Below are 54,395 nucleotides of genomic sequence, written 5' to 3'. Positions count from 1 at the left end.
CCGTGCCGTCCGGGCCGGTGATCGGCAGGTGGCCCATCTCGGTGGCGGTCCGCTCGGTGAACCCGGAGCGGCGCGGCTCGGCGTCGTCCCAGAACGTCCCGTCGACGATGACGCAGTCCGCGGCGGACAGGGCCCGGCCGAGCGCGGGCGGCCACCCGGCGAGCGCCGGCGCGTAGACGAGGCTGGTGCCGGCGCGCCGGTCGGTGACGTGCAGCGCCACGGACCAGGCCCCGTCCGGCAGGTCGAGGCCGGCCGCGTAGCGGGGGCGCTTGCCCGAGACCCGGACGGCCGCGATCTCCAGGCTCCCGGTGCCGTCGAGCGGGACGGCCCCGTCCTCGGGGAGCTCCGTCCAGGTCAGCGTGGTGTACGGGGCGAGGACGCGGTCCAGCCGGAGGCCGCCCGCCAGCGCGTCGCGGACGGTGGCGGTCGCGACGACGCGCAGGCCCGCCGCCTCCCGCAGCCGCGGCAGCCCGAGCGTGTGGTCGAGTTCGGCGTCGGTCAGCACCGCGCCCGCGACCGGGGTGCGGCGCCGCTCCGGGCCGGGACGCAGGTCCGCGGTCGCCTCGATCTGCTCCGCGATGTCCGGCGTCGCGTTGACCACGTACCAGCGTCCCGGGGACGCCTCGATCGCGATCGAGGCGTGCCGGCGGCGCCACGACGGGTGCGCGCGGGCGGCGGCGCACCCGTGGCACGCGCAGTTCCACTGGGGGACGCCGCCGCCCGCGGCGGTGCCGAGAACGCGCACCCTCATCGGCCGGCGATCAGATCTCGACGCCGAAGTAGGCCGTGACCTCCAGGGAGGTCTCCACGATCCGGTAGTCGGGCGTGGACCAGGAGTCCGCCCGCCGGGCGGCGGCGCCCTGCGCCTGGGCGTCGTGGACGTCGGCGTTCGCGGTCTCGGCGTCGGGGATGTGCTGGGTCATCTCTGGTGCTTCCCTTCCGTGGGGGGATCTGTGCGGCCCGGGCCCGCCGGCCCGGGGGTCACTGGACGACGATCTTCCCGGTGCTCTGCGGGAAGACCGGGTCGTTGTAGAAGTACTCGCCGCGCTCGGCGAAGGTGTGCTTGTACGACTCGCCGGGCTTCAGCCGCCCCGAGTTGAACACGTGCTCGAAGAACGACGCGGCGCCGTGCGAGTGCTCGTTCCCGGCCGGGTTGACGAAGGTGACCTCGGTGCCCACGGGAACGGTCATGTGCTGCGGGGACATCGCGTTCTGCGCGACGGTGTTCTCCGCGCCGCCGGGCGCGCCGGCGGCGGAGTCCCAGATCCGGCCGAGCGTGACGGTGTTGTTCGCGTCCGCTCCGGCGACGGGCGCGGTGCGGATCTGGTTGCGCTTGGACGGCGGCGTCGGCGCGGGCGCCGGGCCGACCTTGCCGTTCAGCTTGAACGCCCACAGGTGGTCGCCCTTGGGGATGTCGGGGTAGGGCAGCCCGCTGCCGCCGGCGAAGACCGCGATGTACTGCTCGCCGTCGATCTCGTAGCTGACCGGGCTGGTGTGGACGCCGGCGCCGCACTGCCAGCTCCACAGGTCGCGGCCGGTGGTGTCGTCCATCGCGTGGAGCACGCCGTCCGGGCCGCCCTGGAACATGACGCGTCCGGCGGTGGTGAGGATGCCGTTGCCGTGGGCGAGGGACCACTCGCCCTCCTTGCGCCACACGGGCTTGTTGGTGCGCGGGTCCACGGCGACGATGCCGCCGGAGAAGTACTCGCCGAGCGGCCGGGCGGTGTTGACGCGGCCGCCGTTGGTGTTGGAGTAGGAGGAGTTGATGAGCCCGTACCCGACGTAGACGAACCCGGTGTGCGGGCTGAACGACATGTACGACCAGTCCGCGCCGCCGCCGGCCCCGGGGAACAGGATGGTCGCGTCGTCCCAGAACGGCGTGAAGATCTCGCCGGTCGGGTAGTACGGGACGGGCCGGGTGGTGTCGTGGAAGCTCGGCGCCTGGTGGACGAACGGCTCGCCGCCCGGGAACGGCTGCGTCGGCCAGGTCTTCTGCCGCGGCTCCTGCGGGACGGGGCGCTCGGTGATGCCGTGCACGCCCTTGCCGGTCTCGCGGTCCAGGATGTAGAACATCCCGACCTTGCTGCCGTACACGACGACCTTGCGCGTGCGGTGGCCGATCTTCAGGTCGATCAGCACCGGCGCCATGACGTTGTCGAAGTCCCAGATGTCGTGGTGGACGGACTGGAAGTGCCAGCGCCGCTTCCCGGTCTTGGCGTCGATCGCGACCAGGCAGTTGGCGAACAGGTTCGTCCCGCCGCGGGTGGAGCCGTTGGTGCGGGGGTACGGGTTGCCGAACGTCCAGTAGACGAGGCCGAGCTCGGGGTCGATCGCCGGGTGGATCCAGCAGACGGCGCCGCCGGTCTTCCAGGTGTCGCCCTCCCAGGTGTCGTTTCCGAACTCGCCGGGGCCGGGCGGGCCCCAGAACGTCCAGGCGATCTCGCCGGTGCGGGCGTCGAGGGCGTAGGCGCGGCCGCGGGCGCCGGCGGTGCTGCCCTCGGTGCCGACGTAGATGAGGCCGTCGAAGTAGACGATGGCGCCGGCGAGGCCGCCGCGGTTGCCGCCGCACTGCCCTTCCTGCGGATCGCAGTTCGGGTCGCCCTCGCCGGCGACGAGCAGCTCGCGCTGCCACACGACGGCGCCGGTCTTCTGGTCGAGCGCGTAGACGATGTTGGAGCCGGACGTGGTGAAGACCAGCCCCTGCCCCAGCCCGACGCCGCGCATGTTCGTCTGCTGCGAGCCGACGTTGGTCTTCCACTTGACCTCGCCGGTGCGGCCGTCGACGGCGAAGACGTTCTGCTGGCCGGTCTGCACGTACAGCACGCCGTCCTGGACGACGATCGTGCTCTGCTGGGAGCGCCCCGACGTGCTCCCGCCTTCGAGGTTGATGTGCCAGGCGCCGCCGAGGCGCCGGACGTTGCCGCGGTCGATCCGGCCGAGCGTGGAGTGGTTCTGGTTGCCGAGGTTCCCGCAGACCTTGGGGAAGTCGCGGCCGGTGGCGCCGAAGGCGGTCGGCTGCGGCGGGACGGGCAGGGCGAGGCGGGACGAGGCGGCGTCGGCGTTCGCCGCGGGAGCGCGGAGCGGCGTGAAGGCCACGGTGCCGCCGACGACCGCGGCCGCCCCGGTCAGGAAGTTCCGTCGATCCATGCTCTCTCCCATTCCGTGGGTCCACTAGACGGACTCAACGGTCCGATCAACGGACGACACGGTAAGCCGCTTCCGCAGCCCTGGCAATAGCCTGCATCTCGAACGGCTCCCGCACATCGGTAATTTCACCAGTCATGACAGTGGATCTCTGCGGCCCGCAGAGCGGGCGCCACCGGAGGTATTGCCGACGGCGGATCCGCGTGAGATCGTCCTAGAACCTCTAGACGGTTCAATTGGTCCGCTAGATGGACCAGCGATCGAGAGCGCCGGAAAGGAACCCGCCCCATGAGGAGACCCCCGTCCCCCCTGCTGTCCGCCGCCGCGGCGGCCGTCGGAACCGCCGCCGTGCTGGCCGCCGCGGCGCTCACCGGCGGACCGGCCACGGCCGGCCCGCTCGCCAAGCCGAAGACCGCCGGCGCGCAGGAGCTCGGCGACCCGGTCTACGGCGTCTGCCGCGGCACCGACCCCCGCTGCTACCACGACTGGGGCAACTTCGACCCGGCCAAGGGCTACAAGATCCTCGTCTACAGCCGCACCGCCGGACCCCGGCACGCCAACCTCGGCCCCGCCCTCGGCCCGGGCATGAACCCGCCGCTCAGCGACGCCAACGTGGCCCAGAAGGCCCTGGTGAAGATGGGGCAGGACAACGGGTTCGGCGTCGACTGGACCGAGGACGTGGCGCAGCTCGCGTCGCCGTCGACGCTGTTCCGCTACAACGCCGTCGTCTTCATGAGCACCACCCGCGACGCCCTCGACGACGCGGCCCAGACCTCGCTGCGGCAGTACGTCCGCGGAGGCGGCGGCTTCGTCGGCATCCACAACGCGTTCGGCACCGAGTACAACTGGCCCTGGTACGAGGGGCTCCTCGGCGGCGCCAACTTCTACGACCACGGGCGCGCGCAGCCCGGCACCGTCCAGACCGCCGACCGCAAGGACGCCTCGACCGCCGGGCTGCCGGGCCGGTGGGACTTCAGCGACGAGTGGTACAACCTCGTCCCGTTCCCCAGCGAGGTGCGGTTCCTGGCCACCGTGGACGAGAAGACCCTCGCCCAGGGCGTCACGGGCAACATGAACCATCCCGGGCACGGCTCGTTCCACCCCGTCGCGTGGTGCCAGTACTACGACGGCGGCCGGGCCTTCCTGACCACGCTCGGGCACGACGCCAAGGCGTTCACCGACGACGGCACGGGCTTCGCTGGGGCGAAGCAGTTCCAGAGCCTGGTGCTGAACGGCATCGAGTCCGCGATGGGCATGAAGCCCTTCTGCCGCTGACCCGCGGCGCGCCGCCCCGTCCCCAGGCCGGGCTCGGACCGGACGATCCGGACGAGCCCGGCGACGGTGCACCTAGAGGCCCAGGTAGATGCGGCGGACCCGGACGTCGTCGCGCAGCTCGCGGGAGGTGCCGACCATCGCCACCTCGCCGTTCTCCATCACGACGCAGTCACCGGTCGCCTCGAACGTCAGCTTGGCGTTCTGCTCGACCAGCAGCAGGCTCAACCCCTCCTCGCGCAGCCGCACGAGCACCGCGAGGATGTCCTCGACGAGCTTGGGCGACAGGCCCATGGACGGCTCGTCCAGCAGGATCAGCCGGGGCCGCGCCATCAGCGCCCGGCCGACGGCCAGCATCTGCTGCTGGCCGCCGGACAGCGCGCCCGCGAGCCGCGACCGCATCTCCCCCAGCACCGGGAACAGCTCGTAGACCTCCGCGAGCGACGCCTTCGTCTCCGCGCCGCGCCACGCGCGCGCGTAGGCGCCGAGCATCAGGTTCTTCTCGACCGTGAGGCCCGGGAAGACGTGCCGGCCTTCGGGGACGTAGCCGATGCCGTGCCGGACGATGTCGCGCGCCTTGACCCGGGTGAGGTCCGTGTCGCCGAACGTGACGCGTCCGCCGCTGCGCGGAACGAGTCCCATCAGCGCCTTGAGCGTGGACGTCTTGCCCGCCCCGTTCGCCCCGATGATCCCGACCGACTGGCCCGGTCCCACCGTGAAGCCGATCGAGTTGACGGCGCAGACCCCGCCGTAGTGGACGGAGAGGTCCTCCACCGTCAGCGTCGCCGGTTCCGGGCCGTCCGTCCCGGCCCCGGCCTTCTCGCCGCCCTTGGCGGCCGTGCCCGCGTTCATGAGCTCACCTCGGTGTTCGGGAGGGGCATGCCGGCCATCGCGGAGTCGCCGAGGTACGCCTCGATGACCGCGTGGTCGGCGACGACCTCGGCGGGGGTGCCCTCGGCGATCACCGACCCGCCGGCGAGGACGGTGACCCGCTCGCACAGCGACATCACCAGCCCCATGTTGTGCTCGATGAGCACGACGGTGACGCCGCTGTCCCGGATGGAGCGCACGATCTCCGAGAGCTGGCGCACCTCCTCGCCGTTGAGCCCGGCGGCGGGCTCGTCGAGCAGCAGCAGGCGCGGCGACCCGGCCATCGCGCGGGCGATCTCGATCCGGCGCTGGATGCCGTACGGCAGCGCGCCGGGCGACGCCGCGGCGAACTCGGTCAGCCCGAAGCGGCGGAGCAGGTCGTCGGCCCGCCGGTGCAGGCGGCGCTCCTGCCGCCAGATCCCGACGGGCCACAGCGCGTACCGCCAGATCGCGTACGTCCGGGACCGGTCGAGGGCCACCAGCAGGTTGTCCCGGACGGTCAGCTCCCCGAACAGCCGCAGGTTCTGGAACGTGCGGGCCAGGCCGTGCCGGGAGAGCCGGTACGGGCGGGACCCGGAGACGACCTGCCCGTCCATCAGGACCCGCCCGCCGGACGGCCGGTAGAAGCCGCTGATGACGTTGAACAGCGTGGTCTTCCCCGAGCCGTTCGGCCCGACGATGCCGCGGATCTCGCCGCGCTCGACAGTGAGTGACACGTCCTTCAGCGCCTTGAGCCCACGGAACTGCTTGGCGACGCCGTCGATCTCCAGCATCGGCCGCGGTTCACCGGCCGCGGTCCTCTCCCCGGGATCGGCGGCGGCCTCGTAGGGTTCGAACGGCCGCAGGACGGACCGTTCCGCGGTCCGGCCGAGCCGGCGGTCGAGCAGGGCCTTCAGCCGGGCGGGGACGCCGGCGAGCCCGGTCGGCGCGAAGACCACCATGAGGACCACGACGACGCCGAAGCCGAGCTGCGCGTAGGTGGGGTGGTCCACCAGCTTCTCGCGGATCAGCGTCAGGCCGACCGCGCCGACGACGCAGCCGACGAGGCTCTGCCGGCCGCCGATCACGACCATCGCCAGCAGCAGGAACATGTTGGCGATGTTGAACGTGTCGGGCGCGATGTAGCGGATCAGGCCCGCGTACAGCACGCCGGCGAGGCCGCCGAACACGCTCGACAGCATGAACGCCGTCATCCGCAGCAGCGGGATCTCCGCGCCGACCGCGCCCGCGGCGAGCGGGTCGTCCCGCATCGCCATCAGCCGCCGGCCGAGGCCGGTGCGCACCACGAACAGCCCGAAGGCCAGCGCGGCCGCGAACACGACCACCTCGAGGTAGTAGTACAGGTACTCGCTGGACAGGTCGACGCCGAACATCGGCGGGACGGGGATCGCCGAGATGCCCTCGGCGCCGCCCGCGATCTCGGCGTTGGTGGTCCAGTTGATGAAGCCGAGCGCGAGGCCCAGCGTGACGATCCCGAGGTAGTGCGACTGCATCCGCAGCGCCGGGATGCCGACCAGCAGCCCGATCAGCGCGGACGCCACCAGCGCCAGCGCCGCGGCGGGCCAGAAGCCGAGCCCGTTGTGGGTGGTGAGGATCGCGGTCGCGTACGCGCTCACCCCGAAGAAGGCGATCTGCACCAGGTTGATCTGCCCGGCGATGCCCATGGCGAGCCCCATGCCGATCGCCAGCAGCGCGAATACGAGCGCGATGTCGACGACGTGGATGGCGTAGCCGCCGACCGTGTACGGCAGCAGCCAGGCGATGACGGCGAACGCCACGAGCGTTCCGAGCCTCGGCGTGTACCGGTTCCTGAGGAGGGTGTTCATGCCCGGCTCACCGTCGTCTCGCCGAACAGGCCGGTCGGGCGGATCATGATGGCCACCGTGAAGACGAGGAACACCACGAGTTCGGAGTAGCCCTGGAAGTGGCCGGCGGCGAAGGAGTCCAGCACCCCGATCGCGAAGCCGCCGGCGATGGCGCCGGGGATGTTGCCGCAGCCGCCGAGCATCGCCGCGGCGAAGCCCTTGATGCCGATGGTGCCGCCCATCGTCGGGTTCACGTACAGCAGCGGGCCGACGAGCCCGCCGGCGAGCGCGGCGAGCCCGGCGCCGATCGCGAACGCGATCGCGTTGCTGCGGCCGACGTGGATGCCGACCGCGGTGGCGGCCTCGTGGTCCATCGCGACCGCCTGCATCGCGGCGCCCATCTTCGTCCGCTGCAGGAACGCGACGAGCAGGAACACCGCCACCGCGGCGATGGCCAGCACGACCAGGTCGTAGGTGCGGACGCGGAGCCCGAAGAACTCCAGCGGGGCGCCGCCGACCGGGGTCCGGACGGCCCGTCCGGTCGCGCCCCAGATCAGCACGGCCACGGCCTGGAGCACCATCCCGAAGCCGATCGTGCCGATCAGCATCAGGGTGAAGTCCTTGTTCTCCAGCGGGCGCAGCACCCGCTCGATGAACAGCCCGATGAGGCCGGTCACCGCGATGGCCAGCACCATGGCCAGGGCGAACGGCAGCTTGGTCGACGTGTAGAACGTGGACGCGGCGTAGGCGCCGATCATGAGCACGTCGGCGTGCGCGAAGTTGACCAGGCCCATGGTGCGGTAGACGAGGGAGAATCCCATCGCCACCAGGGCGTAGATCGCGCCGAGGCTCAGTCCGCCTATCAGTGTCTGAAGGAAGACCTGCATGGTTCTCTTTCTGCGCGGCCGGCGTCGGAGCCGGCGGGGACGAGGGCGGGCGGCCGGGCCCGCGGGGCCCGGCCGCCCTCGGTCGTCCGGGTGGTCCGCCGTCAGCCGTCGGCCTTGACGACCGTCCCGTTCTTCATGATCCCGATGGAGGTCGCCTTGATCCCGACCCCGGTCTCGTCGTAGCGGAAGTCGCCGAGCAGCCCCTGGTACTGCACGGCGCGGATCGCGTCGGCCAGCTTCTTCCCGGTCGCGACCTTGCTGTTCTTCAGCGCGGTGAGCAGGATCGAGGTCCCGTCGTAGGCCTTGGCCCCGTGCAGTTCGGCGTCCTCGCCGTAGGCGGCCTTGTAGGCGGCGGCGAACTTCTTGGACGCGTCGCTGACGTCGTTGCTGAGGTAGGGGGAGCTGACGATGGTCCCCTCGACGTTCTTCACGCCCGCGGTGTCGCGGTAGACGGGGGTGCCCTGCGGGGCCGCGCCGGCGAACGGCGCGTCGATGCCGAGGTCGCGGGCCTGCTTGACGATGAGCCCGGACTCGACCTCCTCGGAGCCGACGAAGATCACCTCCGGCGACCTCTGCCGGATCTTGGTGAGCTGGGCGCTGAAGTCCTTCTGGTCGGTGGTGACGACCTCGTCGGCGACCGGCTTGACGCCGCGGTCGGTCAGCGCCTTGAGGAACGCGTCGTGCTCCCCCTTCCCGTAGGAGCCGTTGTTGCTGATCATCGCGATCTTCTTCATCTTCTTGTCGTCCACGACGTACTTGGCGAGCGTCTCGTCGTAGGTGGTGGACGTGGGCCCGTTGAGGAACAGGAACGGGCTCTTGAGCGCGACCATCCCGTTGGACTGGCCCGAGGCGATGTTCGGGATCTCCTCCTGGCGCAGGGTGGGCGCCATCGCGATCGTGACGGCGCTCTCGGCGGTGCCGATCATCGCGATGTAGTGCTGGCTGCCGATCTTGCGGGCGATGTTGGTGCCGACGGTCGGGTCGCCCTGGTCGTCGAAGACGTCCAGCTTGATGGTGCGGCCGTCGATGCCGCCGGCCTTGTTCCATTCGTCGACGGCGAGCTTGGCGCCCTTGTACTCCCACTTGCCGAGCGAGCTGAGCTGCCCGCTCTGCGCGTCGACCACGGCGATCTTGATGGGGCCGCTGCCGCCGGAGCCGGAGTCCTTCGACTCACCGGGGGCGCCGCACGCCGCGGTCAGGCCCGCGGCGAGGACTCCGGCGGCCAGGGCGGAGACACGGAGTCGGGGGATGGTGCGCATGGATTCACCTCGGTGGGTGGAGATGTCGGGGGTGGGTGCGGGGTGGGCTCGGAGGCCGGCTCAGGAGGCGGGCAGCGCGGGGTGGCCGCTGTCGCCGGGGAAGACACCCTGGTAGATGTCGTTGATGTTCCAGTGCCCGGGTGTGGGCACGGGCTCGTTGACCATCGGCACGTCCAGGACGGCCGGGCGGCGCGCGGTGACGGCCGCGCGCAGGGCGGGCAGGAGGGCGTCCGGTGCGGTGATCCGGTGCCCGTCGGCTCCGCACGCCTCGGCGTAGGCGGCGAAGTCGGGGCTGTAGGGGCGGCCGTCGGGGTCGCGGAACTCGCAGCCGTAGCTCGCGCCGAAGTTCGCGGCCTGCAGGTCGGCGATCGTGCCGTGGGCGCGGTTGTTCATCACCACGAAGATCACCGGAAGGCCCTGCTCGACGGCCATGGGGACGGCGGGCAGCTGCGCGCTCATGCCGCCGTCGCCGACGAGCGCGACGACGGCGCGGCCGGGCGCGCCGATCTGCACGCCGACCGCCGCCGCCGGGCCGAAGCCCATGGTGGACGCGCCGCCGGGCGTGATGAAGCGGCCCTCGGCGGGCAGCTCGTAGCACTGGGCGACGCCGTTCTTGTTCCAGCCGACGTCGGTGACCAGCACCGCGTCGGCGGGCAGCGCCTCGCGGAGGTCGGCGAGGATCCGTTCGGGCCGGAGCGGGAAGTCGCCGGAGCGGCCGCGCTCGCGGCTCCGCTCGAACAGGTCGGTGCGCGCGGCGCGGATCCGTTCGCGCAGTCCGGGCCGGTCGACCGGGTCGGGGTGGACGGCCCGCACCGCTTCGGCGACGGCCTGGACGGCGAGGGTGACGTCGGCGACGGCGCCGATCTCCACCGGGTAGTTGCGGCCGATCTCGGCGGCGTCGATGTCGATCTGGATGAGCCGTCCGGACGTCGCCGGGGCGTCCGGGCCGCCGAGGTTCCAGGTGTAGCGGTCGTCCCACGAGCTGGCGTCGGTCTCGGCGAACCGCGTGGCCAGGGCGAGGACGACGTCGGCCTCGCGGGCGTAGTCGTTGGTGGTCTCCAGCCCCCAGAAGCCCGGCATGCCGAGCAGCAGCGGGTGGTCGTCGGGGACGGCGCCCTTGCCCATCAGCGAGTGGACGATCGGGATGTCGAGGTGCTCGGCGAGCGAGAGCAGCGCGCGGCGGCCCGCGTCGCCGCGCAGCCCGCCGCCGAGGTAGATCAGCGGCCGCTCGGCCTCGGCGAGGCGCGCCGCGATCCGCTCCGCCGTCGCGTCCGGCAGGCCGGGGACGGCCTGGTGCGCGGGCAGCGGGTGGTCCGCGGGGGCGACCGGCCGGGAGAACAGGTCCATCGGGACGTTGAGCAGCACCGCGCCGGGCCGTCCGGTGGTGGCGGTCCAGAACGCCCGCTCGGTGAACCGCCCGAGGTCCTCGGCGCGGTGGACGTGCCAGGCGCGCTTGACGAACGGCCGGTAGATCGCGGTCTGGTCGGCGTCGTTGTGGAGGTTGACCTCCTGGTGCGGGTGCCTGCCCCGGTAATAGGACGGGACGTCGCCGGCGATGGTGACGAGCGGGACGGAGTCGAGCGCGGCGGTCGCCACGCCGGTGACGGCGTTCATCATGCCGGGCCCGACGTGCACGAGCAGCACGCCCGGCCGCCCGGACGCGCGGGCGTAGCCGTCGGCGGCGTGCGCGGCGGCCTGCTCGTGCCGCGCGATGACGAACTCGATCGGGCTGCGGCCCAGCGCGTCCAGCAGGGCGATGTTGGTGTGGCCGCAGGTCCCGAAGACGTACTCGACGCCGTAGCGCTCGAGCTGCCGGACGAGCGCCTCCGCCGCGGACACCGCCACGGCGGGGTCGCTCTGGGGGTGGACGTCCACGGTCATGAGGGGGTCTCCTCGGTTCGGGTGACGGAGGTGCCGACGGAGTCGGCCCGGGGGGCGCGGGGGGCCGTCCCCCCTCGGGGCATGCTGATCCAGGTCTTGCCGGCGGTCTCCGCCGCCCGCGCGAACGCCTTCGGCGCGTCCGCGAGGTCGAAGCGCTCGCGCAGGATCCGGCCGGGGCGCAGGTCGTGCCCGGCGAGCGTCGCGAGGGTGCGGGGGAAGTCGGCGGGGTGGTCGTAGATGAGGCAGCCGCGCACGGTCAGGCGCCGCTGGACGAGGGAGAAGGTGGAGAGCCGGGCGGGGCGGGCGCTCTGCCCGACGGCGATGAGGGTGCCGCCGGGGGCGGTGCGCTCCAGCGCCTCCTCGAACGCCTCGGGCGCGCCGGACGTCTCGATCACGGCGGGGTAGGCGGTTCCGGAGGCGTCCTCGGCGGCGTCCCGCGCGCCGAGTTCGAGGGCCAGCGCGCGGCGCCCCTCGTGCGGCTCGACGATGAAGGGGACTCCTCCGGTGTGCGCCACGGCCAGGGTGACCAGCAGCCCTTGGGAGCCGGCGCCGACGACCAGGCACCTGTCGCCGGCGGCGAGGCCGCTCATCCGGACGGCGTTCAGCGCGACCGTGAACGGCTCGACGCACACCGCGTCGGCGTCGTCCCAGGAGTCGGGGACGGGCCAGGTGAAGCGGGCGGGGACCGCGACGCGCTCGGCGAGCAGCCCCGGGTCGGTGATGCCGGCCGCCCTGCGGTTCGGGCAGCCCGCCGTGGCACCGGCGTGGCACGCCGGACAGGCCAGGCACGGGTAGTTCGGTTCGACGACGACGCGCTGCCCGGGGAACCGGTCGGCGACGTCCTCGCCGGCGGCGGCGACGACGCCGAACGCCTCGTGCCCGAGCACCCACGGCAGCGTGGGCACCGGGCGGTGGCCGGAGACGACGGCCAGGTCGGAGCCGCAGAGCCCGACCCCGTGGACGGCGACGACGACGTCCCGCGGCCCGCAGGACGGCTCCGGCCGGTCGTCCACGACGGCCACCTCGTCCGGCGCGGTGAGGACGACCGCCTTCACGCCGCGCCCCACAGCGAGGTCCCGCGCAGCATCATGGTCTTGACCACGGTGTAGTCGTCGATCATGCAGCGGGGCGACTCCCGTCCGAAGCCGGAGTCCTTGACGCCGCCGAACGGCACGTGGTCGAGCCGGAAGTTGGACGAGCCGTTGACGACGAGCCCGCCGACCTCCAGGTCCCGCCACGCGGTGATGATCCGGTCCATGTCGCGGGTGAACAGGCCGGCCTGGAGCCCGTACCGGCTCTCGTTGCATTCCTCGATCACCTGCTCCAGGCCGTCGAACGGGAGCACGGCGACGAGCGCGCCGAAGACCTCGTGCCGGACGACCGAGGCGGTCGCGGGCGGGTCGGCCACGACCGTGGGCAGCGCGGTGGCGCCGTCGCGCTCGCCGCCGAGGAGCACGCGGGCGCCGGCCTCGGCGGCCTCCGCCGTCCACCGCACGACGCGTTCGGCGGCGTCCTCGTCGACCATCGAGCCGACGTCGGTGCCGGGATCGAGCGGGTCGCCGACGGTCAGCGCCTTCACCTGGCCGGTGAACGCTTCGAGGAACTCCTCGAAGCGGGAACGCTGGACGTACACGCGCTGGACCGAGATGCAGCTCTGGCCGGAGTTGCTGTAACCGGTGCGCGCGCACACGCGAGCGGCTTCGGCGATGTCGGCGTCCTCGCACACGATCGTCGCGGCGTTGCCGCCCAGTTCCAGGACGAGGCGCTTGGCCCCGGCCGCGCGGGCGACCGCGTTCCCGGTCGCGGCGCTGCCGGTGAAGCTGATGACGGCGACCTCGTCGGCCGCGCACAGCGCGGCGCCGACGGAGCCGTCCCCGTGCAGCAGCTGGACGGCCTCGTACGGCATCCCGGCCTCGACCAGCAGCGCCACGATCGCCGTGGAGACGGCGGGCGCCTGCGGCGGCGCCTTGACGATCGTGGTGTTGCCCGCCGCGAACGAGGCGCCCAGCTTGTGCGCGAGCAGGTTCGCGGGCGCGTTGAACGGGGTGATGGCCAGGGCCACGCCCGCGGGGGCCCGGTAGGTGAAGGCGGTGTTGCCCGTGCCGCGCGCCCAGCCCGCCACGGGGAGCGTGTCGCCGCCGATCTGCCGCGCCTCGGCGGCGCACACCGCGAACGTGTCGGCGACCCGGTCGATCTCGCCGCGCCCGTCCTTGAGCGGCTTGCCCAGTTCGAGGGCGAGCAGCCGGGCGAGGCCGTCGCGGTGCTCGGCGGCGGCGCGCGAGGCCCTCTCCAGCACCTCGGCCCGCGAGGCCGGCGCGAGCCGCGCGACCGTCCGGGCGAAGGCGCGGGCAGGGGCGCGGACCTTCGCGACGTCGTCCGGGCCGGCGGCCGGGGCCCGGCTGACGGGCCTGCGCACGAACGGTCCGACGCGTTCGCCCTGCGGACCCGCCGACTCCCACCGGCCGGCGACCAGGGCCGCGGCCTGCACCGGTTCGCCCTCGGCCGCGGCCGCGAGCAGCGCTTCCAGCATCCGTTCCTCCAGATCCACCAAGCGGACCATTAGTGCCATCATGTGGACTTCGAGCCAACGTACGGGTCGGCGCCGCGCGCTGACAAGGGTCGGCGGCGAGAAAGTTGGGGCCGGAAATACAGCGGGACGGCCGGTCGCACGGCTCAGCCACCTCCCGGGTCGGCACCTAATGTTCGAACCAGTGAGTTAGTTATAGGTGACGTGGCTCACCGGGGGAAGAGTGCGCCGGAAAGTTCCCAATACCGCCGACTGATACCGACTGATGGTCCAACTAGACCACTGTGTGGACTCCGTGTAACGTACGAGCCGTCCCCGGCCGCACCGGGCACGGCCCCGCGCCGGCTCCCGCTCTCCATCCGCGGCCGAGCGCAGCACGCCGGGTTTCCCGGACACTACCGCCGACATCGGGGAGATCGAGGACCAGTGAGCCCAGCCAAGAAGCCCGGCGCCGAGCCGGCCGCCGACTCCCAGCCCGCCGACTCCCAGGGCGTCCGCAGCGTCCAGCGCGCCGTCGAGATCCTGTCCCTGCTCAGCGAGGAGCGCCCGGTGATCTCGATCCGCGAGATCGTCGAGGCGACCGGGCTGGCGAAGACCACGGTCATCCGGCTGGTCCAGACGCTGGAGCAGAACGGCCTGCTGTGGGCGGCGCCCAACGGCTACCTCCCCGGCCCCGGCCTCTGGCGCTGGGCCCACCTCGCGCGCAGCAGCTGGGAGCTGCCCCCGGAGACCCGCCGGTACATGCGCGACCTCGGCGCCCGCCGCCGCGAGACCGTCAACCTCTACATGCTCCGCGACATCTACCGCGTCTGCGTCGCCCAGCAGGAGAGCCCGCAGCCGCTCCGCCACGTCGTGCACGTCGGGGACGAACTCCCCCTCTGGGCCGGCGCCTCGTCCAAGGCCCTCCTCCGCGACGCGCCCGACTCCCTCCTCCGGCGCGTCGCCGTCAGCTCCCCCTACGGGGAGGGCCACGTCAAACGGCTGCGCGAGTGGATCGACGAGGCGGCGCACCGCGGCTGGGCCGTCAGCCACGGGGAGCGCGAGGACGGCCTGTCCGCCGTCGCCGTGCCCGTCCTCGGCCGGTCCGGGACCGTCGTCGCCGCACTGTCCCTCAGCGGCCCCACCGTCCGCTTCCCCGACGACGTCGTCGAGCAGTACGCCGCGGACCTGCGCCAGGTGGCCGCGGAGATGTCGGAGCGCGGCTTCGACCACCCGCTCAGCCCCGCGCGCTGACCCGCGGCCGGACCCACGGCGTGACCTGAAGGAGCAAAGCGCATGTCAGAGCGACCGCTCAGCGGTGTACGCGTCCTCGACCTGACCAACGTCCTCGCCGGCCCGTACTGCAGCTACCAGCTGATGCTGCTCGGCGCCGAGGTCGTCAAGATCGAGGTGCCGGGGCAGGGCGACCTCGCCCGGCACCTCGGCCCCGACGCCGAGTTGAACCGGTCCGGGCTCGGCGCCTCGTTCCTGGCGCAGAACGCGGGCAAGAAGTCCGTCGAGCTGGACCTCAAGGACGCCGCCGACCGCACCGCCTTCGAGGACCTGGTCCGCGGCGCCGACGTGCTGCTGGAGAACTTCCGCGCCGGCGTCCTCGCCCGGCTCGGGTTCGGCTGGCCGCGGCTGCGCGAGCTGAACCCCCGGCTGGTCTACTGCGCCATCTCCGGCTTCGGCCAGAGCGGCCCCATGAGCCAGGCCCCCGCCTACGACCAGATCATCCAGGGGCTCTCCGGCATGATGAGCATCACCGGCACCGAGGAGACCGCCCCGCTCCGGATCGGCTTCCCCGTCTGCGACACCGTCGGCGGGCTCACCGCCGCGCTGCACATCTCCGCCGCCCTCGCGGGCCGCGCCCGCACCGGGACGGGAACGTTCCTCGACGTCTCCATGCTGGAGTCGGCCGTCTCGGCGATGGGCTGGGCCGTCTCCAACTACCTGGTCAGCGGCGTCGCGCCGGAGCCGATGGGCACCCAGAACGCCACCGCCGCCCCGTCCGGCACCTTCGAGGCGGCCGACGGCCCGCTCAACATCGCGGCGAACCGGCAGCGGCAGTTCGAGACGCTGTGCGGCCTCCTCGACCGCCGCGACCTCCTCGACGATCCGCGCTTCGCCGACCGGGAGCGGCGCAAGCGGCACCGCGACGAACTGACCGGCGAGCTCAACCGCGCGCTGCGCCGCCGCACCGCCGAAGAGTGGGAGCGGATCCTCGCCCCCGCCGGCGTCCCGGCCGCCCGCGTCGTGACCGTCCCCCAGGCCGTCGGCCTCGACCAGCTCGAGCACCGCGGCTTCTTCACCGAACTGCCCTTCCCGGACGGCTCCGGACGGGTCCTCAAGGTCTCCGGCGGCGGCGTCCTGCACGACGGCGAGCCCCTGCGGCCCACCGGGCCCCCGCCGCTGCTGGGCGACCAGAACGCCGAACGCGACGCCCTCGCGGACCGCTGGAACGGCCGGGCCGAGAACGCCGTCACCCCATGACCGACCGTCCAGCGCAGGAGGCTCCCGTGACCGAGATCGACCCGACCGGCGCCGTCGCGGACTGGTGGGCGACCGCCGTCTCCCGGATGGAACCCGGCGTCATCGAGCTGCGCGGCCGCCCCGTCCAGGACCTCATCGGGACGACCGGCCTCACGTCCATGATCTGGCTGATGCTGCGCGGCGACCTCCCGGCGCCCCGCCAGGCCGCCCTCCTCGACGCGGCGCTCGTCGCCGCCGTCGACCACGGGCCCCAGGCGCCGTCCATCGCCATCGCCCGGATGGCCGCCACCTGCGGCGTCGGCCTGAACAACGCGGTCGCCAGCGCCGTCAACACCCTCGGCGACGCGCACGGCGGGGCGGGCGAGCAGTGCGTCCGGCTGCTGGACGACGTCCTCCGGCGCGAGGACGCCGGGCTCGACCTGCGCACGGCCGCCGACCAGGCCGTCGCGGACGGGCCCCGCTACGTGCCGGGCTTCGGCCACCGCTTCCACCCCCGCGACCCCCGCCGCGACCCGCTGCTCGCCCTGGTCGAGGACGCCGTGCGGGACGGCGTCGTCGCCGGCCGCCACCTGCGGGCCGGCAAGGCGATCGAGGCCCGCCTCGCCGAGGGCCGCGCCAGGCCCGTGCCGATGAACATCGACGGGGCCACCGCCGTCATCTACGCCGAGCTCGGGTTCCCCGCGCCGCTGGCGCGCGGCCTGTTCGTCCTCAGCCGGAGCGTCGGGATCCTCGCCCACGCCTGGGAGGAGTCCCAGAGCGGCCGACGCAACAAGGGGCCCGTCCCCCGCGCCGTCCTCCCCGCCTACCGCCCCTGACCGGCCCGGCCCGGCCGGGGCTCCGGGTCAGTCGTCGTGCCGCGGCCGGCCCGTCACCTCGTGGCCGGCGTGGGAGAACGCCTCGGTGATCAGCGTCCGCACGTGGGTGTCGCGGGCCCGGTACAGGACCCTGCGGCCCTCGCGGCGGGTGTGCACCAGCCCGGTCATCCGGAGCTTCGCCAGGTGCTGGGAGACGAGCGGCCGGGACGTCTCCAGGAGGTCGGCGAGCGACGTGACGTCGTACTCGCCGGAGGTGAGGAGCCACATCAGCCGCAGCCGGGTCGGGTCGGCGAGCATCCGGAACGCGGCCGTGGCCGCCTCGATCTGAGCGCTCGAAGGATGCTGTTGCATGGACCTCGCACCTGCAATGTAGCCGCGTGCATACCTGACTACATATACTGGCCGGACGGCTCGCTCGCAACCGAGGAGGCCCATGTCGGATCCCACCGGCCCCGAACCCTCGCCAGGCCATGGACACGGTCACGGTCATGGGCACGCGACGGCCTCGTCGCTTCTCGCCCGGGCCAGGCACCTGCTCGCCCCGCACGGCCACGACTCCGCCGACAAGACCGACGAGGCGCTGGAGACCAGCGGCCGAGGGCTGCGCGTGCTCGGACTGTCCCTCGCGGTGCTGGCCGCCACCGCGGCCGTCCAGGCGGCGATCGTGGTGCTCTCGGGGTCGGTGGCGCTCCTCGGCGACACCCTGCACAACGTCGCGGACGCGCTGACGGCGGTACCGCTCGGCATCGCGTTCCTGCTCGGCCGGCGCGCCGCGACGCGCCGCTTCACCTACGGGTACGGCCGCGCCGAGGACCTGGCCGGGCTGGCGATCGTCGTGGTCATCGCCGCCTCCGCCGCCCTCGCCGGTTACGAGGCGTTCCGCCGCCTGATCGCCCCGCAGGACGTCAGGGCGCTCGGCTGGGTCGCGGCCGCCGCCGTCGTCGGGTTCCTCGGCAACGAATGGGTGGCCCGGTACCGCATCAGGGTCGGCCGCGAGATCGGCTCCGCCGCCCTGGTCGCCGACGGCCTGCACGCGCGGACCGACGGCTTCACCTCGCTCGCCGTGCTGGCCGGCGCCGCCGGATCCGCCCTCGGCCATCCCGTCGCCGACCCGGTCGTCGGGCTGCTCATCACCCTGGCCATCTGCTTCGTGCTGCGCGACGCAATCAGGGAGGTCTACCACCGGCTGATGGACGCCGTGGACCCGGAACTGGTCACCGCCGCCGAGCGGATCCTGGCCCGGGTGGACGGGGTGCGGCGCGTCGGCGGCGTCCGGCTGCGCTGGGTCGGCCACACGCTGCGCGCCGAGACCGACATCGTGCTCGACCCGGATCTGTCACTCGTGCAGGCGCACGCGGTGGCGGTGGAGGCGGAGCACCGCCTGATCCACGGCCTGCCGCGATTGCGGGCCGCCACCGTCCACGCCGATCCCGACGGCACGGACGGGACCGACCACCACGCCGCCCTGCACGGCCACCATTGAACGCATGAAGCACCCTCCCCCTCCCCCCGCCCTGTCCGATCCCACCGGCCGGGAAGTCGTCCAGGCCGCGCTCGCCGAGGCCGCGGCGCGTCTGGACGAGCGGCTCGTGGCGGCCTTCGCCATCGGCAGCCTGGCGCACGGCGGGTTCGCCCCCCTGGTCAGCGACGTGGACGTGGCCCTCGTCGTCGACCGCGCCGACGCCGCCGCCGCGACGGCCGTCGACACCGTCCGCCGCGACACGATCCAGCGGTACGCGGGCACCCCTCACCACGCCCTCGCGTCGCGCCTCTCCCTCTTCTGGAGCGACTGGGAGAGCCTGGCGGACGGCACCGACGCCGGCCGGTTCCCCGCGACCGACCGGCTCGACCTCCTTGACTCAGGCGTCCTCTTGTACGGCGCCGACCGCCGTTCCGGTTGCGCGCGGCCCGGACGGGACGAACTTCTCCTCGACAGCGCCGCCTTCGCCGCGACCCGGTTCGCCGACCCCGCCTACGTGCACACGCTCAGGCACCCGGAGGGCCTCGCCGCCGAGGGCGCCCGCGCCGCCACCAAGGCCGTGCTGTTCCCCGTCCGGTTCCTCTACACCGCCGCCACCGGGATGCTCGGCCGCAATGACGACGCCGCGCGCTGGTACACCGCCCCGCCGCAGCCGTCGAGCAGCCTGGTCGCCGCGGCCGGGCGCTGGCGGGCCGGCGGGATCGACGACGCGACCGCGGCCGCCGAGCTGCTCCGGCGGGAACTCCTGCCGCTCTACCTGCACTGCCTCGACCGCCTCCGCGAGCACACCGCCGCGGCCGGCCGGCCGGACCTCGCCGTCGCCTTGGCCCGTCTGCTCACCACCCTCGCCTGACCGGGGTTCCCGGCAACGGCGGCCGTCGGCGGCGCCCGGAGAGCCGGAACAGGCGCGGGCCCGGCGGGGTCAGGGCGACAGGAGGGCGTCCAGTTCGGCGTCGAAGAGCTGCGCGGCGTCGAACCCCATTCCGGTGAAGTGGCCGGCGAGCTCCAGCGACAGGACGCCGTGCAGCCGGGTCCAGAAGGTCAGGGCCCGGCACAGGGCCGCGGGCTGGGCGGGGTGGTCGCCGGCCCAGTCGCGGTGGTCCGCCAGGTGGGCGTCGAACGGCGTCTCGGGACGGTCGGCCGGAAGCGCCGCGCAGGCGTCGAGCAGGACCGCCATGGTCTCGGCCGAGATGCGGGTGATGTCGTCCGGCGCGTCGTAGCCGGGGACGGGGGTGCCGTAGATGAGCAGGTACCGCTGGGGGTCCTCCAGGGCCCAGGCGCGCAGCGTGTGCGCCAGTTCGGCGAGCCCGGCGCCCGCGTCGGCGGCCGAGCGGAGGGTGTCGGCGAGGCTCTGGTACGCGTCCCTGACGAGCTCGGTGATCAGTTCGTCGCGGCCGGCGTAGTACCGGTAGAGCGCGGGCCCGCTCATGCCCATCTGCTTGGCGATCGCGTTGAGCGAGAGCGCGGACGCGCCCGTCGTGGCGATCTGCTCCCAGGCGTGCTGCTTGATCTCCGCGCGCACCTGGGTGCGGTACCGCTCGCGCGGGGTCCGCGTCCCCGTCTCCGCCATGCCCTGCCGCCTTCCCGCTCGCCGCTACGACTCGAAGATTTAGTTAGAGGCTATCACGAACCCTATTGACACTCACACAAGGACTGGTTATAACTTCTAACAGAAGCTAGAGCATCATCCGAGAGCGATGGAGACGCTATGAACACCGAAGAGCTCGTCGAGGTCGTCCTGCCGGGCAAGGTCGAGCCGGAGGAACTGCGGATCCGGCACGGGGCCGTCCCCGCGCCGGGGCCGGGCCAGGTCGTGGTCCGGATGGAGGCGACCGGCGTCTCCTTCGCCGAGCAGCAGATGCGCCGCGGCCGCTACTACGACCAGCCCGCGTTCCCGTTCGTGCCCGGCTACGACCTCGTCGGCACCGTGCAGGCCGCGGGACGCGGCGTCGACCCGGGCCTGATCGGCACCCGGGTCGCGGCGCTGACCAAGGTCGGCGGCTGGGCCAGCCACGTCCTCCTCGACGCCGCGGACACCGTGCCGGTCCCCGACGGGATCGGCGCGGCGGAGGCGGAGACCCTCGTCGTCAACGGCATCACGGCCTGGCAGATGCTGCACCGCAAGGCGCGCGTCCGCGCCGGGCAGACCGTCCTGGTGCACGGCGCCAACGGCGGCGTCGGCTCGGTCCTGGTCCAGCTCGCCCAGGCCGCGGGCGCGAAGGTGATCGGGACGGCGTCCGCACGCCACCACGACCTGCTCCGCGAACAGGGCGTCGCGCCCGTCGACTACCGCGCCGGGGACGTCGCCGCGCAGGTCCGCGCGCTCGCCCCCGGCGGCGTGGACGCCGTGTTCGACCACGTCGGCGGCGCCGGCATCGTCGACTCGTGGCGCCTCCTCGCCCCCGGCGGCACCCTCGTGTCCTACGGCAGCGCCTCCACCCGCGACGACGAGGGCTCCAAGCAGTGGCCCGTCTTCAAGCTGCTCGCACGCGTCTGGATGTGGAACGCCCTGCCCAACGGGCGCCGCGCCTACTTCTTCAACGCCTGGGCGGGACGGGCGCTGTCCAAGGACCGGTTCCGGGCCCGGCTGCGCGCCGACCTCACCGAGGTCTTCGCCGCGCTCCAGCGCGGTGACGTCACGCCCCGGATCGCCGCGGAGCTGCCGCTCGCCCGCGTCGCCGACGCGATGCGGCTCGCCGAGTCCGGGACCGTCGCCGGGAAGGTCGTGCTGACGCCGTAGTCCCGCTCGCGGGCACCGCGTCGACGGTGACGACCGCCCCGGCGTCGTTGGCGGCGGGCAGCTCGTCCCCGGACGATCGCCGCGGCGTACTCGGCGGCCGTCGAAGCGGGGAAAGTTTCCCCGGTTCCGCTGCTACCGTGTGCCTACGACGCGAGGAGGTGGACGATGGCCAGGCCGATGCGCGCCGACGCGCGGCGCAACCTGGAGCGGATCCTGGCGGCCGCGCGGGACATGATCGTCGCGCGCGGCCCGGACGTCCCGCTCGACGACGTCGCCCGCCGGGCGGAGGTCGGCAGCGGCACGCTCTACCGCCGCTTCCCCGACCGCGGCACGCTGCTGCACGCCGTCGCCCTCGACGCGCTGACCGGCACCCTGGAGGCCGCGCGGGACGCGTGCGAGCGGGAGCCCGACCCGTTCGAGGCGCTGGCCCGGTACCTGCGCCGGACGCTGGACCTGCGCGTCTCCGCGGTGCTGCCGGCGCTGCTCGGCCGGGTCGATCTCGAGAACGATCCCGAACTCGCGCCGCTGCGGGCGGAGAGCCTCCGGCTCCTGGAGGGCCTCGTCGCCGCGGCGCACGCGGACGGGAGCCTGCCGGACGGCGTCACGTTCGCCGACATCGGCATGATGGCCGTCCGCATCGCCCGCCCGCTCCCGGGTCCGCTGCCGCCCGAGCAGGACCAGGCCCTCGCCCGCCGGCACCTGGACCTGTTCGTCCGCGGGCTCCGCGCCCAGGCCGCGTCCTGATCGCGGCGGCCGGGGACGGCTATTTCAGGGGGTCGTGGCCCCAGTTCATCAGGGAGTAGCGCCACCGGGTGTCCCGGACGTCGCCGCGCGGTCGCTGGGCGAGGTGCCGGTGGACGTAGCCGACCACCTTGGTCATGTGCGCGTAGTCGTCGTCGGACAGGTCCGCTCTCTTCGTGCGCATCAGCTGGACGATCCGGCGCCCGGACGCGTGGCCCGTCGCCTCGCCGCCGTCCTTCCTCTGGCCGACGGACCTCGACTCGTCGGTGTCCAGCCACTCCTCGAGTTCCTTGGGCGTCATGTTGACGGCCGCGCCGAACTCCGCCGCGACGGCGTCCCGCTCGGCGGTCACGTCGTCGGCGAAGCGGAGAGCGTCTCTGCGTTCACTGCCCATTCGCTCGCGATACCCCCTCGCGAGCCGGGCATTCCCGAAGAACACCTGGTCAGAGCGGGAATCGCGACCGGCTCGGACGGGCCTGCGGCAGGGAGGCGGGACCGCGATCCCGTCATCCTGATCACGTGGCGGCCCCTTGAACTACGCTTGAGGCCACCATGGCGGACGAGCGGCTGACGATCGGCGAGGTGGCGGACCGTACCGGGGTCGCCACGTCCGCTCTGCGCTACTGGGAGGAGTACGGCCTGCTGCCCGCACCGGCCCGGGTGTCGGGGCAGCGGCGCTACCCGCCGTTCGCGGTGGAGCACGTCGGGCTCATCCTGCTCCTGCGCGACGTCGGCTTCACGTTGCGCGAGATCAAGGCGCTCGTCAGGGCCCGCACGTCGGGAGGCGACTGGCGGGAGCTGCAACGGGACAAGCTCGCCGAGCTGGACCGGCAGATCGCCCGGATGCAGGCGGCGCGCGGCGCGATCGCCCACGGCCTGTCCTGCCCGCACGACAACGTCTTCGAGTGCCCCAACTTCGCCGACGCGCTCGCGGCGCGGCTGGCGGGGGCGTCCATCGAAGAGGCGCACAAGCACTGATCCCGGTTCCTCCGCCCCGCGTGTCACAGGCAGGCGGGCTGCGTCGTCTCGGGTCCGACAACGGGTGCCGAGACGGGCGCACCCTTTCCACGACGAGGAGCGGGGACATGAGCGAGCAGGCCGAACAGCGCAAGGTCGCGCTGGTCACGGGGGCGAACAAGGGGATCGGGCGCGGGGTCGCCGCGCAGCTCGCCGCGGCGGGCATGACGGTCCTGATCGGCGCCAGGGACCGGCGCCGCGGCGAGGAGGCCGCCGCGGCGCTCCGCGAGGCGGGCGGCGACGTGCACGCGGTCGCCCTGGACGTCACCGACGCGGTCTCCGTCCGGAAGGCGGCCGAGCTGGTCGAGGAGCGCTTCGGCCGCCTCGACGTGCTGGTCAACAACGCCGGCATCAGCGGCTCCGGGCAGGTCGCGCCCGCGGACGCCCACGACCAGGTCCCGAGCACCGTCGACCTGGACATGGTCCGCAGGGTGTTCGAGACCAACGTGTTCGGCGTGATCGCGGTGACCAACGCGATGCTGCCGCTGCTGCGGCGGTCGCCGGAGCCGCGCGTCGTCAACGTCAGCAGCCACGCCGCCTCGCTGACGATCTTCAGCGACCCGGACGGCCCCATGGCGTCGCTGCTGCCGTCGGCGGCGTACTCGCCGTCCAAGAGCGCGCTGAACGCGCTGACCGTGCAGTACGCGAACGAGCTGCGCAAGGACGGCGTGCTCGTCAACGCCGTCGCGCCCGGCTTCGTGGCCACGGACAGCAACGACCACACCGGCTTCCTCACCGTGGAGCAGGGCGCGGCGGTCGTGGTCCGGCTGGCCACGGCCGGCGAGGACGGGACGACCGGCGGCTTCTTCGGCGAGGAGGGCCCGATCCCCTGGTGACCGCGGGCGCGGGCGCCCGTCAGGCGCGGGCACCTGTCACACGCGGCGGGGCGTGACGAGGCCGGACTCGTAGGCGAAGACCACGAGCTGGGCGCGGTCCCTGGCCCGCAGCTTCGTCATCGCCCTGCTGACGTGCGTCTTCGCGGTGGTCGGGCTGATCACCATGCGGGCGGCGATCTCGTCGTTGGACAGGCCCCGCGCCACCAGCGCGGTGACCTCCCGCTCCCGGTTGGTCAGCACGTCCAGCGCCTGCGGCGCGGGCTCGGGGCGGCGCGCGACGTACTCGGCGATCAGCCGGCGGGTGATCGCGGGCGACAGCAGCGCGTCGCCGCGGGCCGCGACCCGCACGCCCTGCAGCAGGTCGGCGGGCTCGGTGTCCTTGACCATGAAGCCGCAGGCGCCGGCGCGGAGCGCGTTGAAGACGTACTCGTCGAGGCCGTAGTTGGTGAGGATGACGACGTGGACGCCGCTCAGCCGCTCGTCGGCGGCGATCAGCCGGGTCGCCTCGATGCCGTCCATCACCGGCATCTGGATGTCGACGAGGGCGACGTCGGGCCGGTGCTCGCGGGCGAGCGCGACGCCCTGCTCGCCGTTCGCGGCCTCGGCGACCACCTCGATGTCGTCCTCGATCTCCAGCAGGGCGCGGAAGCCGCCGCGGATCAGCGCCTGGTCGTCCATGAGGAGCACGCGGATCACGCCGCTCCCTCCAGAGGCAGCTCGGCGCGCACGATGAAGCCGCCCTCGGCGCGGGGCTCGGCGCGGAGGCGCCCACCGAGCGCCGCGACGCGCTCGCGCATGCCGAGCAGCCCCTTGCCGGGCACCGGCGGCGCGTCCGGATCGGCCTTGCCGTCGTCCTCGACCTGCACGACCAGCGCGCCGTCCGCGTAGTCGACGCACACCGCGGCGGCCGCGCCGCCCGCGTGCCGGGAGACGTTGGTGAGCGCCTCCTGGACGATCCGGTACGCGGCCCGGTCCACCTCGGCGGGCAGGTCGCGGCGGGCGCCGGAGACCGTGACCGTGGCGTCCAGGCCGGCGGAGCGGGCCCGGTCGACCAGGTCGCCGAGGCGGTCGAGGCCGGAGGCGGCGGCCCCGCCCCCGGATCCGTCGCCGTCGTCGGAGTCGCCGGAGTCGCGCAGGACCTCCAGGGTGGCGCGCAGCTCGCGCATGGCGTCGCCGCTGGCCTCCTGGATGGCCACCAGCGCCGGAGGAACCTCCTCGCCGCGCCGGTGCGCCAGGTGGACGGCCACCCCCGCCTGGACCTTGATGACGGAGATGCTGTGGGTGAGGGAGTCGTGCAGCTCCCGGGCGATGCGGAGCCGCTCCTCCCCCGCGCGGCGGCGGGCCGCCTCCTCCCGGGTGCGCTCGGCCTCGGCGGCCCGCTGCTCGGCCTCCTCCAGGTACGCCTGCCGGTGCCGGGTGACGGTCGCCGCGACGCCGGCCGCGACGAACCAGCCGACCAGCAGCGCGACGCTCTGGAGGTTCTCCCCGGTCCCGTCGGCGCCGGGCAGGTTCACCGCCACCGCGATGCCCAGGAACGCCAGGCTCACCAGCGCCGCGGCCACCCGGTGGCCGGCCCTGACCGCGCCGAACACCGCCACCATGACGGGATAGGCCGCAGCCGGGCCCGGCTGCGTGCGGCCCGCGACCACGAGCATGAACGCCGCGCTGAGGGCGAGCGCCGCCAGCGGCGCCCGCCGCCACGCGACGAGCGCGAGCGAACCGGCGATGCCGGCCGCGAGATCCAGCGCGCCCGCGCGCGGCGAGTAGAGCATGACGACCGTCAGCAGGACGGCCATCGCCGCGGCGAGCAGGCCGTCCTCGGCGAGCGGCCGCCTCCCGTCCAAGAACCTCATTCACGTAGGTTATGGGCCCTTTTCTCCGGCGTCCTCCGCTGGACGGAGCAATCCCGGACTACTCCCGGCGTCGTAGTCCGGCCGGGCGTACTCCCGCGGTGCCGGGCGAAGGAGTCTTCCCCCGCACGATGACCGCCGACCAGTGCGAACAGCACCATTTCCGGCATGTACACGATCCGGAAATCGGCCCGCGGACGGGCGGGCGCCGAGCCGGCCGCCCGGCCGGGGCTCACGCTCGCGGCGGTGGCCGTCGTGCAGTTCATGGTGTCGCTGGACCTGTCGGTGGTGAACGTCGGGCTCCCGCGGATCGCGTCCGGCCTCGGATTCGGCGCGGTCGGTGTGACCTGGGTGATCCACGCCTACGCCCTCGCGTTCGGGGGGCTGCTCCTGCTGGGCGGCAAGGCCGCCGACCGGTACGGCCGCAAGCGGGTGCTGCGGCTCGGGCTCGGCCTGTTCGGCCTCGCGTCGCTCCTCGGCGGCCTCGCGCAGGAACCCGGCCATCTGGTCGCCGCCCGCGTCGCCCAGGGCGTCGGGGCCGCCGCGCTGGCGCCGGCCGCGCTGGCGCTGCTGACCGCGACGTTCCCCGCCGGGCGGGCCCGCGTCCGCGCCTTCGGGATCTGGAGCGCGATGAACGCCGCCGGGGGCGCGTTCGGCGTGCTGATCGGCGGCCTGCTCACCGAGTACGCCGGCTGGCGCTGGGTGATGTTCGTGAACGTGCCCATGGCCGCGGCCGCGCTGGCCATGGCCTGGCGGGGCGTCGCCGCCGATCCGCCCCGGGAGCGCGGCGGCCGCCCCGACGTCCTCGGCGCGGTCCTGGCCACGGCGGGCGTGACCCTGCTGGTGTTCGGCGTCGTCCGCACCGACCGGCACGCCTGGACCTCGGCGGCCACCGTGACGACGCTGGCCGCCGCGGTCGCGCTGCTCGTCGCGTTCGTCCTCGTCGAGCGGTCCACCGCCCGCGAGCCGCTGATCCGGCTCGGGCTGCTGGCGAACCGCTCGGTCGCCGGCGCGAACGCCTACAACCTGCTGACCGGCGCGGCCCTGTCGTCGTCCTTCTACTTCGTCTCCCTCTACCTGCAGCGCGTCCTCGGGACGGAACCGGCGCTGACCGGGCTCGAGTTCGTGCCGTTCGCGCTCGGGGTGATCGTCGGCTCGTTCCTCGCCGTCAAGCTCGGCTACCGCCTCCCCGCCCGCACCCTGCTGATCGCCGGCGGGCTCATGACCGCGGCGGGGTTCGCCTGGTTCGGCCGGATCGGCGCCGACGGCTCCTTCCTCACCGACGTGCTGGGCCCGTCCATCGTCGCCAGTGTCGGGTTCGGGCTCTGCCTCGCGCCGCTCGTCTCCACCGCCACCACCGGCGTGGCGCCGCACGAGGCCGGCGCCGCGTCCGGCCTGCTCAACAGCGTCCGCCAGATCGGCGCCTCGCTCGGACTGGCCGCCCTCGGCACCGCGGCGCACGACCGCACCGGCGACACCGTCACGCCCGCCTCGCTCAGCGACGGGTACGCGTTCGGCTTCACCATCGGCGCGGCGCTCCTGCTCGGCGCCGTCGTCATCGCCCTCACGGTGCTGCGGCGGAGCGGCCCGCCCGTACCGGCCGGACGGACCGGCGACCGCGAGCCGGTCGCCGCCGCGGACTGACCGGCCCCTCCGCACCACCTCATCCGCTCGCTCTCGCAGGCTCGCTCTCCGCAGGAAGGACGGCCCGGCATGCCCGTCGCCCCGATCGACCTCTTCGCGTCCCTTCTCCACCTCCGCCAGGGCGGCACGATCCACGCCGAGAAAAGGACGGTGTGCTCCGGCCACGACGGCTGGCGGCTGACGGCCTTCCACGCGAAGACCGACGCCGACGTCCACGGCGGCCACTGGGAGGTCCATCCCGAGGCCGAGGAGGTCGTCTCCTGCCTCATCGGGAAGATCCGGCTCTACCTGCGCCCGGAGGAGCCGGGGCAGGAGGAGGAAGAGGTCCGGCTGCCGGCCGGGACCGCCGCGATCGTCCCGCGCGGGCGGTGGCACCGCATCGCGCTGGACGTGCCCAGCAGCATCATGGCCGTCACCCTGCCGCAGGGCAGCCGGGTGGAGGCGCGCCGATGACCGCCGCCGGCCTCGCCGAACGGAGGTCCGCGCCTGCCTCCTCCGCCGGTTCCGCGGCGGACGACGCGCCGGGCGGGCTGCTGCGCCCGCACGTCCGGAGCTTCGCAGCGCTCGTCGCCCTGCAGGTGGCCGGCGCCGTGGCCGGCCTGGCGCCGCTCCTGACCGTCGCCGAGGTGGGACGCGCTCTGCTGGCGCCCGGCCCGGCCGACCACGGCCGCGTCTGGACGGCCGTGGTCGCGGGCGCGGCCGGGCTGCTGGTCCGGCTGCTGTGCACGGCCGCGGCCTCCGGGATCGGGCACCTGCTCGACGGCCGGGTGCAGCTGGCGTTCCGGCGGCGGCTGGCGGCGCGGCTGGGGCGCGTCCCGATCGGCTGGCTGTCCGGCCGCCGGACCGGCGAGCTGGCGAAGCTCGTCGGCGACGACGTCAGCGCCGTGCACCCGTTCATCGCGCACACTCCAGGCGAGCTCGCCACCGCGTTCGTGGTGCCGCTGGTGTCGCTGGCCTACCTGTTCGCCGTCGACTGGCGCCTCACGCTGATCACGCTGGTCCCGGTGCTGCTGGCGGTGGCGCTGGTGCCGCTGATGATGACGCCGGGCCGGCTGCGCGAGCAGCAGGAGTTCGACGCGGCGATGGGCCGGATCGCGAGCTCCGTCGTCGAGTTCGTCCAGGGCATCGCGGTCGTCAAGGCGTTCGGCGGAGGCGAGCGCGCGCTCCGGCGGTTCGTCGAGGCCGTGGACGCGTTCGTCACCGCCTTCTACCGCATGGTGCGCGCGCTCGCCGGGGTCGCCGCCGCGATCCAGCTGGTGCTGTCGCCGCCGTTCGTGCTGCTGGCCGTGCTGACCGGCGGCGCGGTGCTGATCGACCGCGGCGGCATGGCCCCGGCCGACCTGCTGCCCTTCCCGCTGCTCGGGCTGGGGCTGACGGCTCCGGTCGCGGCGCTCTTCCACGGCTTCGACGACCTGCAGGGCGCGCGGCGCGCGGTCGGGCGGATCCGGGAGGTGCTCGCGGTGCCGCCGCTGCCCGAGCCCGCGGTCCCGGTCGCGCCGCGCGGGCACCGGGTGGAGCTGCGGGACGTCCACTTCGGTTACGGTCCGGACCGCGAGGTGCTGCGCGGGATCGACCTGGTGCTGGAACCGGGCACGGTCACCGCGGTCGTCGGGCCGTCGGGCGGCGGGAAGTCGACGCTGGTGCGGCTGCTGCCGCGGTTCTTCGACCCGACCCGGGGCTCGGTCGCGCTGGGCGGCGTCGACCTGCGGGACCTCGCCGGACGGGACCTCTACCGGACGGTCTCCTTCGTCTTCCAGGACGTCCGGCTGCTGCGCGCGTCGGTCGCGGACAACATCGCGCTCGCGGTGCCGGACGCGGCCATGGACGACATCGTCCGCGCCGCCCGGCGGGCGAACGTCCACGACCGCGTCCTGGAGCTGCCGCGCGGCTACGACACGGTGCTCGGCGAGGAGGCCGGGCTGTCGGGCGGCGAGGCGCAGCGGATCTCGATCGCCCGCGCGCTGCTCGCCGACACGCCCGTCCTGGTGCTCGACGAGGCGACCGCGTTCGCCGACCCGCATACGGAACTGGCGGTGCGGCGGGCCCTGACGTCACCAGGCGGCGACCGGACGGTCCTCGTCATCGCCCACCGGCTGGAGACGATCGCCGACGCCGACGCCGTCGTGATGCTGGAGGACGGGGCGATCGCCGAGCGCGGCGCGCCCGCCGAGCTGCTGGCGCGGGACGGGCGGTTCGCCGCGTTCTGGCGGTCCCACCTGTCGGCGGCCGGCGCCGAGGCCGCGCCCCGCCCCGGCGCACCGCGAGGAGACGACCTGTGATGATCTCGATGCTGTTCCGCGTGCTGGGGGCCGAGTACGCCCGTCCGGTGCGCCGCACCGTGGCCCTGATGACGGCGACCGCGGTGGTCGAGGGCCTGTCCTACGCGCTGCTGGTGCCCGTCCTCCGGGAGCTCCTCGGGGGCGCGCCCGGAGACGCCCGGCCGTGGCTGATCGCGTTCGGGGCCGCGGTCGCGGTGTACGGGGCGCTGCGGTACGTCAGCGACCTGTCCGGGTTCCGCGTCGGGACCACGCTGCTGCGCGGGATGTACTACCGGCTCGGCGACCACCTGGCCCGGCTGCCCGTCGGCTGGTACGGCCCGCGCCGCGTCGGGGAGGTGTCTGTTCTCGCCGGGCGCGGGCTCATGCAGGCGATGAGCGTGATCGCGCACCTGCTGGCGCCGCTCGTGTCCGCCTGCGTGACGCCGCTGACGATCGTCGCCGTGATGGTCGGCTTCGACTGGCGGATGGGCCTGGCCGCGCTGCTCACGGCGCCGCTCGTCGCGGCGGTCCAGGTCCTGGCGGGACGCGCGATGGCCGCCGCCGACGCCGAGCGCGCGGACCGCGACCACGAGGCCGCGGCGCGGGTCGTCGAATACCTGCGGGCCCAGCCGGTGCTGCGGGCCGGCGGCCGGACCGCCGAACGCTTCCGGATGCTCGACGACGCGCTCCGCGGACTCCAGCGCGCGTCCCGCCGCTCCACGCTGTCGGCGCTGCCCGGAATCCTCGGCCTCACGCTGACGGTTCAGGCGGTGTTCACCGTGCTCCTGGCACTGGGCTCCTACCTCGCGCTGGGCGGGCACATCGGCGCCGCCGACGTCCTGGCGATCCTGGTGCTCGCCGCCCGCTGCGCCGACCCGCTGCTGTCGCTGTCGGAGCTCGGCGGCCGGCTGCGCGGCGCGCGCGCACAGCTGGCCCGGCTCGACGAGGTGCTGAGCACCGAGCCGCTGCCGGAGCCCCGCGAACCCGTCCGGCCGGAGCACGGCGGCCTGGAGTTCGCGTCCGTCACGTTCCGGCACGGCGACCGGACGGTGCTCGACGACGTGTCGCTGTCCGTGCCGGAAGGAGGGCGGCTCGCCGTGGTCGGCCCGTCGGGCGCGGGCAAGAGCACCCTGCTGCATCTGCTCGCGCGGTTCTCCGACGTGGACGGCGGGTCGGTCCGGGTCGGCGGCGCGGACGTCCGGGACATCGGCGCCGAGGCGCTGATGGCGCGGATCGCCGTCGTCTTCCAGGACGTCCACCTCTTCGACGGCACGATCGAGGAGAACGTCCGGCTCGGCCGCCCGGAGGCGAGCGACGCGGAGGTGCGGGCGGCGGCGAGCGCGGCGCGGCTGGACGAGGTGGTCGGGCGGCTGCCCGGCGGCTGGGCGGCGAACGTCGGCGAGGGCGGCGAGCTGCTGTCGGGCGGTGAGCGCCAGCGCGTCTCCATCGCGCGGGCGCTGCTCAAGGACGCGCCCATCGTGCTGCTCGACGAGGTGACCTCCGCGCTGGACCCGGTGAACGAGGCGGCCGTCCACGACGGCATCGAACGCCTGGTGGCGGGCCGGACGGTGGTGATGGTGGCGCACCGGATGCGGACCGTCCGGCGCGCGGACCGCGTCGTCTTCCTGGACGGCGGCCGCATCGTGGAGGAGGGCGCCCACGACGAGCTGCTGCGGCGCGGCGGCCGCTACGCCGACTTCTGGGCGCTGGCCACGAACCCGGTCGCGAGCGGGCGGTGACCTGGTCCGTTCCCGGCCGGCGGACCGGCCGGGAACGGGTCAGCGCCCCATCACCTGGTTCACGCGGGTGCCCTCGGGCAGCGGGCGCAGGATCGTCCACAGCGTCCGGACGTGCGACTTCACCATCGTCCAGCCCCCGTCCTCGACGACGTACTCGTCGTCGTACTCCGCGGCCATGAGCAGCTCGGTGCCGTCCACCCGGTTCAGCTGCCTGAAACGCAGGGACCAGGTGCCGGTCGCCGTGGAGTCGTCCAGGACGGTGATGACGGGGTGGAAGCCGTGGTGCATGTCGAGCACCGCGTACCCGCCGTCGACCTCGCGCAGCGCGATCTCGGTGAACACCCTGGTGAGCGCGTCCGCGTCCGTGAACGTGCCGAGCGAGCCATAGTCGATCGACGCGGGACCCTTGGTGAAGCTCTCCCGGAACGCGACGGGGTCCTTGGCGTCGCACGCGCGCCAGTAGCGGTGCTTGAGGGCCTTGATCGCCTCGATGCGCTCCAGGTCGGCCACCCGCTGCTCCAGGGAACGGTGCCCTGCGTCGTCCGCCATGTCGAACCCCTCTCAGAGTGGATCGCGCAACGCTAACGGCGCGCGCCGCACGGCATGGCGGGCGTTCCCGGCCAGCGGGAGCGCGGGGAATTCCCGGCCGTCCGAAAAAGGGATTGGGCGGGACGGCGGCGGGCTGATAACGTACGCGACGCCGTGAAACCGCGCGAGGAGGTGAGACCCATGAAGGCTGTTCAGAAGTGGGTGCTCCCCTTCGCTCTCACGGTCGGCGACTGACGCAGGTGTCGCCGGGAGCGCCCCCACCAAGGCGATCCCGAAAGGCACCACCATGAATTCCTTGCGTTTCACCGCGGAGACCACGTCGAACGGCGTCGTCGAACGCGACTTCACCCTCGGCGACGTCACCGGCGTCCTCTGGTCCCCCGCCTCCGGCCCGGCCCACGCACCGCTGGTGCTCATGGGCCACGGCGGCGGCCTGCACAAGAAGACCCCCGCCCTCGCGGCCCGCGCCCGCCACCTCGCCACCGCCTGCGGTCACACCGTCGCCGCCATCGACGCGCCCGGGCACGGCGACCGGCCGCGCACGGCGGAGGACGAGCGGGCCCGCGCTGAGCTCCGGCAGGCGATGGCGGCGGGCGAACCGATCGGCCCGGTCAGCGCCCGGTACGGCGCGTCGCTGGCCGAGCAGGCCGTCCCGGAGTGGCGGGCGACGCTGGACGCCCTCCAGGACCTGCCGGAGATCGGCGCCGACGCGCCGGTCGCCTACGGCGGCGGCATCACGCTCGGCACCGCGATCGGGATACCGCTGACGGCGGCCGACCCGAGGATCACCGCCGCGATCTTCGGCGGCGGGTTCGTCGTGTACGACGCCCTGCTCGAGGCGGCCCGGCGGGTCACCGTCCCGGTCCTGTTCATGCTCCAGTGGGACGACGAGCACGTCGACCGGCAGGCCGCGCTCGGGCTGTTCGACGCCATCGGCTCGAAGGAGAAGACGATGCACGCCAACCTGGGCGGGCACGGCGGGGTCCCGGCGTTCGAGGACCCGGCCCCGTTCCTCACCCGGCATCTCGGCACGGCGGTCGCACCGGCGGCGTGACGCGACGGGCGTGACGCTCCGGGCCTGACCTCGAGCCGGCTCGAGGTCAGGCCCGGAGCCGAGCGCATCACCGGGCGCTCGCAGGGCATTGGTGAGGCACTCCCCCGAACCGGCCGGCGAGGTGCGAGGGGGAGGTCGTGACGGTGCGGCGGACGGCGACCTGGCACCGGCCCGGGGCGGTTCTCGGCGCCGTCGCGATCCTCCTGGTGGCGTGCGGGCGGAGCGGCGCGTCGCAGGCGGACGGCACGGTCCACCGGACGGTGCCGCTGGGCAGGTCCGTCCAGGGCCGTCCGATCTCCGCGGTCGAGCTGGGAGACCCGCACGCGGCGCGGCGGGTGCTCGTCGTCGGCTGCCTGCACGGCGACGAACCGGCCGGAGCGGCGGTGGCGGACGCCCTGGCCGCCGGGCCGCGCCCGGCGCACGCCGACCTGTGGATCGTCCCCGCCCTTAACCCGGACGGGATGGCGGCCCGCACGCGGGGCAACGCCCGCGGCGTCGACCTCAACCGGAACTTCCCGTCCGGCTGGCGCCGGATGGACGCACCGGGATCGGCCCGCTCGTCCGGTGCGGGGCCGCTGTCGGAACCGGAGTCCGCGGCGGCCGCGCGCCTCGTGCGGCGCGTCCGGCCGACCGTGGCGATCTGGTTCCACCAGCAGCTCGCCGTGGTCGACGGCTCCCAGGGGCCGAGGGACGTCGAGCGGCGCTTCGCCCGCGACGTCGGTCTCCCGCTACGCGCACTGCCCGACTATCCGGGAAGCGCGACCGTCTGGGAGAACACCATCGTCGGTGCCAGCGCGTTCGTGGTCGAACTCCCCGGCGGACGGCTCTCCTCGGAGGCCGTCCACCGGTACGCGAACGCCGTCCGCCGCGCCACGGGGAACTGACCGCGCGGCTACCGGGTGACCATCCGGAGCAGGGCACGGCCCAGCTCCCGGACGGAGTCCTCGGCCTCGTGCAGAGCGTCCTGCAAGTCGGTGGACTCGTCCTTCCCGTCGCCGGAGTCGGACGGCGCGGCCTTCTCCGCGTCCTCGGATCCTTCGGATCCTTCGGCTTCGGCGGTGTCCTTCGTCTCCTTGGCGGCCTTGCCCTCACCTGCGGCGGTGTCTCCCGCGCCTCCACCGGCCTTCGCGACGCCCTCGGCGGCACTTCCCGCCCCCTCGGCGGCCTTGCCGGCTCCTCCGGCGGCCTGGCCCGCGCCTTCGCCCGCGCTCTCCGCGGCCGCACCGGCCCCTTCGCCGACGCTGCCCGCGGCGTCGCCGGCTCCTTCGCCGACCTTGTCGACGGCACCACCGGCGCCCTCGCCGACGCCCTTCGCCGCACTACCGGCGCCCTCGCCGACGCCCTTCGCCGCGCCGCCGGCGCCCTCGCCGACCTTGTCGACGGCACCGCCCGTGCCCTCGCCGACCTCCTTCACCGCGCCGCCGGTCCCTTCGCCGACCTTGTCGACCGCACCACCGGCGCCCTTCCCGACATCCTTGACCGCGCCACCGGCGCCCTCGCCGACCTTGTCGACCGCGCCACCGGCGCCCTCGCCGACATCCTTGACCGCGCCACCGGCGCCCTCGCCGACGTCCTCGACCGCGCGGCCGGTGCCCTTCCCGACGTCCTCGACGGCGCCCCGGGCGCCCCGGCCGACCTGGCCCACCGCCTCGCCGGTGCCGGACCCGACGTCGCGTGCGATGGCCTCCACGCCGCGGCCCAGGTGCTGGAGGATCTCCGGGTTCCGGTCGAGGGTCGTCAGGACCCGGTCGACGATCTCGGCCACGTTGTCGAGCCGGACCTGGAGCAGCGCCTGCGCCGCGACGCCCTTGATCTCCAGCTTGACCCTGCCGAGGCCCACGTCCGCGCCCACGTTCAGCTTGAGCAGGTCGAGCACCTCGGCGACCAGCGAGACGTGCGCCTCCAGGTCGTTGACCTCCAGGGAGATCTCGTCCACCTTCAGCTCCGGGACGTTGAGGTGGACGTCCGGCCCCTCGGCGGACGGGCGCTCCTCCTCCGGCGGGACGATCCGCCCGGTCTTCTCCTGGACCTCGCCGGACTCGCTCCGGTCGGGCTCCCGGTTCGTGACGTCCGCGTTGTCGGCCATCGCTCCTCCAAGCCGGGGATCGGGACGGGGCGGGGTCAGTCGTCGCCCGCCTGCTTCTCTTCCTTCAGCGCGTCCTCATGGGTCTTGACGACCTCGCCGTCGCGGATCTCGCCCCGCCAGCCCTCGACGTCGTCCCGCTGGAGCATCGTCCGCGTCATCATGTGGCGCTCGATGTGCTTGAAGTCCAGGCGGAGCCGGCGGCCCTGGGCGCGCCACAGGTTCGCGGTCTTCTCCAGGAACCCGTCGGGGTGGTACTCGGCGACCAGCAGGATCCGGGTGAGGTCGGGCGACAGCTCGTGGAACGTGACCGCGCCGTCGACGTAGCCCTTCGGTCCCTCGGACTTCCAGAGGATCCGCTCGTCGGGCACCTGCTCCACGATGGTGGACTCCCAGTCACGGTGGGACAGGAAGATCTTGGCGCGCCAGTTGAGCTTCTCGTCGGACTCCTGCTCGACCTTCTCGACCTTGCTGGTCATGCTGGGGAACTCGGCGAACTGCGTCCACTGGTCGTAGGCGACCCGCCGCGGCAGCCCCACGTCGAACTTCTCGACGATGTTGATGACCTTGGCCTCGTCCTCGCCGCCGCCCTTGCCGTCGCCGCCTCCGACGGCGTTCTTGGCGGTCTCCTTGGCGCCGGTCATGCCCGCCTTGAGTCCGGCCTTGAGCGGCGACTTCCCTTCCTGCAGGCTCTCGACGCCGCTGGCCGCCATCTTCGCGCCGGCACCCCCGCCGGAGTCGGCGAGCCGCTCGGCCATGTCCTTCACCGGACCGGTCGCGCTCTTCAGCGCCTTCACCATCAGCGCTTGGAGGAGTTCCTGCCCGGCCTCCTTGAGCTTGTCGATGGGAAGTCCGTCCGTCGCGCCGTTGCCGGACTCGCGCTTCTCGGTGGTGTCAGTGTCGGAAGAGCTGGTTCGAGCCATCGTCACCACTCCGTCCTCGTCGTGATGCCGGTCATTGTCAGAGATGCCGGATTCACCGGCGATGAGGGATGCGCATAGCTATGTTCGCCACGTCGCCTCTACCCCTTTTATGCAACATAGCCCGTAGCGCGCGAGCCAACGTCCAGAGATGCACTGACCTGCGGAAACAACGATCTACACGCGCCCCGGCACGGCACCGTTCCGCGTCGCCACAGGGGGCGCCGGCCGTTCGCCGCACGGAGTCGGCCGTTCGCCGCAGGGGGCCGTCCGGCGGCGTGTCGGCGCGTATTGAAACGGTTAAAAAGCCGGGGGTGAAATCGCCCCGAGCCCGCGGCCGCCCCAGCGGTCGCGGCGGCGATTCGACATCGCATAGGAGAACCTCCTTGAAAATGCATTACAAAGCGGCGATAGCCGTCATGGCGGGCGTCATGGGCACCGGCGTCGCGACCGCGCCGGCCGCCCTGGCGGACGCGGGCCGGACGGGTCCGGACCGGGTCTCGGCCACGGCCCACGTCGCCAACGCCTACCCCAAGGGCCGGGTCATCTCCCGCCACCGGCTCGCGATCCGGAGCCGGCCCACCACCCGCTCCCGGCGCCTGGGCTCGCTGCGCCCGGGGCAGATCGTCGACATCAAGTGCTGGGCGCTCGGCCAGTCCGTCAGGGGCGACCGCACCTGGTACCGGCTCGGCATCAGCACCCCGGAATGGGTCGCCGGGCGCTACATCAGGATCATCAAGGGCCGGGTGCACCACTGCTAGGCCCTCTCCGCCGCGTGCGGCGGGCCGCCTGCCCGGCCTGCCGCACGCGGCATCGCGCCGCGCGGACGGCACGCGAAGTTTCCCGAGCCATGAATGCCCCCTGATAAGGCTTCGGCGCGGCGTGGGCATCAATCACCGGTGAGCACACCGATGTACACGACGGACCGCATCCCGGACGACCAGGAAGGCGTCACCACGCTGGGGATCAGGGCGGGCCAGCCCGCGTCGAGCCCCGAGTCCGCATTCACCAACCTCGAACGCGCCAGCGCCGACCTCCGGCCCGACGCGGTCATGGGGGTGTGCCTTCTCGCCGTCCCGAACGTGGTGGGCCGCACCGACTTCACCACGACCGACGTCATGCGCATCAACACCGAGACCCAGTACATCGCGTACGGAACGTGCGTCCGGTTCGAAACCTGATGAGCGGATCGGCACCGGCGAAACGCCCGCGCCGTCCGCGCCGGCCGTGCCAAGGTTCGCCGTCACCACGGGCAAGACTGCGTCCGTCCTGCTCAGGCCCGGTTTCACCGGCGCGGCGCCCGGGGTAGATCGGCGCTGATGACCGGGGGGACGCGATGCCGCAGCAGGGACAGCCGCAGGACGTGCTGGCGCCGCCCGCGACGGCGGCGATCTTCCTGGTGGTGACCGTCCGGCCGGGCGGCGAGGACGCGGTGCGCGGGCTGCTGCCCGACATCGCGGGGCTGACGCGCGCCGTGGGCTTCCGGGCCCCGGAGGACGGCCTGAGCTGCGTGACGGGCATCGGCGCGCACCTGTGGGACCGGCTCTACGGCCCGCCCCGCCCGATCGGCCTGCACCCGTTCCGGGTGCTGACCGGCGCCGTCCACACGGCGGTGTCGACGCCCGGCGACCTGCTGTTCCACCTGCGGGCCCGCCGCGCGGACCTGTGCTTCGAGCTGGCGCGGCGGCTCATGTCCCGGCTCGCCGGGCACGCCGACGTCGCCGACGAGGTGCACGGCTTCCGGTACTTCGACGAGCGGGACCTGCTCGGCTTCGTCGACGGCACGGAGAGCCCGTCGGGCCCGGACGCCGTCGCCGCCGTGACCGCCGGCGACGAGGACCCGGCCTTCGCCGGCGGGAGCTACGTCGTCGTGCAGAAGTACGTCCACGACATGCGGGGTTGGAACTCCCTGCCGGTCGAGGCGCAGGAACGGGCGATGGGCCGCGAGAAGCTCAGCGACATCGAGCTGCCGGACGAGGTGAAGCCGTCGAACTCGCACGTCGCGCTGAACACGATCGAGGACGCCGACGGGACGCAGCACCAGATCGTGCGCGACAACATGCCGTTCGGCTCGATCGGCGCCGACGAGTTCGGCACCTACTTCATCGGCTACGTCGGTGACGTCGCCGTCATCGAGAAGATGCTGGAGAACATGTTCATCGGCGACCCGCCGGGCAACCACGACCGCATCCTGGACTTCTCGACGGCGGTCACCGGCGGCCTCTTCTACGTGCCCACGGCCGACTTCCTGGACGACCCGTCGCCCCGCCTCGCCCTCGCGTCCGCCGAGGCCGCGGCCGGCCCGCCGCCACCGCCGCACGCGGACGGCCCGGCGGGAGGCGGCCCGGCCGGAGACGGCTCGCTCGGCATCGGCGGCCTCAGGAGGAACGGCACCGCATGAACAATCTGCACCGCGAACTCGCCCCGGTCTCGGAGGCGGCCTGGACCGACCTCGAGGCCGAGGTGCGCCGGACCTTCACCCGGCACGTCGCGGGCCGCCGCGTGGTGGACGTGGTCGGTCCGGCGGGCCCGGCGCTGTCGGCCGTCGGCACCGGGCACGTCGACCCGCTCGGCTCGCCCGCCGACGGGGTGCTGGTGCACCGGCGGCGGGCCCAGCCGATCATCGAGCTGCGGGTCCCCTTCGAGGTCGCCCGGCAGGACGTGGACGACGTCGAGCGCGGCGCGCGCGACCCGGACTGGCAGCCCGCGAAGGACGCCGCGAAGCGGATCGCGTTCGCCGAGGACCGCGCCGTCTTCCACGGCTCGGGCCCGGCCGGGATCACCGGGATCGTGCCCGGCGCCTCCAACAGCGCGCTGCCGCTGCCGGCCGACGCGCGGCTCGTCCCCGACACCGTCGCCAAGGCGCTGAGCGCGCTGCGGCTCGCCGGCGTCGGCGGCCCGTACAGCCTGCTGCTGTCGGCGGAGGCGTACACCGCGGTCGCGGAGACCACCGACCACGGGTACCCGGTCCACCACCACCTCGCGCGGCTGCTGCCCGACGGCGAGATCATCTGGGCGCCCGCGCTGGACGGGGCCCTGCTGGTGTCGACCCGCGGCGGCGACTACGAGCTGCATCTCGGCCAGGACCTCTCGATCGGCTACCTCTCGCACGACGCCGAGCACGTCCGGCTCTACCTGCAGGAGACGCTGACCTTCCTGTCCGTCACGGCCGAGTCGAGCGTCCCGCTCAGCGCGGAGGGGCGGCACGCCTAGGGCGGCGGCCCGGTACTCGTGCCCTCGGTCTCGCGGCGAGCGGGGACGCCTGGGCTACGTGCCCGCGAGGTCGCGGCGCAGCCGTGCGACGAGGGCCTGGAGGCGTCGGCGCATGTCGTCCGGTTCCAGCGTCGGGCTGATGGTGCCGTGGGTGGGGACGACCCGCGTGAACGCGTGGCGGCCGAGCCGTTCGAGCGAGTCGACCTGGACGGGCCATGAGTACCAGCACATGTACGGCTCCGCGCCGAGGTCGTGGCGGTAGGGGTCCCATCCGAGGGAGTCGCCGGTGAAGAGGGTGCCGTCCTGCGTCAGGTACATGACGTGGCCTTCGGTGTGCCCCGGCGTGGGGATCGCCAGCACGCCGGGCACGACCTCCCGGGGGTCGGCGCCCGTCAGGATCCGGTCGGCGAACGGAGCGGCGTCGGCGTCGGCGGCATGGACGGCGACCTGCGCGCCGAACGCCTCGGCGTAGCGGTCGGCGTCGCCGACGTCGTCGCGGTGGGTCAGCAGGATCGCCGTGAGCCCGCCGAGCGATCCGATCCACGCTTCCAGCGCCGAGGTGAAGCGCGGCGAATCGATGAGCACGTTTCCGGCGGCGCCTTGCACGACGAAGGCGTTGCCGCCCGCGGCCTTGGGCGAGTTCGAGCCGGTCCGCCAGACGCCGGGGGCGATCTCCAGGGGATGATGCCGCGGCCACCTCGCACCGGACGCGGTGCCGATGGACCGTGAAGGGCACACCTCGGCCGCGAGCTGCGCCAGGCGGACCTCGTCCTCGGTGGCCGGCTGCCGCGTCATGACGAAGCGCCGGCCGTCGCTCGCCAAGGTGAACAGCGCGGGAGCGATCGAGACCGCGCCGCCGCAGCCGATACAGCGATCGTCCACGTACCAGTCTCCGGCCGCGCTTTCCGGATGACGCCTGTCGCCGCGAGCCATGCCACCAACCTAGGCCCCTCCCCAGCGGCGGGCCACCCGGCCGCCGGCGACGGCCGCGCACGGGCGCCCGCGCGCGCCGCCTCGCCGGGGCGCGGAAACGATCATCTGGCGGCCACTCGCGCGTCACCGGCCGCGACGATCATGACCGCATGAGACGTCCCCTTCTCGCCGCGGCGCTGTCCGCCGCCGCCGTGGCCGCCCTCGCCGCCCCAGCCACGGCCTCCGCCCCCACCGCCTCCGCGCACGCGCCCCTCCCCCTCGGTCCCTCCGGCCTGCACGAGCAGCGCGAGACGGAGCGGCTCGCGCCGGGGGTCACGCTCACCTCGATCGTCCGCGGCGAGACGTCGGACGCCGATTTCTGGACGCTGCACGTCCGGCTGTCCGTGCCGGGCAACGCGTCCGCCGTGATCGCGCCCGAGGCGACCGCCGAGGACGCCGCACGCCGCCTGGAGGCGGCCGGGCTGCACCCGCGGGTCGAGGCCGTGGACGGCCCGCGCTTCGCCGACGTGCCGGCCGGACGCGTCGGCTACGTCGTCCGGGTCGGCCGGTACGCGACGGAGGCCGACGCGAAGAAGGACCTCCCGGCCCTCACCGCCGCCGGGTTCTCGGCCGGCACGTCCTACACGGCCGAGGACGGGACGGCCGCGACCGGCCCCTGGCGCCTGCACGTCATCACCGTCGACCCCCGCCGGTTCGGGGGCCGCGTGGTCTCCTCCGTCGGCGGCACGCTCACCGCCACCGACAAGGTGTCGGACCTGGTACGCGACAGCGGCGCCGTCGCCGGTGTCAACGGCACCTACTTCACCTCCGCCGGCAAGGGCGGCTCCGCCGGGCTGCACGTGCTGAACGGCGAGCTGACCAGCGAGGCGAACAACGGCCGCACCGCGATGATCCTGCCGCAGAGCGGCCGCGGCGTGCGGTTCGCGCAGCTCGGCACCGAGCTGCGCGTCCGCGCCCAGGACCGCGCGGCCCGCGAGCTCGACGGCGTCGACCGGCTGCCCGGGCTCGTGGACAACTGCGGCGGTGTCGGCGGCGACCAGCCGACCGAGCGCCCGCAGCACGACGTGACCTGCACCGACCCCGACGAACTCGTGGCCTTCACGCCGGTGTACGGGGCGTCGAGCCCGGCCGGGGCCGGCGCGGAGGCCGTCCTCGACGCGTCCGGCCGCGTCACGGAGCTGCGCGAGTCGCGGGGCACCGCGATCCCGGCGGGCGGGCGCACCGTCCAGGCGATCGGGACGGCCGCGGACTGGCTGCGCGCCCACGCCCGCCCCGGCACGCGGCTCGCGATCTCGGAGCGGGTGCTCGACCACGGCCGCCCCGTCCGCCTCGACCCCCGGACGTCGATCCTCGGCGCCGGCCCGCAGCTCGTGCGGGACGGCCGGGTCTGGGTCGACGCCTACGCCGACGGGCTCGTCCACACCGGCGGCGACCAGTCGTTCTACTACAACTGGGTGCTGCGCCGTAACCCGCGCACCATGGTCGGCGTCGACCGGAGCGGGCGGCTGCTGATGGTCGCGGCGGACGGCCGCGAGCCCGGCTACAGCGAGGGCCTGTCCATCGAGGAGGCCGCGAAGGTCATGCGGTCGCTCGGCGCGGTCCAGGCCATGAACTTCGACGGCGGCGGCTCCACCACCATGGCGACGGCGGGCGGCGCCCTCGTCAACCGCCCGTCCGACGCCGCGGGCGAGCGCAGCGTGGGCGACGGGATCCTGCTCCTCCCCGGCCGCGGCTGACCGCCGGCCCCGCCCGGATCGCCGCGCGTGCGGCGATCCGGGCGACGAGCAACAAGCCGGTTCGCGGGTAACAAGTCGGGCCGCGAGCGATGAGTCCGGGCGGCGCGGCCGGTAAGTACCGGCGAGCACCGACCGAGAGGAACACCATCGTGAGCGTCATCGTCATCGAGTTCGTCACCCTCGACGGCATCGTGTCCGACCCGGACGGATCCGGCGGCACGCCGCACGGCGGCTGGGCGTTCCGGCACGGCCCCGGGACGGTCGCCGGTGACAAGTTCCGGCTCGGCGCCGTCCTCGACGACGGGGTCATGCTCCTGGGGCGCCGGACCTGGGAGCTGTTCTCGCGGCTGTGGCCGGGCCGCGACGACCCGTTCTCCGCGCGGATGAACGCGGTCCCGAAGCTGGTGGCCTCCCGCACGCTCGCCGACGCCTCCGCGTGGCAGAACTCGCGGGTCCTCCAGGGCGGCCTCGCGGAGGCCGTCCGCGGCGAGCGCCGCGACGTGGTCGTCACCGGCAGCCTCAGCGTCGTGCGGGCGCTGATGGCCGAGGACCTCGTCGACGAGTACCGGCTGCTGACCTTCCCGACCGTCCTCGGCACCGGCGAGCGGCTGTTCCCGGCCGGCGGCCCGCCCGCGTACCTGGAATGCCTGTCGGCCGAGCAGACCGGCGCCGCCGTCCTCTCGCGCTACGGGCGGGAGACCGACCCGGTGCCGGTGCCCTAGCGGCCTCAGTTCTCACTCGGCATGGAGGACGGCACCGCGGCCGGCACGCCACCGTCGCGCTCGATCCCGCGGACGCCCCGGGCCTGGCCGGGACCGCCGCGGCGGTCGTGACCACGCTCCCTGAGGGTCAGCCCAGCCGTTCCTCGCGCCGGCGGATCACCTGTATCAGGTCCGCGGCCCGCTCCTTGATGAGGTCGAGCCCGGCATGGCCCCAGGGGCGCGGCTCGCGGTCGATGACGCAGATCGTGCCGAGCACCGTTCCCGTCCGGTCGATGAGGGGAGCGCCGACGTAGGTGCGGATGCCGAGCTTGTCGACGACCGGGTTGCCGGCGAACCGCGGGTAGTCGCACACGTCGTCCAGGACCAGCGCCTTGCGCCGCACGACGACGTGCGGGCAGTAGCCGTGGTCCAGCGGTGCCTCCCGGCCGAGCTCGACGGCGTCGGCCGGGTCGGCGCCCGGCTGCCGCGGCGCGTACAGGCCGCCGAGGTACTGCTGGTCGGTCACGAAGTTCACCATCGCGAACGGCGGCAGGTCGGTGCCGGCGAGGTGCCGGGCGGCCTCGGCGAGGTCGCGGGCGAACGCGTCCAACTCGGCGTCCGGGGCCTGCCCGAGCCGCAGTTCCCGCAGCCGGACGACCCGCTGGGGCACCTCGGGGTCGACGGGCGTCAGCAGGTGGCCGGACGGTTCGTAGAGCGGGTCCTGGATCACGGGGGCTCCTGGGGCGGGTCGGCGCTGGAGGCGGGGTGGTATCGGACGGAAGCGGTGTCAGACGGCGGCGGACGGGACGGCGACAAGGAGATGGCTGATCAGCGCCCGCAGCACCGCCGTCGCGGAGCCGCCGTCCCGCGCGTCGCAGAGGACGATCGGCACCCGCGGGTCGAGCCCGAGCGCGGCGCCGACCTCGTCCGGGGCGTAGCGGAACGCGCCGTCGAACTCGTTGACCGCGACGAGGAAGCGGGTCCCGCGGTTCTCGAAGAAGTCGACGGCCTCGAAGCAGTCCGCGAGCCGGCGGGTGTCGGCGAGCACGATCGCGCCGAGCGCGCCCGCGGACAGCTCGTCCCACATGAACCAGAAGCGCTGCTGGCCGGGCGTGCCGAACAGGTACAGCACGATGCCGTGCTGCTCGATCGTGATCCGGCCGAAGTCGAGGGCCACGGTGGTGGTGGACTTGCCCTCGATCCCGCCGAGGTCGTCGGAGCCGGCGCTGGCGGTGGTGATGAGCTCCTCGGTGTTCAGCGGCTCGATCTCGCTGGCGGCGCCGACGAACGTCGTCTTCCCGACGCCGAACCCGCCCGCGATGAGGATCTTGACCTGCGTCGCGGACGGCGCGGACGCGTCAGGCTCGTTGAAGGCCATCGAGCAGTTTCTCCAGGAGGGCTCGGTCGGTGGGGTCGGCCGCGGTGCGCCGCGCCCGCGTGCTCATGGCGCGGCAGTCCAGCAGGTCGGCGAGGAGGACCTTGGTGACGGTCACGGGGAGCCGCAGGTGCGCCGCGACCTCGGCGACCGACGTCGGGGCGCGGCAGCAGGCGAGCGCCTCGGCGTGCTCCGGGGCCAGTTCAAGGGGGCGCCGGCCGGTCGCCACCACCAGCGACAGCAGGTCGAGCCGGACGGTCGGGCGGGTGCGGCCGGCGGTCACCGTGTACGGGCGCACGAGCGGCCCGGCGGCGGCGTCGACCCAGATCTCCTCGCCGCCGGCCGTCATGGCGAGGGGGCTCGGTCGTTCGCCGCGGCCGCCGGCCGCGCCGCGGTGTGCAGGAACGGCCGTACCGCGCGGATCAGCCGGGCCATCTCGAAGCCGACGACGGCCGGGTCGGCGTCCGCGCTCGTCATCACCGCGAGCACGGAGTTGAAGCCGGCCCAGGAGATGAACAGCTGGCTCGACCGGAGTTCGGCGACGACCTGCCGGACCTCGTTGCTCCCGTCGAACCTGGTGCCGGCGCTCCGGGTGATGGAGAAGAGGCTGGAGGCGAGCGCCGCCATCTGCTCCGCGCTGGTGCGGTCGAATCCGTGGGCCGCTTTCAGCATGCCGTCGGCGGACAGCAGCACGCTGCCGCGGATGGCCGGGACCTCGTCGCCCAGCCCCCGCAATAGCCAGGCGAGATCCTGCTCCTCGTTCGGGGGCACAGCATTCAATGGGAGCTCCTCGTCATTTCCTGGTGGCTCGTCATTTCCCGGTGTCCGGCCCGTCCACGGCGCCGTCATTCTCCAGGGCGCTGCGCATGCCCTTCTGGAATGCCGCCATCAATCCCGGATTGTGCTCGGCCTCCTGGTCGGGCTCCCGGTGGACGGGGGCGTTCGCCAGTTCGGGCGACAGGTGCTTCTGCGCCTGGCGGCGCGGCAGTTCCGGCCGCTCGCCGTCCGGCTGCGGGACGGCGGGCCCGGCGGCCTGGACCGGCATCGGCGGCTGCGGCCCGGTCTCCCATGTGGGCGCCGCGGGCCGGTGGGGGGCTCCGGGTGCGGGTTCCGGCCGCGGGGGTGCGGCGTGCCGGGGGCCGGGCGGCGGCCCGGCCGGGGCCGGTGCGGGGGCGGCGCGCCCGGCCTGCGCCGGGGTCTCGGCCTCCTCCGGCCCGCCCGCCAGCTCCGTCGGGATCACGACCACGGCCTGCGTCCCGCCATAGACGTTGGTCTGGAGCTGGACGCGGACCTTGTGCCGGCGCGCCAGCGCGGAGACGACGTGCAGGCCGATGCGCCCCTCGCCCAGCAGTTCCTCGGTGTGGCCCCGCTCATGGTCGGCGAGCAGCTCGTTCAGCCGCCGCTGGTCCTCGCGGGGGATGCCGAGGCCGCGGTCCTCGACCTCGACGGCGAGGCCGGCGGCGACGCTTTCGACGCGGACCAGCACCTGGGTGTGCGGCGGCGAGTACTTCGTGGCGTTCTCGATGAGCTCGGCGAGCAGGTGGACGATGTCGGCGACCGCGCTGCCGTGCACGCTGCCCTCGGCGGGCGGCACGACCTTGACCCGCTTGTAGTGCTCCACCTCGGCGATGGCCGAGCGGAGCATCTCGTACACGGTCACCGGCCGGGTCCACTGGCGGCGGGACGCGGCCCCGCCGATCACCGCGAGGCTCTCGGCCTGGCGGCGGGTGCGGGTGGCGAGGTGGTCGACCTTGAACAGCCCCTTGAGCAGGTCGGGGTCCTCGACCTGGTTCTCCAGCCCGTCCAGGCCCTGGATCGCGCGGTGCGACAGCGACTGCATCCGGCGGGCGAGGCTGACGAACACGCCGACGCGCCGGTCGCCGGCCGCCCGCCGGCTCGCGGCGTCGAGCACCGCGTTCCACGCCTCGCCCTGCGCCCGGCGCAGCTCGCCGGCGAGCTGCGCGGCGGGGTCGCCCGGGTCGGCGGGCGGCGGGTCCTCGGTCCAGCGGGCGACCGGTTCGCCCGCGCCCAGCCGGTCGGCCATCTCCCGCAGCTCGCGCCGGCCGCGCGCGGTCAGGAAGGCGAGCTCGCCCAGCTTGCGGCGCACGGCCTCCAGGTCGCGGCCGGCGCCCTGGGCCCGGTGCCGCTCCACCCGCCGGGTCGCCGCGTCCGCCGCCCACGCGGCGGCGAGCAGGACGGTGACGGTCCCGAGCGCGGCGACGACCAGGACGGTGCGCGCCGACCGCGGCGGCGCGCCGCCGTCGTACAGCGCGGCGACGGCGACGGTCCCGAGGAGCCCGACGGCGGCCGCGGGAAGCACGGAGATGGACAGATGGACGACGCGCATGCCGGTCTGGCGGTGCCTGCCGTAAGCAGGGGTCCTGTCGTAACGCTGGACGTCCCGGCGATCGGCCCCGGCGGCGGGTTCGAAGAAGTCAGGCATCGGCGTCCTCGGTACATCGGACTTTGAAGATCAATAAACTGAGCGGTACGAATTCGTCCGCCCACGGCCGCATCCAGGCTGACACAATGCCTCTACGAGGACGCGCGGAATGCCGAGATTCCAGCGATCCGGGTGCGATTTGCTGTAATTAGTCCGCAATGTCGCACTCACCCTTGACCGCGGATTGTCGCCCTGCAAAACACCATCTCAGCGCATATGGCGTTCTGAAACGGTAGGGAACGGAGCGCTATTGGAATGGTCCAATAGCGCTGGCGGGACCGCGTTTCAGCGGGCGGGCGGCGGGTCCCGGCGCACGCGCGTCCAGGGCCAGGTGATCACTGCCCAGCCCGCCAGGAGGATCAGGACCTCGGCCAGCACGTACCACGGCCAGGGGCCGAGCAGGTCCAGCGCCGAGCCGGTGGTGGGCTTGGCGTTGAGGTAGCCGTAGTTCGTCCCGGCGATCTCGTTGAAGACGAACGCGCCGGCGGCCCACGCCACCGTGACCGCGACCGCGAACCGGTAGGAGCGCCAGTCCGGCCGCATCCCCAGCCCCCAGGTCAGGTACACCGCCGCCCACACGATCATCAGGTGCATGCCCCAGAAGGCCAGATAGTCGATGTCGGGGTAGTCGCCGCCGTTGAGCGCCGGCGTGAGCAGGCCCTGCACCGACAGGGTGAGCCCCCAGTAGTAGGTCAGCGCGTACCAGCGGCGGCCGAGCGTCCACAGCGCGCCGGCCGCGGTCAGCCAGGCCACGTCGCACAGTTGCAGGGGCAGCGACCCGCCGATCCGCCACTCCGCGGGCAGCAGGGTGTGCACCTGCGTGCCGACCATCACGAACAGGATCGCCAGCGCGTAGGCCCGGCCGAAGCCCTTCGCCTGCTCGCCGGGCGCCTCGCCCGGCTCCGGCGCCCGCTGCCCGCGGCCGAGCACCACGAGCACGGCGCAGCCGATCGCGAACACCCCGAGCACCGCCCAGTGGGACGGCCCGTACGCGACGAAGCGACCGGCTGCGATCAGCGGCATTCGGTGATGCTAGCCGCTCGGGCGCCGCCGCCGGCCGAGCCGCTACGGCGAGAGTGTCGGCAGGGGCCGTTAGGTTCCGGGGCCATGATCGAGACGGTGGACATTCCGGTCGAGTGGCGCGAGCACCTCCATCCCCGGCACGGCGGCGTCGCCGGGCCGGACGTCGTTCTGGACGAGAAGGCCGCACGGCGGGCGCGCGAATGGGACCGCGCGGCGCGCCCGATCGCCGCGGAGATGGCGGCGCACGAGCGCACCGCCCCCGCCCTCCGGGAGGCCGTGCGGGCCTGGCTGGACGGCGTGGCCGACCCGGTGGGCGCGGCGGTCCTGGCCGCCGTCGCGGTGAAGTACCTCGACGACGTCGACGGCGCCGCCTTCGTGGACGCCTGGGTCCTGGACCATGGCCCGGCGTTCGCGGCCTGCGCGCTCACCGAGGCGTCCTCCATCGCCCTCGGCCCGCGGCCGAGGCCGGCGACGCCGGGGCCGGACGGCGTCATCCGCGTCGTCGTCCACAGCTACACGGTCCCGCCGAAGGGATGGCGTGGCGAGCTGCGGCGCACGGCGTCCCGGGACCACTCCCTCGACCATCGGTGGATCGCCGAGGACGCCGCGGTGAAGCGGCTCCGCGCGCTGCTGGCGGCGGCTCCCGAGGACGAGTACCGCGACGCCGTCGCGCGGCTGGCGGCGCACCGCGGCGACCCGGCGAGGCGCCGCACGGCCTCCTACCTGGCCCCGACCGAGTCGGCCTGGATGGACGAGGCCCTCGCCGACCGGTCCCAGACGGTTCTCGGGCACGACCACCTGCTGTGCTCCGCGTCCACCCCCGACCATGTCGGCCGGATGGGCTGGACGCCGGTGTCGCCGGGCGTGCTCGCGACGCTGCTCGACGGGCTGGGCGCGGACGCCTTGCCGCTGCTCGAACGCGCCCTCGCCCACGACTGCCGCCACATCGACGAGGCGCGTCCCCTCGTGCTGAAGGCGCTGCTGGGGATCGCGGACGAGGGGATCTTCCCGATCCTGCTCGGCAATATGGGGATCAAAGGCGTGCCGGCCGCGCTCGAGGAGGCGGCCGATCGGTATCCGGTGGAGGCGGTCCGGGCGCTGGCGCCGTTGGTCCACGAGGGGTCGGTCCGGGGGCTGCAAGCGGCCGGGCTTCTGCGGGGCCTGCTGCACGCGCGGCCCGACCTGGCGGAGGCGCTGCCGCAGGGGACGGCGGAGGACCTGCTGCCGCGCCCGGCCGTCCCCGACTGCGACGACCTGCCCGCCGTGCTGGCCGGCAGGCCCGCCCGCGGTACGAAGACCGACTGGGCCGACCCGGGCTCGCTCCCGCGGATCCTCACCCGCGACCGCGACCGGGCGCTTCCCGCCGACGCGACGAAGCGCCTGCTCGGGCTGCTCGCCAGGAAGGCGCCCGAGGCCGCGGACGTCCGGGACTTCTGCGACCGGCATTCGCTGGCGGAGTTCTCCTGGGCGCTCTTCCAGCGCTGGTACGCGCTCGGCGCGCCGACCAAGCACAACTGGGCGCTCGCCCAGCTCGGCCTGATCGGGGACGACACGACGGTGCGGCGGCTCACTCCGCTGATCAAGCAGTGGCCGGGCGAGGGCGGGTCCGCCCGCGCCGTCGCGGCGCTGGACGTGCTGGCCGGGATCGGCTCCGACGTCGCCCTCGCCCACCTGTTCGAGCTGACCCGCCACGGCAGGTACAAGGGGTTCAAGGCGAAGGCGGCGCAGAAGATCGACGAGATCGCCGCCGCGCGCGGCATCACGCCGGACGACCTCGCCGACCGCGCCGTCCCCGACTTCGGCCTGGACGGGAAGGGCACGCTCGTCCTGGACTACGGCCCGCGCCGGTTCACGGTGACGTTCGACCAGCAGCTCGTCCCGCTGGTCGTGGAGGCGAGCGGGAAGGTGCGCAAGAGCGCGCCCAAGCCCGGCCCGAAGGACGATCCGGCGCTCGCCCCGGCCGCGCACGCGCTGTTCACCGGCCTGCGCAAGGACCTGCGGACGATCGCCGACCGGGAGATCAAGCGCCTGGAGAAGGCCATGATCGCCCGGCGGAACCGGACGCCGGACGACTTCCGCCGCCTGTTCGTCGAGCATCCGCTGCTGGGGCACATCGTCCGCCGGCTGGTGTGGATCACCGATGACGGCACCGCGTTCCGCGTCGCCGAGGACCGCACCTACGCCGACATCAACGACGACGCCTTCGCACCGGCGCCGGACGCCCGGATCGCCATCGCCCACCCCCTGCTGTTGGGCGATGACCTCGACGCGTGGGCGGAGCTGTTCGCCGACTACGAGATCCTGCAGCCGTTCGAGCAGCTCGGGCGCCCCGTCTACCGGCTGACGGACGACGAACGGAGCGCGCGCAGGCTCGCCCGCGTGGAGGGTCTCGTCCTGCCGTACGGCAAGGCGAAGGGCCATTCGCAGGGGCGCTGGGAGTCCGTGGACGCCGACGGCGCCTTCGCCGGGGGATGGCTCGCGCGGCGCGACCCGGCGGGCCTGTACGTCGTGGCGGGCCTGAGCCCCGGCCTCGGCCACTACATGTACGGCGAGGGCGATGACCAGGAGATCACCTGCCTGTGGGCGGGCCCGGCCCCGGCCCGCGAGCCGCAGGACTCCGTGCCCCTCGGCGACGTGGATCCGGTGACGATGAGCGAGGCCGTCCACGACCTCGTGCGCAGCGCATCCTGACCGTCGCCGCCCTCTTGGCCGGACCCGGCACGCGGGTGACGTGAACCACTCAGATGAGACAATGATGTCTCATACGAGGTAGCATCGTCTCATGACGTTCGATCGCGAGCGGGTCCTCGCCGACGCCGCGGAGCTGCTGTCCCGGAAGGCGACCGCCACCCAGGACGAGATCGCGCACGCCGCCGGGATCAGCCGCGCCACCCTGCACCGCCACTTCGCGGGGCGGGACGGCCTCGTCCGCGCGCTCAAGGAGCTGGGCCTGCGCCGCCTGGAGGCGGTGATGGACGAGGCCCGCCTCGACGAGGGCACCGCCGCCGACGCGCTGGTGCGGCTGGTCGAGGCCAGCCGCCCGGTCGCGGCGTTCCTCGGCTTCCTCGCGACCGAGAACCAGCTGTTCGAGGGCGAGCAGATCAACGCGGGCTGGGAGCGGCTCGACGCGCGCATCGCCGCGCTGTTCCGGCGCGGCCAGGAGTCCGGCGAGTTCCGCATCGACCTCTCCCCCGCCTGGCTCACCGAGGCCCTCTACGGGCTCATCGCGTCCGCCGCCTGGGCGATCCAGGCCGGCAGGACCGCGCCCCGCGACTACACCGCGATGATCACCGGGCTGCTGCTGGGCGGCGTCGAGCGCCGCCGGAAGACTTCGTAAGGACCGTGCCACCATGACCACCGCGCCGCCGCACGCGCCCGTGCGGCACGACCGCGCCCCCGGCCGCTGGGTCTCCCTCGGCGTCCTCGTCCTCGCCGTGCTGCTGGTCGCCGTCGACGCGACCGTGCTGGGGCTCGCCACCCCGTTCATCAGCGAGGACCTCCGGCCGTCCGGCGCCCAGCTGCTGTGGATCGGCGACGTCTACTCGTTCGTCATCGCCGGCCTGCTGGTCTCGATGGGCGGCCTCGGCGACCGCATCGGGCGCAAGCGGCTGCTGCTCGCGGGCGCCGCCGCGTTCGGCGCCGTCTCGGTGCTCAACGCCTACGCCACCGGCCCCGAGCTGCTCATCGCGGCCCGCGCCCTGATGGGCGTGGCGGGAGCGACCCTGATGCCGTCGACGCTGGCGCTGATCCGGAACATCTTCACCGACCCACGGGAACGTTCCATGGCGATCGGCGTCTGGGCCTCCAGCGTCTCGGCGGGCGCCGCCGTCGGCCCGCTGGTCGGCGGCCTGCTGCTGGAGCACTTCTGGTGGGGCTCGGTCTTCCTGATCAACCTGCCGGTGATGGCCGTGCTGGTCGTGGCCGGTGCGCGGCTGCTGCCGGAGTCGAAGGACCCGTCGCCGGGGCCGTGGGACCTGCCGAGCGCCGCCCTGTCCCTCGTCGGCATGATCGGGACGGTCTACGCGATCAAGGAGGCCGCGGCGCACGGCTGGTCCGCGCAGGTCGGCGCGGCCGCCGTCGCGGGCGCCGCCGCCCTCGCCTGGTTCGTCCGCCGGCAGCGGACCCTCGCCTCGCCGCTGATCGACGTCCGGCTGTTCCGCGACCGCGGCTTCAGCACGGCCGTCGCCGCCGACCTGCTCGCCGTGCTCGGGCTGGCGGGGCTGGTGTTCTTCCTGTCGCAGTTCTTCCAGCTCGTCCAGGGCCGCTCGCCGCTCGAGGCGGGGCTGGCGGAGCTGCCCGCCACCATCGGCTCCATCGTCACCGGGCTGCTCGCGGCGCTGGCCGTGCGGCGGACGTCGGTCCGCACCGTGGTCGCGGGCGGGCTCGCGGCCATGGGCCTGGCGCTGGCGCTGCTCGCCGGCCTGCACGCCGGCACCGGCTACCCGCTGCTGTTCGCGGCGCTGCTGCTCGCCGGGGCCGGCGCCGGGTTCGCCTTCGCGACGACGTCCGACATGATCGTCTCCCTGGTGCCGAAGGAGCAGGCCGGGGCCGCGTCCGCGGTCTCCGAGACGGCCTACGAGCTCGGCGCCGCGCTGGGCATCGCGCTGCTCGGTTCGATCACCACCGGCGTCTACCGGGGCTTCGCGACCCCGGACGGCGTCCCCGCCGGCGCCGCCGCGGCGGCGCACGACTCGATCGGCGGCGCCGCCCAGGCGGCCGCCGCGCTCGGCGGTCCCGAGGGCCAGGCGCTCATGGAGGCGGCCCGCGACGCCTTCGCCGCGGGCCTGCGCTACACCGCCGGTGTGGGCGCCGCCGTCCTGCTGGCGACGGCCGTCGCCGCCTGGATCCTTCTCAAGCCGCAGCGTCCGGGCGCCACCGCCGACTGAGGCCCTGTCCCGGACCCGGCCGGGCGGGACGGACGGCGGAGCGCCGTCCGTCCGGCCCGCCCTCAGCGGTGCGAGGGGTTGTAGCCGAGGCCGCGGAGCTGGTCCGCGGCGAGCCGGGAGACGTTGTGGTCATGGTCGGTGGACGCGTACTGGTGGATCGTCCACTGCTTCCATGGGGACGGGGCGGTCACCCGTCCCGGCGCCTTCCCGTAGTGCGCCACCCACAGGGGATAGCCGGCGAGGCCGTCGCCGTGCTCCTGCGCGAACGACCACGAGCTGTAGAAGAACGCCTTCACGCCGGTCTTCCGCTGGACGTGCTCCAGCCAGCGCTTGGCCCACGCGTTGACCTGGTGGTCGGACCGGCCGTCGGTCGTCTCCAGGTCGAGCATGAGCAGGTCGCCGGGCTGGAGGCCGGCGGACGCGACCGCCGACAGGAAGTGGTCGGCCTCCCGCACCGGGTCGTTCTTCGGATGCCCGTAGTGGTACGCGCCGCGGACCAGGCCGTTCTGGCGGATCTTCGCCCAGTTGGCGGCGAAGGTCGCGTCGTCGTGGCCGGTCCCCTCGGTGGCCTTGGCGATGCCGAACGCGAGGCGGCCGCCGCCCCAGTCGACGCCCCGGTCGTAGGTGGACACGTCCACCCCCTGCGGGAGGGACCTCGACCGCTCGACGGCATGGGACGGGGCCGCCTTCGGCGCGGCGGCATCGGACGGGACCGCGTTCGATGGAGCGGCGTTCGATGGAGCGGCGTTCGATGGAGCGGCGTCGGACGGGGCGGCCAGGTGGAGCAGGGCCCCGCCGGCGATCGCCGACGCCGCGAGCAGCTTCGCGAGCCGTTTCATCGGTCCTCCTCCCTTGTGGCGGGTGCCGTGGTGGCCGCCGTCGTCGCGCGCCGGTGCTTGAGGAAGACCAGCAGCGAGAGTGTCAGGAAGAGGACCGCGCCGACCGCGCTCCACAGCTCGACGGGCGGACCGTCGGTGGGAGCCGGTCGGGTATAGGCCATCGCGGCCGTCTTCGCGCCGCCCCCGGATGGGGGGCCGCCGTGATGCGCCGGTGCGGTGGTCGGCTTGCGGCCGATCGGGACCTTCTCGGGGTGCCCGTAGCCGACGACGTCGTCCTGGTCGCGGACCTTGCGCTTGACGAACCGCCCGTCGACGTTGCCCTCGATGGTGTGGATCCGCCCGCCGTCGACCTTGGTGACGATCCCGACGTGGTCGATGCCGTCGATGCCCTTGCCTCCGGACCAGTCGTAGAAGACCAGCGCGCCGGGGGCCGGTTCGGCGTCGAACGCCTTGTGCTTCTTGAAGAACGCCGCGTGCGAGGGCGTGTAGGCGTACGTCCCGACCTGCTTGGCGACGCCCGCCTTCGTCGCGCCCCAGACGAGGAACATGTCGCACCAGGCCGCGTTCGAGAAGTCGTAGGAATGGTCGACGTTCTTCGAGTACCAATCCCCGAACTTGGTGTAGCCGCCTCCCTTCTCCGTGTACCCGAGCTCGGACTCGAGGTTCTTGATCATTTCTTGGATGCCCGTGTCCAAGGGCCGTCCACCTCTCCTTTTCCGCCTGCCGGGTTAGCTGACGGGTTCGGGCCAGGAGACGGCCCTATCGCTGGCGACCAGCGGATTCACCCCAACGAACCTGGGTCCCCGGCTCCCTCTGGAGGGATTCGGCGGCCGGCCGGACTTCGGCCGATGCGGTGGAGACTAAGCACGAAATAAGGGCGTCACCAAATTTCCACGGCAAATAAATTATGCATAAAAAGGCACGCCGGAAAGCGAAATCCCCGGCGCCGTCGCGGTTCGCGGGCGGACTTTTTCATGCACCCGGGTGCCGCATCAACCGATCGGTGGACCCGCCAGGTCGCCCGGACGGCGCGCGCCGTTCCGACCATCACCGGATGGGACCGGGCCCGCCGGCGGCGATCGTGGTCCTTGAACGGCCGGAACCGAGCACGAGGAGGACGTCCGTTGAACGACACGATCGGCGCGGCGATCCGCCTGCGGCGCCGCGCGCTGGGCATCACGCAGGCCCGGCTGGCCCGGATGGCCGGCCTCGACCAGCCGGCGGTCTCCCGCCTGGAGTCGGGTTCGCGCCTCCCGCCGCTGCCGGTGCTGGAGCGCGTCGCGAACGCTCTCGGGCTCCGCCTCATCATCGGCCTGGAGCCGCCGGCGGCACCGCCGGACGACCCCGCCGCGCCGCCACCGCGCTGAACGGGCCGGGCCCGGCGGCCCCGCCCGCCGCCCGGC

The 54,395-nt window shown here is 73.8% G+C and carries 53 protein-coding genes and 1 riboswitch (1 of these 54 running past the window's edge); of the genes, 26 read left to right on the top strand and 27 right to left on the bottom strand.

Annotation, left to right across the window (positions count from 1 at the left end; genetic code table 11):
• The 3 genes in view from pqqB to amrb99_RS02205 are tightly spaced (at most 58 nt apart) and all read right to left on the bottom strand, a layout consistent with a single transcriptional unit that may run on beyond the window.
• On the bottom strand, window positions 1-751 hold the 5' portion of the coding sequence (pqqB, locus tag amrb99_RS02215) for a pyrroloquinoline quinone biosynthesis protein PqqB (protein ID WP_190851528.1). Its footprint begins 152 nt before the window's first position; 751 of the gene's 903 nt are visible here — the first part of the coding sequence; its start codon is at window positions 749-751; the stop codon falls past the left edge of the window.
• Window positions 752-761: 10 nt separating this feature from the next.
• Entirely contained in the window at window positions 762-923 is a 162-nt protein-coding gene (pqqA, locus tag amrb99_RS02210; protein WP_190851526.1) for a pyrroloquinoline quinone precursor peptide PqqA, read from the bottom strand.
• A gap of 58 nt (window positions 924-981) precedes the next feature.
• A complete protein-coding gene (locus tag amrb99_RS02205) occupies window positions 982-3,147 on the bottom strand; it encodes a PQQ-binding-like beta-propeller repeat protein (protein WP_190851524.1) in 2,166 nt (721 codons plus the stop codon).
• A gap of 285 nt (window positions 3,148-3,432) precedes the next feature.
• Between amrb99_RS02205 and amrb99_RS02200 the strand changes: the two genes are divergently transcribed.
• Window positions 3,433-4,419 carry a ThuA domain-containing protein gene (locus tag amrb99_RS02200; RefSeq protein WP_190851521.1) on the top strand — a complete coding sequence of 329 codons (987 nt, stop codon included), beginning with the start codon at window positions 3,433-3,435 and terminating at the stop codon, window positions 4,417-4,419.
• Window positions 4,420-4,491: 72 nt separating this feature from the next.
• Here the strand turns inward: amrb99_RS02200 and amrb99_RS02195 are convergent, their stop codons facing one another.
• The 7 genes from amrb99_RS02195 to amrb99_RS02165 form a co-directional block, all read right to left on the bottom strand.
• The gene (locus tag amrb99_RS02195; protein ID WP_190851518.1) at window positions 4,492-5,268 is read right to left on the bottom strand and encodes an ABC transporter ATP-binding protein; all 777 of its coding nucleotides are present in this window, start codon (window positions 5,266-5,268) and stop codon (window positions 4,492-4,494) included.
• The gene (locus tag amrb99_RS02190) at window positions 5,265-7,112 is read right to left on the bottom strand and encodes a branched-chain amino acid ABC transporter ATP-binding protein/permease (protein ID WP_190851516.1); all 1,848 of its coding nucleotides are present in this window, start codon (window positions 7,110-7,112) and stop codon (window positions 5,265-5,267) included. The genes amrb99_RS02195 and amrb99_RS02190 overlap by 4 nt, the downstream gene beginning before the upstream one ends.
• Entirely contained in the window at window positions 7,109-7,978 is an 870-nt protein-coding gene (locus amrb99_RS02185; protein ID WP_190851514.1) for a branched-chain amino acid ABC transporter permease, read from the bottom strand. The genes amrb99_RS02190 and amrb99_RS02185 overlap by 4 nt, the downstream gene beginning before the upstream one ends.
• Window positions 7,979-8,079: 101 nt before the next feature.
• Window positions 8,080-9,237, bottom strand: a complete 1,158-nt coding sequence (locus amrb99_RS02180; protein WP_190851512.1) for an ABC transporter substrate-binding protein — start codon at window positions 9,235-9,237, stop codon at window positions 8,080-8,082.
• A gap of 60 nt (window positions 9,238-9,297) precedes the next feature.
• The gene (locus tag amrb99_RS02175; protein ID WP_190851510.1) at window positions 9,298-11,118 is read right to left on the bottom strand and encodes a thiamine pyrophosphate-binding protein; all 1,821 of its coding nucleotides are present in this window, start codon (window positions 11,116-11,118) and stop codon (window positions 9,298-9,300) included.
• Entirely contained in the window at window positions 11,115-12,173 is a 1,059-nt protein-coding gene (locus tag amrb99_RS02170) for an alcohol dehydrogenase catalytic domain-containing protein (protein WP_190851508.1), read from the bottom strand. The genes amrb99_RS02175 and amrb99_RS02170 overlap by 4 nt, the downstream gene beginning before the upstream one ends.
• Window positions 12,170-13,666: an aldehyde dehydrogenase family protein gene (locus amrb99_RS02165; RefSeq protein WP_206699757.1), complete on the bottom strand. Its 1,497-nt coding sequence runs from the start codon at window positions 13,664-13,666 to the stop codon at window positions 12,170-12,172. Before amrb99_RS02165 ends, amrb99_RS02170 begins: the two co-directional genes overlap by 4 nt.
• A 405-nt stretch (window positions 13,667-14,071) precedes the next feature.
• Between amrb99_RS02165 and amrb99_RS02160 the strand changes: the two genes are divergently transcribed.
• From amrb99_RS02160 to amrb99_RS02150, 3 genes are read left to right on the top strand one after another with little or no spacing between them, the layout of a single operon-like run.
• Window positions 14,072-14,878 carry an IclR family transcriptional regulator gene (locus amrb99_RS02160; RefSeq protein ID WP_190851504.1) on the top strand — a complete coding sequence of 269 codons (807 nt, stop codon included), beginning with the start codon at window positions 14,072-14,074 and terminating at the stop codon, window positions 14,876-14,878.
• Between the two features lie 42 nt (window positions 14,879-14,920).
• A complete protein-coding gene (locus amrb99_RS02155) occupies window positions 14,921-16,117 on the top strand; it encodes a CoA transferase (RefSeq protein ID WP_190851501.1) in 1,197 nt (398 codons plus the stop codon).
• A 26-nt stretch (window positions 16,118-16,143) separates the two neighbouring features.
• Window positions 16,144-16,932, top strand: a complete 789-nt coding sequence (locus amrb99_RS02150) for a citryl-CoA lyase (RefSeq protein WP_347256499.1) — start codon at window positions 16,144-16,146, stop codon at window positions 16,930-16,932.
• A 27-nt stretch (window positions 16,933-16,959) separates the two neighbouring features.
• Here the strand turns inward: amrb99_RS02150 and amrb99_RS02145 are convergent, their stop codons facing one another.
• On the bottom strand, window positions 16,960-17,283 hold the full coding sequence (locus amrb99_RS02145) for a metalloregulator ArsR/SmtB family transcription factor (RefSeq protein ID WP_190851496.1): 324 nt from the start codon (window positions 17,281-17,283) through the stop codon (window positions 16,960-16,962).
• Window positions 17,284-17,365: 82 nt separating this feature from the next.
• Here amrb99_RS02145 and amrb99_RS02140 point away from each other — a divergent pair, with 82 nt between their 5' ends.
• Together amrb99_RS02140 and amrb99_RS02135 are read left to right on the top strand one after the other, a co-directional pair.
• On the top strand, window positions 17,366-18,415 hold the full coding sequence (locus amrb99_RS02140; protein WP_190851494.1) for a cation diffusion facilitator family transporter: 1,050 nt from the start codon (window positions 17,366-17,368) through the stop codon (window positions 18,413-18,415).
• Window positions 18,416-18,419: 4 nt separating this feature from the next.
• Complete coding sequence (locus amrb99_RS02135; protein WP_190851493.1) at window positions 18,420-19,265, top strand: hypothetical protein; 846 nt, start codon at window positions 18,420-18,422, stop codon at window positions 19,263-19,265.
• Between the two features lie 69 nt (window positions 19,266-19,334).
• On the opposite strand, the gene amrb99_RS02130 is transcribed toward amrb99_RS02135, so the two are convergent.
• Complete coding sequence (locus amrb99_RS02130) at window positions 19,335-19,982, bottom strand: TetR/AcrR family transcriptional regulator (protein ID WP_190851491.1); 648 nt, start codon at window positions 19,980-19,982, stop codon at window positions 19,335-19,337.
• A 138-nt stretch (window positions 19,983-20,120) separates the two neighbouring features.
• Between amrb99_RS02130 and amrb99_RS02125 the strand changes: the two genes are divergently transcribed.
• Both amrb99_RS02125 and amrb99_RS50515 read left to right on the top strand, forming a co-directional pair.
• Entirely contained in the window at window positions 20,121-21,152 is a 1,032-nt protein-coding gene (locus tag amrb99_RS02125) for a medium chain dehydrogenase/reductase family protein (protein ID WP_190851489.1), read from the top strand.
• 165 nt (window positions 21,153-21,317) lie between these two features.
• The gene (locus amrb99_RS50515; protein ID WP_190851487.1) at window positions 21,318-21,896 is read left to right on the top strand and encodes a TetR/AcrR family transcriptional regulator; all 579 of its coding nucleotides are present in this window, start codon (window positions 21,318-21,320) and stop codon (window positions 21,894-21,896) included.
• A gap of 19 nt (window positions 21,897-21,915) precedes the next feature.
• Here amrb99_RS50515 and amrb99_RS02115 read toward each other — a convergent pair whose 3' ends face one another.
• A complete protein-coding gene (locus amrb99_RS02115) occupies window positions 21,916-22,287 on the bottom strand; it encodes a DUF3140 domain-containing protein (protein ID WP_190851485.1) in 372 nt (123 codons plus the stop codon).
• Window positions 22,288-22,445: 158 nt separating this feature from the next.
• Between amrb99_RS02115 and amrb99_RS02110 the strand changes: the two genes are divergently transcribed.
• Entirely contained in the window at window positions 22,446-22,871 is a 426-nt protein-coding gene (locus amrb99_RS02110; RefSeq protein ID WP_190851481.1) for a MerR family transcriptional regulator, read from the top strand.
• A gap of 107 nt (window positions 22,872-22,978) precedes the next feature.
• The gene (locus amrb99_RS02105; RefSeq protein ID WP_190851478.1) at window positions 22,979-23,746 is read left to right on the top strand and encodes an SDR family NAD(P)-dependent oxidoreductase; all 768 of its coding nucleotides are present in this window, start codon (window positions 22,979-22,981) and stop codon (window positions 23,744-23,746) included.
• Between the two features lie 36 nt (window positions 23,747-23,782).
• Here amrb99_RS02105 and amrb99_RS02100 read toward each other — a convergent pair whose 3' ends face one another.
• Window positions 23,783-24,442: a response regulator gene (locus amrb99_RS02100; RefSeq protein WP_190851476.1), complete on the bottom strand. Its 660-nt coding sequence runs from the start codon at window positions 24,440-24,442 to the stop codon at window positions 23,783-23,785.
• A complete protein-coding gene (locus amrb99_RS02095; RefSeq protein ID WP_190851474.1) occupies window positions 24,439-25,599 on the bottom strand; it encodes a histidine kinase in 1,161 nt (386 codons plus the stop codon). The genes amrb99_RS02100 and amrb99_RS02095 overlap by 4 nt, the downstream gene beginning before the upstream one ends.
• A gap of 165 nt (window positions 25,600-25,764) precedes the next feature.
• Here amrb99_RS02095 and amrb99_RS02090 point away from each other — a divergent pair, with 165 nt between their 5' ends.
• From amrb99_RS02090 to amrb99_RS02075, 4 genes are all read left to right on the top strand, one after another.
• Window positions 25,765-27,240 (top strand): MFS transporter, encoded by a 1,476-nt coding sequence (locus tag amrb99_RS02090; protein WP_190851472.1) that lies wholly within the window; start codon window positions 25,765-25,767, stop codon window positions 27,238-27,240.
• 69 nt (window positions 27,241-27,309) lie between these two features.
• Window positions 27,310-27,693 carry a cupin gene (locus amrb99_RS02085; RefSeq protein ID WP_190851469.1) on the top strand — a complete coding sequence of 128 codons (384 nt, stop codon included), beginning with the start codon at window positions 27,310-27,312 and terminating at the stop codon, window positions 27,691-27,693.
• Window positions 27,690-29,519, top strand: coding sequence for an ABC transporter ATP-binding protein (locus amrb99_RS02080; protein ID WP_190851467.1), 1,830 nt, complete (start codon window positions 27,690-27,692; stop codon window positions 29,517-29,519). The genes amrb99_RS02085 and amrb99_RS02080 overlap by 4 nt, the downstream gene beginning before the upstream one ends.
• A complete protein-coding gene (locus amrb99_RS02075; protein ID WP_190851465.1) occupies window positions 29,519-31,237 on the top strand; it encodes an ABC transporter ATP-binding protein in 1,719 nt (572 codons plus the stop codon). The genes amrb99_RS02080 and amrb99_RS02075 overlap by 1 nt, the downstream gene beginning before the upstream one ends.
• Window positions 31,238-31,276: 39 nt before the next feature.
• Here amrb99_RS02075 and amrb99_RS02070 read toward each other — a convergent pair whose 3' ends face one another.
• On the bottom strand, window positions 31,277-31,786 hold the full coding sequence (locus amrb99_RS02070; protein WP_190851463.1) for a nuclear transport factor 2 family protein: 510 nt from the start codon (window positions 31,784-31,786) through the stop codon (window positions 31,277-31,279).
• Between the two features lie 286 nt (window positions 31,787-32,072).
• Here amrb99_RS02070 and amrb99_RS02065 point away from each other — a divergent pair, with 286 nt between their 5' ends.
• Together amrb99_RS02065 and amrb99_RS02060 are read left to right on the top strand one after the other, a co-directional pair.
• A complete protein-coding gene (locus amrb99_RS02065) occupies window positions 32,073-32,840 on the top strand; it encodes an alpha/beta hydrolase (protein ID WP_190851460.1) in 768 nt (255 codons plus the stop codon).
• A 137-nt stretch (window positions 32,841-32,977) separates the two neighbouring features.
• Entirely contained in the window at window positions 32,978-33,724 is a 747-nt protein-coding gene (locus tag amrb99_RS02060) for a DUF2817 domain-containing protein (protein ID WP_190851458.1), read from the top strand.
• An 8-nt stretch (window positions 33,725-33,732) separates the two neighbouring features.
• On the opposite strand, the gene amrb99_RS02055 is transcribed toward amrb99_RS02060, so the two are convergent.
• Window positions 33,733-34,926, bottom strand: coding sequence for a hypothetical protein (locus tag amrb99_RS02055; RefSeq protein ID WP_190851456.1), 1,194 nt, complete (start codon window positions 34,924-34,926; stop codon window positions 33,733-33,735).
• A 35-nt stretch (window positions 34,927-34,961) separates the two neighbouring features.
• On the bottom strand, window positions 34,962-35,846 hold the full coding sequence (locus amrb99_RS02050) for an SRPBCC family protein (RefSeq protein ID WP_190851454.1): 885 nt from the start codon (window positions 35,844-35,846) through the stop codon (window positions 34,962-34,964).
• Between the two features lie 389 nt (window positions 35,847-36,235).
• On the opposite strand from amrb99_RS02050, the gene amrb99_RS02045 reads away from it, so the two are divergent.
• The 4 genes from amrb99_RS02045 (at window position 36,236) to amrb99_RS02030 (ending at window position 39,056) form a co-directional block, all read left to right on the top strand.
• On the top strand, window positions 36,236-36,604 hold the full coding sequence (locus amrb99_RS02045; protein ID WP_190851451.1) for an SH3 domain-containing protein: 369 nt from the start codon (window positions 36,236-36,238) through the stop codon (window positions 36,602-36,604).
• 138 nt (window positions 36,605-36,742) lie between these two features.
• On the top strand, window positions 36,743-37,024 hold the full coding sequence (locus tag amrb99_RS02040) for a hypothetical protein (protein ID WP_190851449.1): 282 nt from the start codon (window positions 36,743-36,745) through the stop codon (window positions 37,022-37,024).
• 155 nt (window positions 37,025-37,179) lie between these two features.
• The gene (locus amrb99_RS02035; protein WP_190851447.1) at window positions 37,180-38,244 is read left to right on the top strand and encodes a Dyp-type peroxidase; all 1,065 of its coding nucleotides are present in this window, start codon (window positions 37,180-37,182) and stop codon (window positions 38,242-38,244) included.
• Window positions 38,241-39,056 carry a family 1 encapsulin nanocompartment shell protein gene (locus tag amrb99_RS02030; RefSeq protein ID WP_190851445.1) on the top strand — a complete coding sequence of 272 codons (816 nt, stop codon included), beginning with the start codon at window positions 38,241-38,243 and terminating at the stop codon, window positions 39,054-39,056. The genes amrb99_RS02035 and amrb99_RS02030 overlap by 4 nt, the downstream gene beginning before the upstream one ends.
• Window positions 39,057-39,110: 54 nt before the next feature.
• On the opposite strand, the gene amrb99_RS02025 is transcribed toward amrb99_RS02030, so the two are convergent.
• Complete coding sequence (locus amrb99_RS02025) at window positions 39,111-39,938, bottom strand: ferredoxin (protein ID WP_190851442.1); 828 nt, start codon at window positions 39,936-39,938, stop codon at window positions 39,111-39,113.
• A 200-nt stretch (window positions 39,939-40,138) separates the two neighbouring features.
• On the opposite strand from amrb99_RS02025, the gene amrb99_RS02020 reads away from it, so the two are divergent.
• On the top strand, window positions 40,139-41,725 hold the full coding sequence (locus amrb99_RS02020; RefSeq protein ID WP_190851438.1) for a phosphodiester glycosidase family protein: 1,587 nt from the start codon (window positions 40,139-40,141) through the stop codon (window positions 41,723-41,725).
• Between the two features lie 149 nt (window positions 41,726-41,874).
• Complete coding sequence (locus tag amrb99_RS02015) at window positions 41,875-42,447, top strand: dihydrofolate reductase family protein (RefSeq protein ID WP_190851427.1); 573 nt, start codon at window positions 41,875-41,877, stop codon at window positions 42,445-42,447.
• Window positions 42,448-42,574: 127 nt separating this feature from the next.
• Here amrb99_RS02015 and amrb99_RS02010 read toward each other — a convergent pair whose 3' ends face one another.
• From amrb99_RS02010 to amrb99_RS01985, 6 genes are all read right to left on the bottom strand, one after another.
• Window positions 42,575-43,156, bottom strand: a complete 582-nt coding sequence (locus amrb99_RS02010; protein WP_347256498.1) for a GAF domain-containing protein — start codon at window positions 43,154-43,156, stop codon at window positions 42,575-42,577.
• 57 nt (window positions 43,157-43,213) lie between these two features.
• Entirely contained in the window at window positions 43,214-43,804 is a 591-nt protein-coding gene (locus amrb99_RS02005) for an ATP/GTP-binding protein (RefSeq protein WP_190851425.1), read from the bottom strand.
• A complete protein-coding gene (locus amrb99_RS02000; RefSeq protein WP_190851422.1) occupies window positions 43,785-44,150 on the bottom strand; it encodes a DUF742 domain-containing protein in 366 nt (121 codons plus the stop codon). The genes amrb99_RS02005 and amrb99_RS02000 overlap by 20 nt, the downstream gene beginning before the upstream one ends.
• Complete coding sequence (locus amrb99_RS01995; RefSeq protein ID WP_347256514.1) at window positions 44,147-44,572, bottom strand: roadblock/LC7 domain-containing protein; 426 nt, start codon at window positions 44,570-44,572, stop codon at window positions 44,147-44,149. Before amrb99_RS01995 ends, amrb99_RS02000 begins: the two co-directional genes overlap by 4 nt.
• A 40-nt stretch (window positions 44,573-44,612) precedes the next feature.
• On the bottom strand, window positions 44,613-46,244 hold the full coding sequence (locus tag amrb99_RS01990; RefSeq protein ID WP_190851416.1) for an ATP-binding protein: 1,632 nt from the start codon (window positions 46,242-46,244) through the stop codon (window positions 44,613-44,615).
• Window positions 46,245-46,529: 285 nt separating this feature from the next.
• Complete coding sequence (locus tag amrb99_RS01985; protein ID WP_190851413.1) at window positions 46,530-47,267, bottom strand: TIGR02206 family membrane protein; 738 nt, start codon at window positions 47,265-47,267, stop codon at window positions 46,530-46,532.
• An 84-nt stretch (window positions 47,268-47,351) separates the two neighbouring features.
• On the opposite strand from amrb99_RS01985, the gene amrb99_RS01980 reads away from it, so the two are divergent.
• The 3 genes from amrb99_RS01980 (at window position 47,352) to amrb99_RS01970 (ending at window position 52,153) form a co-directional block, all read left to right on the top strand.
• Window positions 47,352-49,958: a DUF4132 domain-containing protein gene (locus tag amrb99_RS01980; RefSeq protein WP_190851411.1), complete on the top strand. Its 2,607-nt coding sequence runs from the start codon at window positions 47,352-47,354 to the stop codon at window positions 49,956-49,958.
• 91 nt (window positions 49,959-50,049) lie between these two features.
• Window positions 50,050-50,604, top strand: coding sequence for a TetR/AcrR family transcriptional regulator (locus amrb99_RS01975; protein ID WP_190851409.1), 555 nt, complete (start codon window positions 50,050-50,052; stop codon window positions 50,602-50,604).
• Between the two features lie 13 nt (window positions 50,605-50,617).
• On the top strand, window positions 50,618-52,153 hold the full coding sequence (locus amrb99_RS01970; protein WP_190851407.1) for an MFS transporter: 1,536 nt from the start codon (window positions 50,618-50,620) through the stop codon (window positions 52,151-52,153).
• Window positions 52,154-52,215: 62 nt separating this feature from the next.
• Here amrb99_RS01970 and amrb99_RS01965 read toward each other — a convergent pair whose 3' ends face one another.
• Window positions 52,216-52,992, bottom strand: a complete 777-nt coding sequence (locus amrb99_RS01965) for a glycoside hydrolase family 25 protein (RefSeq protein WP_190851404.1) — start codon at window positions 52,990-52,992, stop codon at window positions 52,216-52,218.
• Complete coding sequence (locus amrb99_RS01960; RefSeq protein ID WP_241755166.1) at window positions 52,989-53,666, bottom strand: CHAP domain-containing protein; 678 nt, start codon at window positions 53,664-53,666, stop codon at window positions 52,989-52,991. Before amrb99_RS01960 ends, amrb99_RS01965 begins: the two co-directional genes overlap by 4 nt.
• 27 nt (window positions 53,667-53,693) lie before the next feature.
• Window positions 53,694-53,831, bottom strand: a riboswitch (cyclic di-AMP (ydaO/yuaA leader).
• A 285-nt stretch (window positions 53,832-54,116) separates the two neighbouring features.
• Between amrb99_RS01960 and amrb99_RS49790 the strand changes: the two genes are divergently transcribed.
• Entirely contained in the window at window positions 54,117-54,359 is a 243-nt protein-coding gene (locus amrb99_RS49790) for a helix-turn-helix transcriptional regulator (protein ID WP_206699756.1), read from the top strand.
• The last annotated feature ends 36 nt before the right edge of the window (window positions 54,360-54,395 follow it).

Source organism: Actinomadura sp. RB99, assembly GCF_014706005.1.
GTDB lineage: Bacteria > Actinomycetota > Actinomycetes > Streptosporangiales > Streptosporangiaceae > Spirillospora.
The sequence above is the reverse complement of the archived record's forward strand: the minus strand, read 5'-3'. Positions and strand labels throughout refer to the sequence as shown.

Bases quoted from the DNA above. Each gene is read 5' to 3' on its own strand.
- amrb99_RS02105 (WP_190851478.1), top strand. From the start codon at position 22,979: ATGAGCGAGCAGGCCGAACAGCGCAAGGTCGCGCTGGTCACGGGGGCG.
- amrb99_RS02185 (WP_190851514.1), bottom strand. From the start codon at position 7,978: ATGCAGGTCTTCCTTCAGACACTGATAGGCGGACTGAGCCTCGGCGCG.
- amrb99_RS02065 (WP_190851460.1), top strand. From the start codon at position 32,073: ATGAATTCCTTGCGTTTCACCGCGGAGACCACGTCGAACGGCGTCGTC.
- amrb99_RS02190 (WP_190851516.1), bottom strand. From the start codon at position 7,112: ATGAACACCCTCCTCAGGAACCGGTACACGCCGAGGCTCGGAACGCTC.
- amrb99_RS02070 (WP_190851463.1), bottom strand. From the start codon at position 31,786: ATGGCGGACGACGCAGGGCACCGTTCCCTGGAGCAGCGGGTGGCCGAC.
- amrb99_RS02095 (WP_190851474.1), bottom strand. From the start codon at position 25,599: ATGAGGTTCTTGGACGGGAGGCGGCCGCTCGCCGAGGACGGCCTGCTC.
- amrb99_RS02030 (WP_190851445.1), top strand. From the start codon at position 38,241: ATGAACAATCTGCACCGCGAACTCGCCCCGGTCTCGGAGGCGGCCTGG.
- amrb99_RS02175 (WP_190851510.1), bottom strand. From the start codon at position 11,118: ATGACCGTGGACGTCCACCCCCAGAGCGACCCCGCCGTGGCGGTGTCC.
- amrb99_RS02180 (WP_190851512.1), bottom strand. From the start codon at position 9,237: ATGCGCACCATCCCCCGACTCCGTGTCTCCGCCCTGGCCGCCGGAGTC.
- amrb99_RS02135 (WP_190851493.1), top strand. From the start codon at position 18,420: ATGAAGCACCCTCCCCCTCCCCCCGCCCTGTCCGATCCCACCGGCCGG.
- amrb99_RS02200 (WP_190851521.1), top strand. From the start codon at position 3,433: ATGAGGAGACCCCCGTCCCCCCTGCTGTCCGCCGCCGCGGCGGCCGTC.
- amrb99_RS01985 (WP_190851413.1), bottom strand. From the start codon at position 47,267: ATGCCGCTGATCGCAGCCGGTCGCTTCGTCGCGTACGGGCCGTCCCAC.
- amrb99_RS01990 (WP_190851416.1), bottom strand. From the start codon at position 46,244: ATGCCTGACTTCTTCGAACCCGCCGCCGGGGCCGATCGCCGGGACGTC.
- amrb99_RS02140 (WP_190851494.1), top strand. From the start codon at position 17,366: ATGTCGGATCCCACCGGCCCCGAACCCTCGCCAGGCCATGGACACGGT.
- amrb99_RS02155 (WP_190851501.1), top strand. From the start codon at position 14,921: ATGTCAGAGCGACCGCTCAGCGGTGTACGCGTCCTCGACCTGACCAAC.
- amrb99_RS02000 (WP_190851422.1), bottom strand. From the start codon at position 44,150: ATGACGGCCGGCGGCGAGGAGATCTGGGTCGACGCCGCCGCCGGGCCG.
- amrb99_RS02085 (WP_190851469.1), top strand. From the start codon at position 27,310: ATGCCCGTCGCCCCGATCGACCTCTTCGCGTCCCTTCTCCACCTCCGC.
- amrb99_RS01980 (WP_190851411.1), top strand. From the start codon at position 47,352: ATGATCGAGACGGTGGACATTCCGGTCGAGTGGCGCGAGCACCTCCAT.
- amrb99_RS02080 (WP_190851467.1), top strand. From the start codon at position 27,690: ATGACCGCCGCCGGCCTCGCCGAACGGAGGTCCGCGCCTGCCTCCTCC.
- amrb99_RS01970 (WP_190851407.1), top strand. From the start codon at position 50,618: ATGACCACCGCGCCGCCGCACGCGCCCGTGCGGCACGACCGCGCCCCC.
- pqqA (WP_190851526.1), bottom strand. From the start codon at position 923: ATGACCCAGCACATCCCCGACGCCGAGACCGCGAACGCCGACGTCCAC.
- amrb99_RS01965 (WP_190851404.1), bottom strand. From the start codon at position 52,992: ATGAAACGGCTCGCGAAGCTGCTCGCGGCGTCGGCGATCGCCGGCGGG.
- amrb99_RS50515 (WP_190851487.1), top strand. From the start codon at position 21,318: ATGGCCAGGCCGATGCGCGCCGACGCGCGGCGCAACCTGGAGCGGATC.
- amrb99_RS01975 (WP_190851409.1), top strand. From the start codon at position 50,050: ATGACGTTCGATCGCGAGCGGGTCCTCGCCGACGCCGCGGAGCTGCTG.
- amrb99_RS02110 (WP_190851481.1), top strand. From the start codon at position 22,446: ATGGCGGACGAGCGGCTGACGATCGGCGAGGTGGCGGACCGTACCGGG.
- amrb99_RS02090 (WP_190851472.1), top strand. From the start codon at position 25,765: ATGTACACGATCCGGAAATCGGCCCGCGGACGGGCGGGCGCCGAGCCG.
- amrb99_RS02075 (WP_190851465.1), top strand. From the start codon at position 29,519: ATGATCTCGATGCTGTTCCGCGTGCTGGGGGCCGAGTACGCCCGTCCG.
- amrb99_RS02195 (WP_190851518.1), bottom strand. From the start codon at position 5,268: ATGAACGCGGGCACGGCCGCCAAGGGCGGCGAGAAGGCCGGGGCCGGG.
- amrb99_RS02130 (WP_190851491.1), bottom strand. From the start codon at position 19,982: ATGGCGGAGACGGGGACGCGGACCCCGCGCGAGCGGTACCGCACCCAG.
- amrb99_RS02125 (WP_190851489.1), top strand. From the start codon at position 20,121: ATGAACACCGAAGAGCTCGTCGAGGTCGTCCTGCCGGGCAAGGTCGAG.
- amrb99_RS02020 (WP_190851438.1), top strand. From the start codon at position 40,139: ATGAGACGTCCCCTTCTCGCCGCGGCGCTGTCCGCCGCCGCCGTGGCC.
- amrb99_RS02035 (WP_190851447.1), top strand. From the start codon at position 37,180: ATGCCGCAGCAGGGACAGCCGCAGGACGTGCTGGCGCCGCCCGCGACG.
- amrb99_RS01960 (WP_241755166.1), bottom strand. From the start codon at position 53,666: ATGATCAAGAACCTCGAGTCCGAGCTCGGGTACACGGAGAAGGGAGGC.
- amrb99_RS02115 (WP_190851485.1), bottom strand. From the start codon at position 22,287: ATGGGCAGTGAACGCAGAGACGCTCTCCGCTTCGCCGACGACGTGACC.
- amrb99_RS02005 (WP_190851425.1), bottom strand. From the start codon at position 43,804: ATGGCCTTCAACGAGCCTGACGCGTCCGCGCCGTCCGCGACGCAGGTC.
- amrb99_RS02205 (WP_190851524.1), bottom strand. From the start codon at position 3,147: ATGGATCGACGGAACTTCCTGACCGGGGCGGCCGCGGTCGTCGGCGGC.
- amrb99_RS02145 (WP_190851496.1), bottom strand. From the start codon at position 17,283: ATGCAACAGCATCCTTCGAGCGCTCAGATCGAGGCGGCCACGGCCGCG.
- amrb99_RS02050 (WP_190851454.1), bottom strand. From the start codon at position 35,846: ATGGCTCGAACCAGCTCTTCCGACACTGACACCACCGAGAAGCGCGAG.
- amrb99_RS02045 (WP_190851451.1), top strand. From the start codon at position 36,236: ATGCATTACAAAGCGGCGATAGCCGTCATGGCGGGCGTCATGGGCACC.
- amrb99_RS02055 (WP_190851456.1), bottom strand. From the start codon at position 34,926: ATGGCCGACAACGCGGACGTCACGAACCGGGAGCCCGACCGGAGCGAG.